Source organism: Flavobacteriales bacterium (assembly GCA_026129465.1).
Classification (GTDB): domain Bacteria; phylum Bacteroidota; class Bacteroidia; order Flavobacteriales_F; family PHOS-HE28; genus PHOS-HE28.
On sequence record JAHCIA010000001.1, the window covers coordinates 748,771 to 806,218 of the forward strand.

53 protein-coding genes (1 of these 53 cut by a window edge) are annotated in these 57,448 nt (G+C 63.4%); 27 read left to right on the top strand and 26 right to left on the bottom strand.

Features of this window, described 5'->3' with window-relative positions; translation table 11 throughout:
• Window positions 1-513: 513 nt before the first annotated feature.
• The 4 genes from KIT10_03090 (at window position 514) to KIT10_03105 (ending at window position 3,636) form a co-directional block, all read left to right on the top strand.
• Complete coding sequence (locus tag KIT10_03090; protein MCW5898231.1) at window positions 514-1,455, top strand: S26 family signal peptidase; 942 nt, start codon at window positions 514-516, stop codon at window positions 1,453-1,455.
• A gap of 102 nt (window positions 1,456-1,557) precedes the next feature.
• A complete protein-coding gene (gene lepB, locus KIT10_03095) occupies window positions 1,558-2,490 on the top strand; it encodes a signal peptidase I (protein MCW5898232.1) in 933 nt (310 codons plus the stop codon).
• Window positions 2,491-2,506: 16 nt separating this feature from the next.
• A complete protein-coding gene (locus tag KIT10_03100; protein MCW5898233.1) occupies window positions 2,507-2,998 on the top strand; it encodes a hypothetical protein in 492 nt (163 codons plus the stop codon).
• Window positions 2,995-3,636 (top strand): CoA pyrophosphatase, encoded by a 642-nt coding sequence (locus KIT10_03105; GenBank protein MCW5898234.1) that lies wholly within the window; start codon window positions 2,995-2,997, stop codon window positions 3,634-3,636. The genes KIT10_03100 and KIT10_03105 overlap by 4 nt, the downstream gene beginning before the upstream one ends.
• On the opposite strand, the gene KIT10_03110 is transcribed toward KIT10_03105, so the two are convergent.
• The 9 genes from KIT10_03110 to bamD form a co-directional block, all read right to left on the bottom strand.
• Window positions 3,607-6,714 (bottom strand): hypothetical protein, encoded by a 3,108-nt coding sequence (locus KIT10_03110; protein ID MCW5898235.1) that lies wholly within the window; start codon window positions 6,712-6,714, stop codon window positions 3,607-3,609. The genes KIT10_03105 and KIT10_03110 overlap by 30 nt on opposite strands.
• Window positions 6,711-8,840 carry a tetratricopeptide repeat protein gene (locus KIT10_03115; GenBank protein ID MCW5898236.1) on the bottom strand — a complete coding sequence of 710 codons (2,130 nt, stop codon included), beginning with the start codon at window positions 8,838-8,840 and terminating at the stop codon, window positions 6,711-6,713. The genes KIT10_03110 and KIT10_03115 overlap by 4 nt, the downstream gene beginning before the upstream one ends.
• Window positions 8,841-8,932: 92 nt before the next feature.
• Window positions 8,933-10,396 (bottom strand): hypothetical protein, encoded by a 1,464-nt coding sequence (locus KIT10_03120; GenBank protein MCW5898237.1) that lies wholly within the window; start codon window positions 10,394-10,396, stop codon window positions 8,933-8,935.
• Window positions 10,397-10,466: 70 nt separating this feature from the next.
• Window positions 10,467-11,279: an SDR family oxidoreductase gene (locus KIT10_03125; protein MCW5898238.1), complete on the bottom strand. Its 813-nt coding sequence runs from the start codon at window positions 11,277-11,279 to the stop codon at window positions 10,467-10,469.
• A gap of 58 nt (window positions 11,280-11,337) precedes the next feature.
• A complete protein-coding gene (gene recN, locus KIT10_03130; GenBank protein MCW5898239.1) occupies window positions 11,338-12,993 on the bottom strand; it encodes a DNA repair protein RecN in 1,656 nt (551 codons plus the stop codon).
• A 180-nt stretch (window positions 12,994-13,173) separates the two neighbouring features.
• On the bottom strand, window positions 13,174-14,079 hold the full coding sequence (locus KIT10_03135) for a DUF4835 family protein (protein MCW5898240.1): 906 nt from the start codon (window positions 14,077-14,079) through the stop codon (window positions 13,174-13,176).
• Window positions 14,076-15,305, bottom strand: coding sequence for a bifunctional phosphopantothenoylcysteine decarboxylase/phosphopantothenate--cysteine ligase CoaBC (gene coaBC, locus KIT10_03140; protein MCW5898241.1), 1,230 nt, complete (start codon window positions 15,303-15,305; stop codon window positions 14,076-14,078). Before coaBC ends, KIT10_03135 begins: the two co-directional genes overlap by 4 nt.
• Before the next feature lie 10 nt (window positions 15,306-15,315).
• The gene (locus KIT10_03145; GenBank protein ID MCW5898242.1) at window positions 15,316-15,660 is read right to left on the bottom strand and encodes a DNA-directed RNA polymerase subunit omega; all 345 of its coding nucleotides are present in this window, start codon (window positions 15,658-15,660) and stop codon (window positions 15,316-15,318) included.
• Entirely contained in the window at window positions 15,657-16,460 is an 804-nt protein-coding gene (bamD, locus tag KIT10_03150; protein ID MCW5898243.1) for an outer membrane protein assembly factor BamD, read from the bottom strand. The genes KIT10_03145 and bamD overlap by 4 nt, the downstream gene beginning before the upstream one ends.
• A gap of 208 nt (window positions 16,461-16,668) precedes the next feature.
• On the opposite strand from bamD, the gene KIT10_03155 reads away from it, so the two are divergent.
• The 6 genes from KIT10_03155 to KIT10_03180 all read left to right on the top strand — a co-directional run bounded on the left by KIT10_03155 (window position 16,669) and on the right by KIT10_03180 (window position 24,005).
• Window positions 16,669-17,913, top strand: coding sequence for an aminotransferase class I/II-fold pyridoxal phosphate-dependent enzyme (locus KIT10_03155; GenBank protein ID MCW5898244.1), 1,245 nt, complete (start codon window positions 16,669-16,671; stop codon window positions 17,911-17,913).
• 144 nt (window positions 17,914-18,057) lie between these two features.
• On the top strand, window positions 18,058-19,098 hold the full coding sequence (locus KIT10_03160; GenBank protein ID MCW5898245.1) for an AI-2E family transporter: 1,041 nt from the start codon (window positions 18,058-18,060) through the stop codon (window positions 19,096-19,098).
• 3 nt (window positions 19,099-19,101) lie between these two features.
• Window positions 19,102-19,698, top strand: a complete 597-nt coding sequence (locus tag KIT10_03165; protein ID MCW5898246.1) for an NAD(P)H-dependent oxidoreductase — start codon at window positions 19,102-19,104, stop codon at window positions 19,696-19,698.
• Between the two features lie 3 nt (window positions 19,699-19,701).
• Complete coding sequence (locus tag KIT10_03170; protein MCW5898247.1) at window positions 19,702-21,567, top strand: monovalent cation:proton antiporter-2 (CPA2) family protein; 1,866 nt, start codon at window positions 19,702-19,704, stop codon at window positions 21,565-21,567.
• Window positions 21,564-22,166, top strand: coding sequence for a DUF998 domain-containing protein (locus tag KIT10_03175; GenBank protein MCW5898248.1), 603 nt, complete (start codon window positions 21,564-21,566; stop codon window positions 22,164-22,166). The genes KIT10_03170 and KIT10_03175 overlap by 4 nt, the downstream gene beginning before the upstream one ends.
• Window positions 22,167-22,229: 63 nt before the next feature.
• A complete protein-coding gene (locus KIT10_03180; protein ID MCW5898249.1) occupies window positions 22,230-24,005 on the top strand; it encodes an SLC13 family permease in 1,776 nt (591 codons plus the stop codon).
• Window positions 24,006-24,009: 4 nt separating this feature from the next.
• On the opposite strand, the gene KIT10_03185 is transcribed toward KIT10_03180, so the two are convergent.
• Entirely contained in the window at window positions 24,010-25,647 is a 1,638-nt protein-coding gene (locus KIT10_03185) for a serine hydrolase (protein ID MCW5898250.1), read from the bottom strand.
• A gap of 351 nt (window positions 25,648-25,998) precedes the next feature.
• On the opposite strand from KIT10_03185, the gene KIT10_03190 reads away from it, so the two are divergent.
• From KIT10_03190 to KIT10_03205, 4 genes are all read left to right on the top strand, one after another.
• On the top strand, window positions 25,999-26,823 hold the full coding sequence (locus KIT10_03190; protein MCW5898251.1) for a DUF2490 domain-containing protein: 825 nt from the start codon (window positions 25,999-26,001) through the stop codon (window positions 26,821-26,823).
• Between the two features lies 1 nt (window position 26,824).
• Window positions 26,825-27,700, top strand: coding sequence for a hypothetical protein (locus KIT10_03195; GenBank protein MCW5898252.1), 876 nt, complete (start codon window positions 26,825-26,827; stop codon window positions 27,698-27,700).
• A gap of 112 nt (window positions 27,701-27,812) precedes the next feature.
• On the top strand, window positions 27,813-28,865 hold the full coding sequence (locus tag KIT10_03200; protein ID MCW5898253.1) for a T9SS type A sorting domain-containing protein: 1,053 nt from the start codon (window positions 27,813-27,815) through the stop codon (window positions 28,863-28,865).
• An 89-nt stretch (window positions 28,866-28,954) separates the two neighbouring features.
• Window positions 28,955-29,515, top strand: coding sequence for an NAD(P)H-dependent oxidoreductase (locus tag KIT10_03205; GenBank protein MCW5898254.1), 561 nt, complete (start codon window positions 28,955-28,957; stop codon window positions 29,513-29,515).
• 5 nt (window positions 29,516-29,520) lie between these two features.
• Here KIT10_03205 and KIT10_03210 read toward each other — a convergent pair whose 3' ends face one another.
• Both KIT10_03210 and glmM read right to left on the bottom strand, forming a co-directional pair.
• The gene (locus tag KIT10_03210) at window positions 29,521-30,666 is read right to left on the bottom strand and encodes a cysteine desulfurase (GenBank protein MCW5898255.1); all 1,146 of its coding nucleotides are present in this window, start codon (window positions 30,664-30,666) and stop codon (window positions 29,521-29,523) included.
• Between the two features lie 19 nt (window positions 30,667-30,685).
• The gene (gene glmM, locus KIT10_03215) at window positions 30,686-32,092 is read right to left on the bottom strand and encodes a phosphoglucosamine mutase (GenBank protein ID MCW5898256.1); all 1,407 of its coding nucleotides are present in this window, start codon (window positions 32,090-32,092) and stop codon (window positions 30,686-30,688) included.
• Between the two features lie 182 nt (window positions 32,093-32,274).
• Here glmM and KIT10_03220 point away from each other — a divergent pair, with 182 nt between their 5' ends.
• The 5 genes from KIT10_03220 to KIT10_03240 are packed head-to-tail and all read left to right on the top strand — an operon-like array spanning window position 32,275 to window position 36,533.
• A complete protein-coding gene (locus tag KIT10_03220; protein MCW5898257.1) occupies window positions 32,275-33,684 on the top strand; it encodes a tetratricopeptide repeat protein in 1,410 nt (469 codons plus the stop codon).
• The gene (locus KIT10_03225) at window positions 33,681-34,487 is read left to right on the top strand and encodes a phosphosulfolactate synthase (protein MCW5898258.1); all 807 of its coding nucleotides are present in this window, start codon (window positions 33,681-33,683) and stop codon (window positions 34,485-34,487) included. Before KIT10_03220 ends, KIT10_03225 begins: the two co-directional genes overlap by 4 nt.
• 8 nt (window positions 34,488-34,495) lie before the next feature.
• Window positions 34,496-34,837: a rhodanese-like domain-containing protein gene (locus KIT10_03230; GenBank protein ID MCW5898259.1), complete on the top strand. Its 342-nt coding sequence runs from the start codon at window positions 34,496-34,498 to the stop codon at window positions 34,835-34,837.
• Window positions 34,837-35,805: a DUF368 domain-containing protein gene (locus KIT10_03235; GenBank protein ID MCW5898260.1), complete on the top strand. Its 969-nt coding sequence runs from the start codon at window positions 34,837-34,839 to the stop codon at window positions 35,803-35,805. Before KIT10_03230 ends, KIT10_03235 begins: the two co-directional genes overlap by 1 nt.
• A complete protein-coding gene (locus tag KIT10_03240; protein MCW5898261.1) occupies window positions 35,802-36,533 on the top strand; it encodes a shikimate dehydrogenase in 732 nt (243 codons plus the stop codon). The genes KIT10_03235 and KIT10_03240 overlap by 4 nt, the downstream gene beginning before the upstream one ends.
• A 5-nt stretch (window positions 36,534-36,538) precedes the next feature.
• Here the strand turns inward: KIT10_03240 and KIT10_03245 are convergent, their stop codons facing one another.
• Window positions 36,539-36,790: a hypothetical protein gene (locus tag KIT10_03245; protein ID MCW5898262.1), complete on the bottom strand. Its 252-nt coding sequence runs from the start codon at window positions 36,788-36,790 to the stop codon at window positions 36,539-36,541.
• A gap of 2 nt (window positions 36,791-36,792) precedes the next feature.
• Window positions 36,793-36,951: a hypothetical protein gene (locus KIT10_03250; GenBank protein MCW5898263.1), complete on the bottom strand. Its 159-nt coding sequence runs from the start codon at window positions 36,949-36,951 to the stop codon at window positions 36,793-36,795.
• A 116-nt stretch (window positions 36,952-37,067) separates the two neighbouring features.
• On the opposite strand from KIT10_03250, the gene KIT10_03255 reads away from it, so the two are divergent.
• Window positions 37,068-37,940, top strand: a complete 873-nt coding sequence (locus KIT10_03255) for a LytTR family transcriptional regulator (GenBank protein MCW5898264.1) — start codon at window positions 37,068-37,070, stop codon at window positions 37,938-37,940.
• Between the two features lie 116 nt (window positions 37,941-38,056).
• Window positions 38,057-38,692: a hypothetical protein gene (locus KIT10_03260; protein MCW5898265.1), complete on the top strand. Its 636-nt coding sequence runs from the start codon at window positions 38,057-38,059 to the stop codon at window positions 38,690-38,692.
• 20 nt (window positions 38,693-38,712) lie between these two features.
• Here the strand turns inward: KIT10_03260 and KIT10_03265 are convergent, their stop codons facing one another.
• The 9 genes from KIT10_03265 to KIT10_03305 all read right to left on the bottom strand — a co-directional run bounded on the left by KIT10_03265 (window position 38,713) and on the right by KIT10_03305 (window position 46,147).
• A complete protein-coding gene (locus tag KIT10_03265) occupies window positions 38,713-39,027 on the bottom strand; it encodes an HPF/RaiA family ribosome-associated protein (GenBank protein ID MCW5898266.1) in 315 nt (104 codons plus the stop codon).
• A 94-nt stretch (window positions 39,028-39,121) separates the two neighbouring features.
• Entirely contained in the window at window positions 39,122-40,276 is a 1,155-nt protein-coding gene (locus KIT10_03270; protein ID MCW5898267.1) for a host attachment protein, read from the bottom strand.
• Window positions 40,277-40,378: 102 nt separating this feature from the next.
• Window positions 40,379-40,756: a monovalent cation/H(+) antiporter subunit G gene (gene mnhG / locus KIT10_03275; GenBank protein ID MCW5898268.1), complete on the bottom strand. Its 378-nt coding sequence runs from the start codon at window positions 40,754-40,756 to the stop codon at window positions 40,379-40,381.
• A complete protein-coding gene (locus KIT10_03280) occupies window positions 40,753-41,034 on the bottom strand; it encodes a cation:proton antiporter (GenBank protein ID MCW5898269.1) in 282 nt (93 codons plus the stop codon). The genes mnhG and KIT10_03280 overlap by 4 nt, the downstream gene beginning before the upstream one ends.
• Entirely contained in the window at window positions 41,031-41,525 is a 495-nt protein-coding gene (locus KIT10_03285) for a Na+/H+ antiporter subunit E (protein ID MCW5898270.1), read from the bottom strand. The genes KIT10_03280 and KIT10_03285 overlap by 4 nt, the downstream gene beginning before the upstream one ends.
• Window positions 41,522-43,015, bottom strand: coding sequence for a Na+/H+ antiporter subunit D (locus tag KIT10_03290; GenBank protein MCW5898271.1), 1,494 nt, complete (start codon window positions 43,013-43,015; stop codon window positions 41,522-41,524). The genes KIT10_03285 and KIT10_03290 overlap by 4 nt, the downstream gene beginning before the upstream one ends.
• Window positions 43,012-43,392, bottom strand: coding sequence for a Na+/H+ antiporter subunit C (locus KIT10_03295; protein ID MCW5898272.1), 381 nt, complete (start codon window positions 43,390-43,392; stop codon window positions 43,012-43,014). The genes KIT10_03290 and KIT10_03295 overlap by 4 nt, the downstream gene beginning before the upstream one ends.
• A complete protein-coding gene (locus KIT10_03300; GenBank protein MCW5898273.1) occupies window positions 43,392-43,802 on the bottom strand; it encodes a Na+/H+ antiporter subunit B in 411 nt (136 codons plus the stop codon). Before KIT10_03300 ends, KIT10_03295 begins: the two co-directional genes overlap by 1 nt.
• Window positions 43,799-46,147, bottom strand: a complete 2,349-nt coding sequence (locus KIT10_03305; GenBank protein ID MCW5898274.1) for a DUF4040 domain-containing protein — start codon at window positions 46,145-46,147, stop codon at window positions 43,799-43,801. Before KIT10_03305 ends, KIT10_03300 begins: the two co-directional genes overlap by 4 nt.
• Before the next feature lie 123 nt (window positions 46,148-46,270).
• Here KIT10_03305 and KIT10_03310 point away from each other — a divergent pair, with 123 nt between their 5' ends.
• Window positions 46,271-47,521: a hypothetical protein gene (locus KIT10_03310; GenBank protein ID MCW5898275.1), complete on the top strand. Its 1,251-nt coding sequence runs from the start codon at window positions 46,271-46,273 to the stop codon at window positions 47,519-47,521.
• Window positions 47,522-47,616: 95 nt separating this feature from the next.
• Window positions 47,617-48,324, top strand: coding sequence for a hypothetical protein (locus tag KIT10_03315; GenBank protein ID MCW5898276.1), 708 nt, complete (start codon window positions 47,617-47,619; stop codon window positions 48,322-48,324).
• On the opposite strand, the gene KIT10_03320 is transcribed toward KIT10_03315, so the two are convergent.
• Window positions 48,312-50,111, bottom strand: coding sequence for an SLC13 family permease (locus KIT10_03320; protein ID MCW5898277.1), 1,800 nt, complete (start codon window positions 50,109-50,111; stop codon window positions 48,312-48,314). The genes KIT10_03315 and KIT10_03320 overlap by 13 nt on opposite strands.
• Window positions 50,112-50,143: 32 nt before the next feature.
• The gene (locus KIT10_03325; GenBank protein MCW5898278.1) at window positions 50,144-51,154 is read right to left on the bottom strand and encodes an SDR family oxidoreductase; all 1,011 of its coding nucleotides are present in this window, start codon (window positions 51,152-51,154) and stop codon (window positions 50,144-50,146) included.
• Window positions 51,155-51,486: 332 nt separating this feature from the next.
• On the opposite strand from KIT10_03325, the gene KIT10_03330 reads away from it, so the two are divergent.
• The gene (locus tag KIT10_03330; protein MCW5898279.1) at window positions 51,487-52,293 is read left to right on the top strand and encodes a hypothetical protein; all 807 of its coding nucleotides are present in this window, start codon (window positions 51,487-51,489) and stop codon (window positions 52,291-52,293) included.
• Here KIT10_03330 and KIT10_03335 read toward each other — a convergent pair.
• A complete protein-coding gene (locus KIT10_03335; protein ID MCW5898280.1) occupies window positions 52,290-53,054 on the bottom strand; it encodes an IS1595 family transposase in 765 nt (254 codons plus the stop codon). The two genes, KIT10_03330 and KIT10_03335, sit on opposite strands and share 4 nt — an antisense overlap.
• Before the next feature lie 290 nt (window positions 53,055-53,344).
• Here KIT10_03335 and KIT10_03340 point away from each other — a divergent pair, with 290 nt between their 5' ends.
• The 3 genes from KIT10_03340 to KIT10_03350 all read left to right on the top strand — a co-directional run.
• Window positions 53,345-54,061: a hypothetical protein gene (locus KIT10_03340; protein ID MCW5898281.1), complete on the top strand. Its 717-nt coding sequence runs from the start codon at window positions 53,345-53,347 to the stop codon at window positions 54,059-54,061.
• A 524-nt stretch (window positions 54,062-54,585) separates the two neighbouring features.
• On the top strand, window positions 54,586-56,034 hold the full coding sequence (locus KIT10_03345) for a T9SS type A sorting domain-containing protein (protein MCW5898282.1): 1,449 nt from the start codon (window positions 54,586-54,588) through the stop codon (window positions 56,032-56,034).
• Window positions 56,035-56,498: 464 nt separating this feature from the next.
• Window positions 56,499-57,448, top strand: partial view of a T9SS type A sorting domain-containing protein gene (locus KIT10_03350; protein ID MCW5898283.1) — the 5' portion only. The gene runs 25 nt beyond the window's last position; only the first 950 of its 975 coding nucleotides appear in the window; its start codon is at window positions 56,499-56,501; the stop codon falls past the right edge of the window.

Consider the following 57,448-nt stretch of genomic DNA (forward strand, 5'->3'; position numbering starts at 1 on the left):
GGCTTCGTGCCGGGTTGGAACATCCTCGTTTGGCTGAAGATCAGCGGCAAGCCCTGGTGGTGGATCATCCTCTTCCTGGTGCCCGGCGTCAACCTGCTCATGTTCATCATCATGAACGTGAACATCAGCATCACGCTCGGTGTGCGCTCCTTCAAGGAACACCTGGTGATGACCTTCCTCCCCTGGTGGAAGGTGCCCGCCACGGTCTTCGCCGAGGCGAACAAGTACGTGGGGCCTATCCCCGCAGAGAAACGCAAGCGCGGGCTGCTGGGCCAATGGGGTGATGCCATCCTCTTCGCCGTGATCGTGGCCACGGTGTTCCGCACGTACACCTTCGAGGCTTTCACCATACCCACGCCCTCCATGGAGAAGAGCCTGCTGGTGGGCGACTACCTCTTCGTGAGCAAGCTGAGCTACGGCCCGCGCATGCCCATGACGCCGATGACCTTCCCCTTCACGCACCACACCATGCCCTTCTCAGCCAGCCAGCCCTCCTTCGTGGACTGGTTCAGCATGAAGTACCGTCGCCTGCCGGGTTTCGGCACACCGCAGCGTGGCGATGCCGTGGTGTTCAACTTCCCCGAAGGCGATACCGTGGTGGCTAATTTCCAGAACCAGAGCTACTACCAGTTGGTGCGCGACCACGGCCGGGCGAAGATCCACGACCCGAACCACCGCATGCTGAACATGGTGGAGGGACGCGTTCGGCAGGTGCCCACGGGCGGCATCCTGGTGCGGCCGCTGGACAAGCGCGAGAACTACATCAAGCGCTGCGTGGCCATCGCCGGTGACACGCTGGAGGTGCGAGATGGGCTGGTGCATGTGAATGGCGCTGCCAGCGCGCTGCCTGAAGGCGGCCAGCTGGCCTGGACCTTCCGTCTGAGCGAGCCTTTCAGCGAACGACGATTGAAGGAGCAGTTCGACATCAGCCCGGACGACATCACGCGTCTGCCCGACGGCACGGTGCAGATCCCCCTCACCGAAGCCGCCGCGGAACGCCTGCGCACCTTCAACAACGTGGTGGAGATGACGCGACAGAACAACCCACGGGGCAAGGCTAGCGACTACCACAAGCTGCCGTATTTCCCCAACCACCCGGACTACGACTGGACCGAGGACAACTTCGGCCCCATTTGGATACCGAAAAAGGGCGCGACCATCCAACTGACGCTGGACAACCTGCCCTTGTACGAGCGCGCCATACGCGTGTATGAGCACAACGCCTTGCACGTGAAGGACGGCGCGATCCTCATCAACGGCCAGCCAGCCACCAGCTACACCTTCCAACAGGACTACTTCTGGCTGATGGGCGACAACCGCCACCGGTCGCAGGACAGCCGCTTCTGGGGCTTTGTGCCACACGACCACGTGGTGGGCAAGGCGGTGCTGGTGTGGTTCACCAAGGATCCCTATACGGGTGTGAGGTGGAAGCGCTTGTTCACGCGGGTGAGGTAGGTGGTTGTCGGTTGACAGTTGCTCGTTGGCAGCGGGTGGCATGTGGCACTGACAACCGACAACCAGGAAATTCCCACTGTCAACCACCACCCTATCCCCATCTTGCGCTTCCTGATCGCACACTGGCATTCCCTGAACGAATGGCTCCGCGCCTTCCTGCTGGCCTTGCTGCTGCTGGTGTGCGTCCATCTTTTCGTGCTGCGCTGGGTGGTGGTGGAAAGCACCAGCATGTACGCCACCCTGCTGCCGGGCGATCTGGTGATGGTGGAACGCTGGCCGGTATGGACGGGCCTCGAACGTGGCGACGTGGTGGTCTTCCGCGATCCGTTGAAGGACCGCTTGCCCATGCGCAAGCGACCGCTGGTGGTGAAGCGCATCATCGGCATGCCTGGCGACACGGTGGAGCTGCGGCGCGGACGCGTGCTCGTGAACGGCCAGGCCATGGCACCACCGCCACGCGCCACACAGGCCCATGTGCTTCGGCTGCGCGAAGGACACGAGGCCGGGGACGTGATGCACTGGCTGGGACTGCCCATGTCCATGGTGCAACCCGGCCGACGCATCGTGGAGCTGCCGCTCAACGACACGCTCGTGGAGCATCTGTTGCGTCGCGATGACGTGATGCTCGCCGAGGCCATGGGACCGGCCACTGGTGCGCCGCGCCACATCTTTCCGTTCAGCCAACGCTACCGCTGGAACAGCGACGACTACGGCCCGATCCGCGTTCCCGCGCATGGCGACACCCTGCGCATCAATGTGGACAACCTGCCGCTCTATGATCGCATCATGAGCATCTACGAGGGGCACACCCTCGGCGTGGACAGGAACGAGTTGCTCATCGATGGCGCGCCACTGGAGCGTTACGTGGTGGAACAGGACCACTACTTCGTGCTGGGCGACAGCCGCCACCACAGTGCCGATTCACGCTACTGGGGTTTCCTGCCGCACGACCACCTTGTGGGGCGCGCGGGCCTGGTGCTGTGGGGCAAAGGCGGCGATGGGCCATGGAGCGGCCGCCGGACGCGCAGGCCGTGACCGGTAACTTCGCGGCATGACCTTGGATCCGAAGGCCCTTGCCTGGCTTGCCCCACTGTTCCTCGCCTGTGGCGGTGGCGACCTGTGCGACCGCACCTTCGAACCCTTTCCCGACCACGTGACCGGCCGCGTGGTGAGCGGCACCAACCGCACCTGGCTCCACGCCATGGAGCTTTACCGCGAAGGCGACTTCGAGGAGGCCGCAGACAGTCTCGCCGTGTACATGCGCATGCCGGGCTACATCCGAACCGCGCATCTCTACCTGGCCATGTGCAAGCTGGCGATGGACGAACCCTACGAGGCCGAACTGCACCTGGACCACCTGCGAAACAGCAACCTGTGGGCCTACCAGGACCAGTGGGAGTGGTACGCCGTGGTATGCTGGACCTGCAGCGGCCAACTGGATCGTGCGCTGGAGGGCGCCGAGGCCATCGCAACGCGCAAGCACACCTACCAGGGTGAGGCCGGGCGTTTGGTGCAGGAGCTTCGCATGGAACAAGGCCGATGAATCCGATCGTGGAACGCTTGCGGCACCTGCGGCAGGCGGGCATCAACGCGCTGCCCGGGCACGATCGCTTCATGGAGGTGAGCGGCTACCGGCGGCCTTCGATGCAGGAGGTGCTGCGCCGCGAGCCACCGCCGCGCGAGAGCGCCGTGCTCGCCTTGATCCACGAGCTGGAAGGCGTGCCGCATCTGCTCTTTATGCGCAGACCGGAGTATGACGGCGTGCACAGCGGCCAGATCGCCTTCCCCGGTGGCCGGCGTGAGCCGGGCGATCCCGCACTGGAACACACCGCACGGCGTGAGTTCAAGGAAGAGACCGGTGCCGACGCATCCGGCATCGAACTCATCGGGGCCTTGTCCCGGGTGTACATCCCGCCCAGCAACTCGCTGGTGACGCCCTTCCTCGCCTTCACACCCGCCCTGGGGGCGCTGTCGCCCGATCCGCGCGAAGTGGCCGAACTGATCGACGCGCCCCTGGACCATGTGCTGCGGCCTGACGCGTTGCGTGAAGGCCGGCGTTACGTATCCGCCTTGGGCACCCATGCCATCACGCCCTACTACGACGTGCTGGGCCACGAGGTGTGGGGCGCAACAGCCATGATGGTGGCCGAGCTACGCGTGCTGTTCGGCGCGGACCTGTAAGCCCAGTTCGCGGAGGAAGGCCTTGTTGGGGCGCCTGCCGGCACCATCCGCACTGTACTCCGGCTTGATGCCGCGCACGAAGTACATATCGGTGGCCGCCTTGTTCTTCGCCTCCACGCGGCCCCGGTGTTCCAGTACGAAACGGTCGCGCACCAAGCGCTCCGTGGTGCCGCTGATGTTCACCTCACCTTCGGCGCCGCTGCTTTCCATGCGGCTGGCGGTGTTCACCGTGTCGCCCCAGATGTCGTAGGCGAACTTGCGCTTGCCCACCACGCCAGCCACCACGGCGCCGGAGTGCAGACCGATGCGGATGCTCCAGGCGGCCTTGCCGATCAACGCGCGTTCCCGGCCGTGCTCCGCGATCAGATCGCGTATCTCAAGCGCCGCCAGCACGCACTTGTGCGCGTGGAACGCGTCCGGAATGGGCACACCAGCGGCGCACATGTAGCTGTCGCCGATGGTCTTGATCTTTTCCACACCATAGCGTCCCACCACATCGTCGAAGAGTATGAAGCAACTGTCGAGTTCGTCCACCAGTTCCTCGGGGGTCATGCGCTCGGCGGTCATGGTGAAGCCCTTGAAGTCCGTGAACAGCACGGTGACCTCGTCGTGCAGGCGGGCGGTGGCGCGGCCCTTGTCCTTGAGTTCATCGCTCACCCGCTTGGGCAGGATGTTCAGCAGCAGGTCCTCGATGCGTTCCTTCTGTCCTTCGATCTCGCGGCTCTGCGCCACCACTTCGGCGGTGCGTTCCTGCACCTTGCGCTCCAGCGCCATGTTGCGCAGCCGCAACTGGCGTTCGCGCACCTTGATGTAGCTGAAGAGGGTGATGGCGATGAAGAGCACCAGCGCGGAATAGAACCACCAGGAGCGGTACCAGGGCGGCAGGATCGCGAAGGCGAAGGAGGCCGTTTCGCTCCATTGGCCGGTGCGGTCCATGGCCTTCACCTGGAACTCGTAGCTGCCGGGCGGCAACGCGGGGTAGTAGGCCTCCGTGGATGTACTCAAGGGTTGCCAGTCGTTGTCCAGGCCTACGAGCTTGTGCATGTAGCGCACGGCGGCGGGGTCGCTCAGCGCCACGCATCCGTAGAGCAGCCGAAGGTTGCGCTCGGTGTGGTCCAGCGATGCGCCGGCCTCCAGGCCACGGTCCTCCATGTTCACGCGCCAGCCGCGCAGGGCAACCAATGGCGGTGCCACCTGGGTGCGCACCCGCTCGCCGTGCACGCGTGTGGCGCCGTTCACGGTACCGAACCAGATGTCGCCCGCCCGGGTCACGCACACCGCGCCGGGCTTCACTTCGATGCCGGTGAAGCCCGCACGCTCGGTGAAGGCGATGAAGCCGTCCTGCTTGTGGCGCCACATGTTCAGCCCCTTGTTGGTGCCGATCCATACGTTGCCGCGAGTGTCCACCCCCAGCGCCCGGATGGTGTTGCTCAGCAGTCCCTCGGCCAGGGAGAAGCGGTTCACTTCGCGGTCCTTCTCCAGCACGATGATCCCCTGTCCTTCGGTGCCCACCCACAGGCGTCCGTCGGGGTCCTCCACGAAGGCGGTGGCCGTGAACCCGCGTCCGAGGTCCACCGTGCGCACGATGCCATTGTCGATGCGCGACACGCCTTTCACCGTGCTGCCCACCCAGATGGTACCCTTGCTGTCGCGATAGAGCGCCTTCACATGGTTGTTGGCCAGGCCCTCCGCTTCGGTGTACACCATGGGCACGGTGCCGGAGGAAGGGATGTGCCTTCGCACGCCGTTGAAGCCGCCCACCCAGATCTCGCCCGATTGGCCCGCTTCGAGCGCCGTGGCCGTTCCGAAGCCCAGTCCCGCGCTGATCTCCACCTCGTTCTGGATGCGGCCGGTGCGCGGATCGAAGCGCGATACGCCCGCGTTCTCCGTGCCGATCCAGATCCAGCCCTTGTCGTCCTCCACCAGGCAGCGGATGAAATTGCTGGGCAGGCCCCTGCCCTGTTGCACGGTGATCGTGCTTTCGAGTTTACCACTGGGGCCCAGGATCACCAGGCCGCCATTGGTGCCGATCCAGGTGCGGCCCTGTCGGTCCTCCAGCAGGGCGAAGACCTGCGGATCGGTGAGGCCGTCAGGCTCTCCGAAGCCCACGAAATATTCGCCCTTGAAGATGTCCAGGCCGTTGTCTTGCGTGCCGATGAGCAGGTTGCCTTCGCGGTCGCGCGTGATGCAGCGCACGAAGAGGCTGTGCAGGCCATTTCCGGTGTGGAAGGTGCGCGTGCCTTCCGGTCCGATCACGGCGGCACCGCCATCGATGGTCCCCACCCATACACGTCCCTCGGCATCCTCGCCGAAACAGATGACCGTGGAGGAGCGCAGACCATTGGAGATGTCGTGCCTGGAGGGTGCACCGCCAGCAGCGGAAAAGCGGAAAGCGCCGCCGCCTTGTGTGCCCACCCACAGGTCGTGGCGACTATCCTCATGGATCGCCGTGGGTTGGAAGATGCCATGCACACCAGGCAGGTCCAGTGTGGTAAGCTTGCCATCGCGCCAGGCACGGACCTGACCGCCGTCTTCCACCAGCAGCAGGCGGCCATCGTGGGAGGTGATCACGCCCAGGAGCTTGTCACGCAGTCCTTCCGCCTGGCCCATGCGTTCGGCCTTCAGGTCATCTTCCGCGTCGGTGGGATCGAAGCGCCAGAGACCATGGCCCACGGTGGCCGCCCAAATGTGGCCCTCCGCGTCCTGCGCCAATCCGGTCACCGCGCTGTTCATGCCCGGCGCCAGGTCGAAGGCCTTGAAGGAACGGTCATTGTAGCGGGTGATGCCACCATCCAGGTGACCGGCCCACAGCATGCCATCACGATCGATGAGGATGGTGCGTGCTCCGTTGCTGGCCGCTCCCTTGTCCGTTCCGTGGTTCACCACCTCGATGCCGTCATAGCTGGCCAGACCGGTCTCCGTACCCAGCCAGACCAGGCCATGGCGGTCCTGCACAGCGGCGTACACCTTGGCCGAGAGTCCCTGCGCCACGGAGATGTTCTCGAAGAAGAAGCGTTGCGCCCCAGCGGTGAAGGCGAGCGCCGTGAGCAGGGACGTGGCGACAAGACGCTGTTTCATCGCGTGAGGTCGAAGAAGGATGGATCGCCCGAGGCGGCGTCGGACACCACCACCGTGTTGTTCACGCTGTCGCTATAGTTCTGCATCTGTGCCTTCAGCGATCCGTAGTTGAAGAAGCTGTAGATGTCGTCCGGCCTTGCGTCCACCGGTATCCAGTAGGCGCGGCCGCCCACGGTTCGTCCGTGGCCGCTGTACCACACCAGGATGGTGTTCACCTTGCCCGTGCGGACCAGATCGCGCAGCTCCACGTTGAAGAGGCGCTCCATCTGCTGCTTGGTAAGATTCTTCTTGTGGATGGTGCGCTGCACGTTGTAGTTGGCGAAGGCCTTCTGCATGCGCGCGGCTTCCGCAGGTCCGTTCTGTATGCCTGGGAAAGAACGATAGTCACCGTTTTCGATGTGCACCAGCCATGTGACGCCCGTGGCGTTGGATGGAGCGGGCGCGGCGGGTTTGACCGCCGCGACCGCCTCGGCCCTGCGCACGATGTTGAAGGTCTCCTCGGCAGTGTTGCCGTACTGGTCTTCCGCGCGGATGGTGAAGCGGTCCTTGTCCTTCACATCCAGCTTGATGCTGAAGTCGGGATCGAGCCGGTCGGAGGCGTAGCTCGCGTTCACACCGTTCACCGTAACGAGCCGGATCATGCTGGCATCCTGCACCGTGCCTTCGATGAAGAGTTCCGTGGCACCGGCACCGATGGTCACATCGCGGGCCGCACCGGGTTTGGGCGACGTGAGGGCGATCACCGGGGCCACGCCCTCCGAGCGCTCCACCCGCAGCAATTCGGTGCTGAAGTTGTCGTAGACGTCGGTGGCCCGCACCTCGATCTCCTTGTCGGTGGGCGCGAACGGTATGGTCACCACGAAGCTGGGGTCCTTCTCGTCCTTGGCGAAGTCGGCGGGGACACCGTTCACCGTGATGCTCTTCAGCAGGCTCTTGTCTCGCACATAGCCGGAGACCTTCACATGCCGCAGCGCCGCGGACACCTGCACCAGGTCGCCAATGCGGAAAGGCTCCACCACGTTGACCACCGGGGGGTCGCCCTCCCGGTTCATCTCATAGAGCAGTCCGGCGATCCGGTCGCGCGATGCGGCGATCTGCTGACGCTGTGCATCACTGTTCCCACCACGTTGGTCCACGGCACGCTGGGCCAGGTCCAGGTCGCGCAGCGCGCCATCGAGGTCAAGATTGGCTTCGCGGCATTCGGCGCGGAAGAGCAAGGCCTCCAGATCGTTGGGGTCCTCCAGCACCACACGGTTCAGGTCGTTCACGGCGTTCTGATGCTGGCCATAGCCGTGGTAGTAGCGCGCCCGTTGCATATAGACGTCGCGGTCCGTGCGCTCCAACGCGATGCAGCGGCTGATGTCGTCGATGGACTTGGCGTACTCCTTCAGCTTCGCGTAGGCCTTGCTGCGCGTGAAGAGCGCGTCGGTGTACTGCGGGTCGAGTTCCAGCGCGCGTGTGCATTTCTCCACGGCCTGGTCCAGGGTGCGCATGCGCATGGCGGCCGCGGTGTACGTCTCGTGCAGGGCAAGCTTCGTTTCCGCCAGGGCCACATAGGCGGGCAGATAGAGGTGGTTCCAGGCCAGCACTTGGTCCAGGTCGGCCTCTGCGGCCTTGTAGTCGCGCATGGCCATGCGTACCAGCGCGTGCGTGTAGTGTGAATCGGTGGTGGCCTTTAGCGCCAGGGCCCGGTCGGAAGCGTTCACGGCGCGGTCCAGGTCGTTGAGCGCGAGGCTCGCACGCGTGAGCAGCAGCAACGCCCGCATGGACTTCGGGTCCCGGCGCAGGGCCTGTTCGCAGAGGTCGCGCGCCACGGTGAAGCTGTCCACCTCCATGCTGGCGTCCGCGGCATCCACGGCGAGCACGGCATCGGTGGGGCGTTGGGCCACGGCGTTGCGCAGATCGGTGGCCGCCATGTCCTTCCGGCCGAGCAGGGTGAACACTTCGGCCCGCGCACGATAGGCCTCGATCAGGCCCGGCTCCACGGCGATGGCCAACCCGTACTTCTCGGCCGCGCGTTCAAGTTCCTGCTGCTTGCGCAGGGCATGGCCCTCCTTCAGAAAGGGCTTGCCGGATTGGGCCATGGCCGAACCGGCCAGGATGAACAACAGACACACCGGCAGCAAGCGCCGGAGGACGACGTGACGTGGTGGTAGGAACATCGGAACGGTGGCAGGCGACCAAATGTAGGCCGGAGGCACAGTTCCGCGATAGCGGCTCAGACCCGGAAGCGCAGGAAACCGAAGCTGTAGGAGACCATGCCGGGATCCTGGATGAAGAGCGAGAGCACGTCGCGCGTGGCGACTCCTCCCTCCCATCCGCCCTTCACGGAGCGGAAGGCGAGACCGAAGGGCACGAGAGTCTTGTACATGCCGCCCAGCCCCAGGCCGGTGTTGAGACCCAACCAGGGCGTGGCCATGAACTCACCTCCCACACCATACATGGGCGCGGTCAGGTTCCCTGGGGTCTCGTTCATGGGCACCACCACGTCGAAGCCCACCTGGGTCTTCTCCTTGATCCAGAAGGCGCCACCGGCGCGCAACTGCATGGGCATGGCCACCTGCTTTTCCTTGAGGCCCTCCCATTGCAGCACGCCATCATCACCGAAGAAGCGTTGTGCCTGGTCGTAGAAGTTGTAGTTGTCGAAACCGCCATGGTCGATCCGTTCCAGCACTTCGTCCGCAGCGGTGTAAACGTTGCCGTTCCACGTGATGGAGCCGATGTTGACGACCGCGAGCCCGAAGCGCATGGAGCCTTCCTTCTCCATGGCCAGGCCGATATCGCCGGAGAAGCCCTTGCCCACCGAGGTGAAACCCGAGCCCACAAGCGCGCTGGGATTGGTGAACGAGGCCGTGCCGTAGTTGATGTCATAGCCGGGTGACAAGGAGGAGTACGCCGTGAGCCTGCCGCCATCCTCACTGATCTCCATGATGCCGAGGCCCTGCAGGTAGCGCAAGGTGATGCCCGCGTGCAGGTCCCATGCGCCCATGCGCGTCATGCGACGGCCCCAGCCCAATGCGTATTCGCGCACCCACTGGTGGGTGATGGTGCTTCCGTCCATCACCTGCGTGATGCGCCTTGGCGAACTGGCCAGCCCATAGCGGACCTGCCCGGCCTGCTCCACAGTGAGATCGGCGCGGGCCACCGTATCACCCGTGGTGAGGACCACCAGATCGAAGTAGGCCGCGTTGTAGCCCTGGAAGAGAATGCTGGAGGCCTCCCTGCCGAAAGTGCTGTACCACTGGATGCGGTCCATCACCTGGAATGCGAAGGCACCCGCGCTGTCCGTGTGCAGTGTGAACCCGATGCCGCGCACATCGATGTTGGCGGTGAAATCCTTGCCAGCGAAGGCGGTGGCCGCCATTTGCTTCTGCTGTGCGTTGAACTTGATGTTGTTGTCCTTGAGGAAATGCTCGTTGATGTCCTTGCGCGTCAAGGCGTCGCAATACACCGACCCGGAGACCTCCAGCAGACCGAAGGTGACCTTCTTGTCCTCGTAGGGCAGCTTGATGCCCAGGTTGGCCGGGTTGATGCCGATGGCCTGGTAGTCCGTGGCGAAGGCCGTGGACACCCATTTGCCGGTGTGCAGGAAGGCGGCGCCTTCCATTTGGGCGGCAACCGTGGTGGATAGGACCAGCCCCAGCACCATCAGCGCCAGGGCGGCGTAAATGCGGTGGAACATGGTGGCAGGGCTTTGGTCTACGAAATGTAGACCGCCGCCTGCGCCGTTTCCAAGCGTTGTAACTTTTTCTTCAGCCGGTGAACTTGTCCATCACCTCGGGGGTAACGCCCGTGGCGCTGAAGCCGCCATCGTGGAAGAGGTTCTGCATGGTGACGTAGCGCGTGAGGTCGCTGAAGAGGGCGATGCAGTAGTTGGCGCAGGCTTCAGCAGGCGCATTGCCCAGCGGACTCATGGCCTGCGCGAATCCGAAGAAGCCGTCGAAGCCTTTCACGCCGCTGCCCGCCGTGGTCCAGGTGGGGCTCTGGCTCACGGTGTTCACACGCACCCCTTTGGCCTTGCCCAGCCGGTAGCCCCAACCGCGTGTAATGGACTCCAGGAGGGCCTTGGCGTCGGCCATGTCACCGTAGTCTGGGAACACGCGTTGCGCGGCGATGTAGCTCAGGGCCACCACGCTGCCGCCCTGCGCCAGGGCATCGGCCTTGTGCGCCGCCTGCAGCATGCGGTGCAGGCTCATGGCGCTCACGTCCAGCGTCTGCTTGTACCATTCATAATTCAGATCGTCGTAGCTGCGGCCCTTGCGCACATTGGGACTCATGCCGATGCTGTGCAGGATGAAATCGAGCGGACCGCCGAGTTTCTCCACCGCCCCATCGAACAGGGCCTTCAGATCGGTGTCGTTGGTGGCATCGGCGGGGATGATGGCGCTGCCGGTGGCCTCGGCCAGTTTGTTGATCTCGCCCATGCGCATGGCCACCGGGGCATTGCTCAGCACGAAGGCGCCACCCTCTGCGTGGGCCAGTTCGGCCACCTTCCAGGCGATGCTTTGGTCGTTGAGTGCACCGGTGATGATGCCGCGTTTGCCTTTGAGGAGTCCGTAGGACATGATGTTCGATGTTGGCCGACGAAGATAGCGGGCGTGCTCGACCGGGCCGGCCCCCGGCTCACCTGCCCTTCAGCAGCACGCGCGCATTCTCCAACGCCTGCTTGGTGAGCTTGCGGCCGCTGAGCATGCGTGCGATGGCCTCCACGCGACGCTCGTGGTCCAGCGGATCGATGGCGGTGCGCGTGCCGCCGGCATGCCCGTGCTTGCTCACCAGCAGGTGCTGCCGCGCCTTGCTGGCGATCTGCGGCAGGTGCGTGATGGCGATCACCTGGCGGCCTTGCGCCATGCGGGCGAGCAGATCGCCCACACGGTCGGCCACCTCGCCGCTGACACCGGTGTCGATCTCGTCGAAGAGCACCGTGGGCAGGTCGCGCGCATTGGCGCTGAGGGAGATCAGGGCCAGCATCACGCGCGACAGCTCACCTCCGCTGGCGCCTTTCTCCAAAGGCACCGGGGGGCGATCGGCATTTGCGCTGAAGCAGGCCGCGATCCGGTCGAAGCCCTGTGGGCCGGGTTCCGGAGCGGTCGCGTGTTGGAAGATCAGCACGGCCTGCGGCATGCCCAGATCACGGAGCAGGGCCGTGGTGCGTTCACCCAGCGGACCGATTGCCGCTGCACGGGCCCTGGACAGTTCGGTGGCATGCCGCATCACGCGTTCGCGCAGAGCGGCCTCCTCGTGCTCCAGTTCCTTGATGCGATCGCCCAATGAGCCGATGCCCGCGGCTTTCGTGGAAAGATCATCGCGCAACGCGATCAACGCCGCATTGTCCTTCACACGGTACTTCTGCTGCAGGCGCAGCAACAGGTCCAGCCGCTCGCGCAGGCGTTCGGCCTCGGCGGGATCGAGCGATACCGTGGTGGCCAGTGATGCCGACTCGGCGGCGATGTCCTTCAATTCGATCACCACACTTTCAAGCCGTGTGAACAGTGCCTTCACACCTTCATCCACACGCGCCGGCCGCAGCAGCATCTGCTTCAAACGCGCCAGCATGGACAACACGCCTTGGTCGCCGGAAAGGCCTTCATCCAGTCCGTTCAAGGCCTCGATCAGGTCCCCGGCATTGTCCGCGCGCGCCAGGGCCGATTCCAGCGGCTCCTGCTCATCGGCTTTGATCCGCGCCTGTTCGAGCTCCGCCAGTTGGTGTTCGGTCAGGTCCAGCTCCGCGCGTGACCGGGCCTCCTCTTCGCGCATGGTCCTCAGCTGCTGTTCCGTCACACGCCAGGCCTGGTGGATCTTCGTGTAGGCTGATGCCTCCGCCCTGCGGCCCGCATAATGGTCCACCAAGCCCAGTTGGAAGCGCGGATCGTTCAGCAACAGGGTATGGTGCTGGCTATGCACATGCACCAGTCGCTCGGCCAGTTCGCGCAGCTGTTCCAAGCGCACGGGAGTGTCATTGATGAAAGCGCGCGAGCGGCCTCCGGGGTCGACCTGGCGGCGAAGGATGGCCGGGCTTTCCTGCGGCAGCCCCTGTTCCACGAACCAGGACGCGAGGTCCAGGCCGTCCACATCCACTTCCAACTCGATGACGCAGCGTCTTGCGGGATCGCGCAGTACACCCGCATCGGCGCGACCGCCCATGGCCAGTCCCAAGGCCCCCACCAGGATGCTCTTGCCACTGCCGGTCTCACCGGTGATGATCGTTAGACCATCGTCCAGCGCCAGGTCCAGTTCCTCGATCAGGAGGAAGTCGCGGATGTGGAGGCGGCGGAGCATTTGAAGAGGACGTTGGAAGTTGGGATCCGGCCTGCCGCCTGGCAGGGTTGAGCAGTTGGATGTTGTTGGCCGTGTATCGCTTCGGCTTGCGACAGACGCATGCGCGACGCAAACCTATTGGGAAGCGGCGTTCGACCGGGCAAAAAGAAGAAAATGGAACGGGGTGCCAGTGACGCGGGATCAACTGCCGCGCATCATGTTCTGGTACTGGCTGATGTGGCCGGGGTCGATGATCTGCAAGGTGTTGAAGAGCTTCGACTTCTCCGCCGGATCGGCGGGCTTGTAGATCTCCACCAGCTCCTGGTACTTGGCGTTGAAGAAGACCTGCAGGTTGTAGCTGGCAGGCTTGGCCTGGTGCACGGTCTTGAGCTTTTCGATGCTCTGCGCAATGGTGCGGCGCGCGGCTACCACGTCCTCGGTCATGGTGTCCATGCCCTCACGGTGGTAGGTGTAGAGCAGTTCGCGGAAGGGGCGGAACACGGCCTGCACCTGGTTGTCCATGAGCCAATAGCGGTTGCGCTCGCCTTCATAGGCCTTCCAGCCCGTTTCCGAGGCGCTCTGGGCGTTGTTCACCACCTGCTGGGCCAGGTTGTAGTAGTCCGTTCCGCCCAGGGGCGAGAAGGTGTCCCCATCCAAGCCCAGGATGAAGTAGGCATAGAAACCCAGCAAAGAGGACAGGTTGTTCAGGTGCCGCTCGGGCGTGAACTCGATCTGGGTGTTCTCCAGGAAGTTGAACTGCACCTGGTTGTCCACCAGATCCAGGATGGGGCTGGTGTAGTCTGTGCCGAACACGGGCCGCGAGTAGATCACCTGCAGGTTGCCCTCGAAGCGGTCCATGGTGGGCATGTTGGTGATGGTGAGCAGCATGTTGAGTTCGATGCGCTCGTGCGGGGCGTAATTGAAGTTGGTGAAGCGGCGGCTCTGGTAGAATTCCTTGATCGCCGTCTCCAACGACTGGAAGAAGCGCGGGGTGGCGTTGGCGATCTGCGGCGCGATGACGCTGATCTGGCAGTTGAACTCCTGGGCGCGCACCTTGGAGGTGAGCAGCACCAGGGGCAGCAGGAGGATCGGGAGTCGACGCATCATGATCGCAGGGCTTCCACGCGGTCCAAGATAGCACGGGCCACATCGGCCTTGGGCATCAACGGCAGTTCGTCGGGATCCTTGCCCGGCACCAGCAGGGTCACGCGGTTGGTGTCGTGGCCGAAACCCGCCCCCGCATGGCGGAGGGAGTTGAGCACGAGCAGGTCCAGCTTTTTCCGCTGGAGCTTGTCCTGTGCATGGGCCAGTTCATCATCGGTCTCCAGCGCGAAGCCCACCAGGGTCTGGCCCCGGGGCTTGGCGGCTCCCATGGCGGCCAGGATGTCCACGGTGGGTTCCAATTCGATGAGGAGTTCGCTGTCCTGCTTCTTCATCTTGCCCGATGCGGGATACTTCGGCCGGTAGTCCGCCACGGCCGCGCACATGATCACCAGATCGCAATGCGGCGCGATGGACCCGCAAGCCCGGGCCATGTCGGCCGCGCTCCTCACATCGGAGCGGGTCACCCCGGGTCGATCCATGTCCAGGTCCACAGGGCCGGTGACGAGTTCCACTTGCGCACCCCGGGCAGCGGCCTCCTGGGCCAGGGCGAAGCCCATTTTGCCCGTACTGCGGTTGCCGATGAAGCGCACCGGATCGATCGCCTCCTGCGTGCCCCCTGCGGTCACCAGCACCCTCAGGCCGTTCAAACGGCTGGCCGAGAGCAGGTCCTCGCACAAATAGGCCACCAACGCTTCAGGCTCCGTCATGCGCCCTTCACCCACCAGCCCACTGGCCAGTTCGCCACTTTCCGGGCCAATGGTGCGCACACCGCGCAGGCGCAGGGTCTCCAGATTGGCGCGGGTGGCGGGATCGCGGTGCATCTCCAGGTCCATGGCGGGTGCCACATACACCGGGCAGTTGGCGCTGAGGTAGCAGGCCAGCAGCAGGTTGTCGCCCTGGCCATGGGTCATTTTGGCCAGGGTGTTGGCCGTGGCCGGGGCGATGAGCATCACATCGGCCCACCGCGCCAGGTGCACATGGTCGTTCCAGCGGCCGCTGCCATCGCGCACGAAAAGGTCCGTCAACACCGGCCTGCCGCTGAGGGTGGCCAGGGTCAGCGGGGTCACGAAGTCATGCGCGGCGGGCGTCATCACCACCTGCACCTGGGCACCGGCCTTCACCAGTTGGCGCACCAGCCAGGCGCTCTTGTATGCCGCTATGCCGCCGGTGACCCCGAGCAGCACCCTGCGGTTCAGGTAGCGGCCCACGGGTATGGTCGTGGCGGCCATGTTGGGGCTATCAGGGCTGCGGAGCCGGCTGGCCCTCCTCCTCATCGGGGCGGCGCCAGTAGAGCTTGCCCTCCTGCAGTTCCTGGATGGCCAGGGCGGCGGGTTTGGGCATGCGCTCGTAGTGCTTGCTCACTTCGATCTGCTCGCGGTTCTCATATACCTCCTCGAGGTTCTCGCCCACCACGGCGAATTCCTCCAGCTTGGCGCCCAGCTCCTCCTTCAGCTTCAGGCTGATCTGGTTGGCGCGTTTGCCCAGCAGGGCCACAGCCTCATAGATGTTCCCGGTCTCCGTGTCCAACTCGGAGATGTCGCGGGTGATGGTGGTCTTGGCGGGCTTGATGGTCTTGGTGCTCATGGGCTTGGCGAAGTGGCGGCCGTTCCTTGGGCCGCGATGAGTTCCTTGAAGAGCCTGTCCGCGTCGGCCATCTGTCGGCTCTGCGGAAAAGCGTCGGCGAAATTATGATAACTGCGGATAGCTTCCTGGATCCGTTCGGCTTTCTTGGCTTCCACACTGTTCAAGGCCAGGTTGTGGTCGGCCCGCAGGGTGAGGATCAGGGCCTGCTCCCGGAAGCGTGAATTGGGCCAGTCGCGCAGGAAACCGCGGAAGGCCACCCCCGCCGCTTGGAAATGCCGCATGCGGTAGTACTGCATCGCCCCCTGCCAGCCCTTGAATTCCAGCTTGCCGCGCAGCCCGTCGATCAGGGTGTTGCAGCTGTCCTTCAAATTGGTGGCGGGATAGCGCACCATGAATAGCTGCAGTTGCTCGATGGCGTTGCGGGTATCGGTCTGGTCCAGGGCGTAATTCGGGGAGTTCTTGTAGAAGCAATAGGCCGAAAGAAAGGCGCACTCCTCGGCCATGGCGCTCTTGGGGAAGGTGCGGGTGAAGTTGGCCAGGTAGTAGGCGGCCAGCGTGTAGTCCTTCATGTTGAAATAGGCCTTGGCATGCAGGTAGTTCATGCGCTCGCTGCGGGCCGTGCCGCGGGTGAGCACGATGAGTTCCTCCAGCAGGGGGATGGCCCGATCGTACGATGCCGCATCGAAGTATTTCTCGGCCATCTGGACCTTGTAGTCCAGGTCGGTGCTCTTGAGGGCCTTGTTGAAATCGCTGCAAGAGGCCAGCAGGCCGACCAAGGGGAGCAGGAGCAGGAAACGCATGCGGGGTGCGAAGGTACTTCAGGTCGCCAAGTTGAGGCGTTGGCTGCCGGGAAGGCGCTTCACCTGTATGAGACCATTGTCCGAACGACCCAACACCGCCTGCCCTCAAGCAGTGTGCAACCTCCAACTGCCAGTGCCCCCCATACCATGTGCCGGTTACTTTTGCCGGCGATGGGCCGGAACGATAGCAGCCGGCCCACCCCTCCCCATGAACGACATCTTCGACAAGATCCGCAAGGACCTCGGCCCCATCGGCCGCCAAGCCAAGGACAGTCACGGTTACTTCTCCTTCCCGAAGCTGGAAGGTGAATTGGGTGCCCACATGACCTTCCGCGGCAAGCCCGTGCTGGTGTGGAGCCTGAACAACTACCTGGGCCTGGCCAACCACCCCGAGGTGCGCAAGGTGGACGCCGAGGCCGCCGCCGAGTGGGGCATGGCCTACCCCATGGGCGCCCGCATGATGAGCGGCCAGACCAAGTACCACGAGTTGCTCGAGGACCAACTGAGCGACTTCATGCAGAAGGAGGACACCTTCCTGCTGAACTTCGGCTACCAGGGCTGCATGAGCACCATTGAGGCCCTGCTGAGCCGCCACGACGTGCTGGTGTACGACAGCGAATGCCACGCCTGCATGGTGGACGGCGCCCGCCTCCACGCCGGCAAACGCTTCGTTTACCAGCACAACGACATGGTCAGTCTGGAGAAGCAGTTGGAACACGCGCGGAAGGTCACCGAGCGCACCGGCGGTGGTATCCTGGTCATGACCGAGGGCGTCTTCGGCATGGCCGGCGACCAGGGCAAGCTCAAGGAGATCGTGGCGCTGAAGCCCAAGTACAACTTCCGGCTGCTGGTGGACGACGCCCACGGTTTCGGCCAGATGGGCGAGTTCGGCCGGGGAACGGGCGATGCCCAAGGCGTGCAGGACCAGATCGACATCTACTTCGGCACCTTCGCCAAGGCCATGGCCACCATCGGCGCCTTCATCAGCGGTCCGGAGGACGTGATGATGTATCTCCGCTACAACATGCGCAGCCAGACCTTCGCCAAGAGCCTGCCCATGCCCATCGTCATCGGCGCCATCAAGCGCCTGGAGATGATGCGCACCCGCCGAGAGTTCTGCGACAAGCTTTGGGAGATCACCAATGCCCTGCAAAGCGGGCTGCGTGAAGCCGGTTTCGACCTGGGCAAGACCAACAGTTGTGTAACGCCCGTGTACATGCACGGCGGCGTGCCCGAGGCCACCAATGCCATCATCGACCTGCGCGAGAACATGGGCGTGTTCTGCAGCATCGTGGTGTATCCAGTGATCCCCAAAGGCGAGATCCTGCTGCGCTTGATCCCCACGGCCGCGCACAGCCTGGAGGATGTGAAGTACACCATCGACTCCTTCAAGAAGGTGAAAGAGAAATTGGAGGCCGGGGCGTACAAGAGCGACAAGGTGGCGGCGGTGTGAAGTGCCGTGGGCACCCTGCCCCTGGTCGAACAAGCCCATCGCACCGGACCTTGGAGCAAGGACCCCGATGGCCAACATCGGGGTCCTTTCATTCGCATCGCGGAGATGATGCTCTTTCGCCCATACCCGTAGCTTTCGGTCTGCATGCCTTCCTCTCCCCTCCTGCGCAACCTGCTGATCACGCTGGCCGTGCTGGCGATCCTCTACCTGGGGCGCTACGTCTTCATCCCGCTCTTCTACAGCCTGCTGGTGGCGCTCGTGCTCTACCCCATGGTGGCGCGCCTGGAGCGCAACCAGGTTCCACGCTGGTTGGCCATAGGCATGGGATTGATGCTGGTAGGTGCGCTCTTCGGTGGGCTGGTGGCTGTCCTGCTGTGGCAGGTGAACGCCTTTCTGGGCCAGCTGCCGCAGCTTACCGGAGGTGAGGGGGCCGGCGGCTTCAAGGCGCTGTGGACCTGGATCAATGAACTGCTCAACGACCTGGGCGATGACCACCGCGACCAATGGTGGGGACCCGCAGTGGATGCGCTGCCCACCAAGGTGGCACCCTTCGCCGGTGCGGCCGTGAACGCGCTGTTCGGCATGCTCTTCAACCTGTTCATCATCCCCATTTTCACGGCGCTGCTGTTGTACAACCGAGGCACCTACGTGGCGGCGCTCACCACCTTGGTGGCTCCTACATGGCGGCCTCGCCTGCCAGCGTTGCTCCAGAAAGTCGTCACCAACTACGCGCGCTTCATCGTGGGCATGGTGCAGGTGTACCTGATCGTGGGCACCTTGAACAGCGTGGGCTTCCTGTTGCTCGGCGTACCCAACGCCATCCTCTTCGGCATGCTCACGGCCGTGGCCACCATGATCCCGTACGCCGGCATCCTCTTCAGCAGCCTGCTGCCGATCACCCTGGCGTACACCACCACCGGCACCATGTGGATGCCCATCGGGGTTATCGCCGTGCTGGGCGTGGTGCAGTACCTGGAGGCCAACCTGATCTTCCCCAAGGTGGTGGGCGGCAAACTGGGCCTCAATACCATGGCCTCCCTGCTGGTGATCTTCGCCGGGGCGCTTTTCTGGGGCATGGCCGGCATGATCCTCTTCCTGCCGCTGGTGTCCATCCTGAAGCTGGTGAGCGAGGAGGTGGAGGAATGGGAGGCGGTGCGGTTGGTGCTGGGGGAAGAGAAACGTTGATCCATGCCCCGCCTGCTCGTCCTTTTCGCCCACCCGCGCCTGGAGAAAAGCCGGGCCAACCGGGCGCTGGTCCAGCGCCTGCCGCAACACAAGCACATCACCTTCCACGACCTCTACGAGCACTACCCCGACTTCAACATCGACGTCCGCCGGGAGCAGGCCCTGGTCGCCGCGCACGACATCCTGGTGCTGCACCACCCCTTCTTCTGGTACAGCGTGCCACCGCTGCTGAAGCAATACATCGACCTGGTGTACAGCTTCGGCTGGGCCTATGGACCGGGTGGCACCGCATTGAAGGACAAGTACTGTTTCCATGTGCTCACCTCCGGCGGCAACGAACAGGCGTACACGCCCGAGGGCTTCCATGGTCATACACTGCACGACTTCCTGCTACCACTGAAGCGCACCGCCACGCTCTGCGGCATGCGATGGCTGCCGCCCTTCGCCGTGCAGGGTACGCACCGCATGGGGGATGCAGGCCTTGAACTGGCCGCGGAGCAACTCGCTCTGTTGCTCACGGACCTTGCGGAGACACGGATCGACGCCGCATCGCTCTCCATGCTGGACCGCCTCAACGACCACGAGCCGATCACGCGCTGACGCATGGCCAACTTCCTCGCCGATGCCGTGGTCTACCTCGCCGCCGCCGTGGTGTGCGTGCCCATCGCCAAGCGGCTGGGTATGGGCAGCGTGCTGGGCTACCTGCTGGCGGGCATCGCCATTGGCCCATACGCATTGGGCTTCATCGGCGAGGAGGGCAAGGACATCATGCACTTCGCGGAGTTCGGGGTGGTGATGATGCTCTTCCTCGTGGGTCTTGAGCTGGAACCCGCCGCCTTCTGGCGCATGCGCAAGCAGGTGCTGGGCATGGGATCGCTGCAAGTGGGCCTCACCGCAGGTCTGGTCGCGGGTATCGCACTTTTGATGGGCTTCACCTGGCAGGCGGGCCTGGCCGTGGGGCTGGCGCTGGCCATGAGTTCCACCGCCATCGCCCTGCAAAGTCTGAAGGAGAAGAACCTGATGCACACCTCCGCCGGGAAGAACAGCTTCGCCGTGCTGCTCTTCCAGGACATCGCCGTGATCCCCATCCTGGCCTTGTTGCCGCTGATGGCCATGGGCGCGGCGGATGCCACCGGCGAGCACCACTGGATCGATACGCTGCCCGGCTGGCAGCACACGCTGGTGGTGCTCGGGGCCGTGGCCGGTGTGGTGGCCGCAGGCCGTTATGTGGTGGTGCCCCTGTTGCGCATGATCGCCCGCACCCGGCTGCGGGAACTCTTCGTGGCCTCCTCGCTGCTGCTGGTGGTGGGCATCGCGTTGCTGATGGACGTGGTGGGACTGAGCCCCGCGCTGGGCACCTTTCTCGCCGGGGTGGTGCTGGCCAACAGCGAGTACAAGCACGAACTGGAAAGCGACCTCGACCCCTTCAAAGGCCTGCTGCTCGGTCTCTTCTTCATGGCCGTGGGCGCATCCATCAACTTCGAGCTCATCACCACACGTCCCGGCTTCATCATCGCCCTCACACTTGGCATCATGGTGCTGAAGACCGGCGTCCTGATCGGCATCGGCCGCAGGGCCCGCATGGCCTTCGACCAGCGGCTGATCCTCGGCACCGGCCTCGGACAAGTGGGCGAGTTCGCCTTCGTGCTGCTGGCCTTCATCGCCCAGCTGCGCATCCTCGATGCCACGTGGACCGACACCTTCATGGCCGTGACCGCGCTGAGCATGACCATGACCCCGCTGCTGATGCTGGCGAACGAGAAATTGGTCCTCCCCCGTTTCGGCACGCTGGAACAGGAGGAGAAGGAAGCCGATGAAGTGGACGTGAAGAACAGGGTGATCATCGCCGGCTTCGGGCACTTTGGCAGCACGCTGGGCCGCCTGCTGCGCGCCAACGGCGTGGAGAGCACCGTGCTGGACAACGACAGCGACCAGGTGGACCTGCTGCGCAAGCTCGGCTTCAAGGTCTTCTATGGCGATGCCACCCGGCACGAACTGCTGGAGGCCGCAGGGGCACGCGAAGCCGAACTGTTGGTCTGCGCCATCGCACCCGAGACCGCGCCCACCCTGGTGGAAGTGGTCCACAAACACTACCCCCACCTCAAGCTCTATGTGCGGAGCCGCAACCGCAACGACGCGTACGACCTGATGGACCAGGGCGTGCTGCACGTCTACCGCGAAACATTGGACACCTCCATCCGCATGGGGGTGGACGTGCTGCGTGACCTGGGATTCCGCGCCCACAGCGCCACCCGGGCCGGGCAGGACTTCCGCCGCTACGACATCGCCGCGCTGAAAAAGCTCGCCGCGCTGCGCCACGACAAAGGCGCTTATGTGGCCGGGGCCCGTGAGAGCATCGCCGAACAAGAGGAACTCATCCGGGGCGATGCGGCCCATGATCCATCCCATGCCGAACATGCGTGGAACAGCGAGGAGATGCGGCAGGCGGTGAACCGTTCCACGTCATGAAAAAGCTGCGCGCCGCTCGGTTCCTGGCCCTCGGCACCGTGCTGTACGGGGCCCTGTTCTACACCATCGGCGCCGCGATCAAGCCAGGCTATTCCAGCGTGTCCCAGTTCATCAGCGAGTTGAATGCCACGGGTACCGCGCATGCCGAGGCCTTGGGACTTTTCGGGTTCCTGCCGGTCGGAACGTTGTTCGCCGCCTTCTTGTGGCTGGCCACGCCGGTGGCAGCGGTGGAAGGAAGCAGCCGTGTGGGCTGGTGGCTGCTGTGGTCGCATCCTGTGGCTTTCATCTCGGTCTTCCTCGCGCCCTGCGATGCAGGCTGCCCGGAGACCGGATCGACCTCCCAGAGCATTCACAACGCGCTCGGCCTCCTCACCTATTTCGCCGGTGCGGCAGGCCTCTTCCTGGTGGCTTCAGCACCAGTGTTGCGTGGCTCGGGCGCACGCAGCTTGCTTCGCTTCACGGGCATCGCCTTCGTGGTGCTCTTCGTGGTGATGCTGATGCCGGAGGTGGCTGACGTGCGCGGCCTGCTGCAGCGTGTCGCGGATGCACTGCTGGGTGCAGCGGTGCTGGTGCTGGCGTGGCGGGTGGTGGAAAGGTGACAGCCCCACGGGACCAATAGGTCCAGCCGCTTTCGCGAACCCGACTCGGTACCTTGCCGCTCCATGATCACGCCCGACCAGCACATCGTCTTCGGCACGCTCACCGCCGTGCTGATCCTCTTCGTTTGGGGCCGTGTGCGGCACGATCTGGTGGCGTTGCTGGCCCTCTTCGCCTTGGTGGTGCTGGGCATCGTGGACGCGGGCGAGGCCTTCGCGGGCTTCGGCCATCCCGCCGTGATCACCGTGGGCGCCGTGCTGGTGATCGGCAAGGCCCTGGAGTTCTCCGGCCTCATCGACCTGCTGGGCCGCCTGGTGACGAAAGTGGGTGATGGGCTGGTGGTGCAACTGGCGACACTATGCGTGGTCACCGGTGTGGCCTCGGCCTTCATGAACAACGTGGGGGCCCTGGCCATCCTCATGCCTGTGGCCATCCACCTGGCGCGCAGCAGCGGCCACCCCGTCTCCTACTACCTCATGCCGCTGGCCTTCGCCTCGCTGCTCGGTGGCATGACCACCTTGATCGGCACCCCGCCCAACATCATCATCGCCGAGTTCCGCGCGGCCGAGACCGGCAGTCCATTCAGCATGTTCGACTTCGCACCGGTGGGTGGTGTCATTCTCGGTGCAGGGCTGCTGTTCACCGTGCTGCTGGGATGGCGATTGCTGCCCAAACGCGAGGCGGCCGACGATGGCACCGGTCTGTTCTCGGTGGATGACTACATCACGGAGGTGGCAGTGATACAGGATGCCAAGGTGGTGGGGACCACACTTCGCGAGATGCTTGAGAACACCAAGGCCGACGTCTCGCTGCTGGGACTCATCCGCGATGGTGAACGCCTGCACGCCCCTCCCCGTTACCTGGCCGTGCGCAGTGGCGACATCCTCATCCTGGAGACCGACCCCGAAGAATTGAAGACCTTCATTGCGGATACAGGCACCCGGCTCATCGGCGACGAAGGGCTGGACCTCCGCGGCAAGGGTGGGCACCGCGTGGCCATTATGGAAGCCGTGGTGATGGCCGACAGTCCGTTGTTCGGAAGGACGGCGAGCGCGTTGCGGCTGCGCAACCGATACGGCATCAACCTTTTGGCGCTGGCCCGCAAGGACCAACGCATCCTGCGCCGCATGGACCACGTGGAGTTCCGCGCCGGCGATGTGTTGTTGCTGCAGGGCTACGAGGAGAACCTGGCCGACATCGTCGCCTCGCTGGGTTGCCTTGCGCTGGCCACACGCGAATTGCGCATCGGCTACAAGCGCAAGATCCCTCTGGCCTTGGGCATCTTCGGCCTGAGCATCGCCGCGGTGGTGGCGGGACTTCTGCCCGTGCAGGTGGCCTTCGCCATGGGCGCTGTGGCCATGGTGCTCAGCAACGTGCTGCCACTGAAGCGCATCTACACCAGCATCGACTGGCCGGTGATCGTGCTGCTGGGTGCCATGATACCGGTGGGACAAGCCTTGGAGACCACCGGTGCGGCCGGGCAGGTGGCGGGGGTCATCCAACGTCTCGCGCACGATGTTCCGCCTTGGGCCTTGCTGGCCATCATGCTGGTGGTCACCATGTTCCTGTCGGACATCATCAACAACGCCGCCACCGTGGTGCTCATGGCACCCATCGCCATCGGTGTGGCCAAAGGCGCCGGGCTCGGTGTGGACGCCTTCCTCATGGCCGTGGCCATCGGCGGCTCCAGCGCCTTCCTCACGCCCATCGGCCACCAGAGCAACACCCTGGTGATGGGGCCGGGCGGCTACCGCTTCAGCGACTACTGGCGCATGGGCCTGCCACTGGAGATCCTGATCGTGGCGGTGGGTGTGCCGCTGATCATGTGGGTGTGGGGCTGAGCGGTCACTTCACCCGCGGCCCCGGCATCTCCTGCCCGCCTTGGTGCAGCACAAGGCTTTCCGCGCGGCCGTCCGCTCCAGGGTTGAACACGATGCGCGCGTCCACCACCTTCAGGAAGAACTCCAGCGGACTCTTCGCATAGGCCTCGAAGCGCGGCTGACCGGTGGCCTGTACGAAGAGCTGCGTGCCCTCGCGGGTGATGCTCATGATGAAGCCCGGCGCCAGCTCGTAGTCGCCCAGCAGCCCATCGAGCTGCTGCTCGGTGACGGCCACTTCCTTGGGGGCCTCCGGCAAGGGCTTGTTGGTGCGCGTCCATTCCGTATCACCGAACACCCGGTCGTGCATGGTGAGTCCGGTGACCCTGCCCTTGCGATCGCGGCGGAAGGTCATGCTGGTGAGCGAGCCCTCGAAGGCGAAACGGTCTTTGGCGAACGGCACCAGCGTGAAGGTGCCCCCACCCTTGCGCTGACTGATGAGCTTGCCATCCACCACGCGCAGGTAGCGCTCCCCTTGGCTGTCGTCCACATAGACACCTTCCAGGGCGGCCAGAGTCCTCGCGTGCACCGCGATGGGTATCACCGTGTACGGTTTGCCGATGGCCGTGGCCGCGAGCTTGGCGCAGAGGTCAGGCGCCAAATTGCTCTCCCGGTTGGTGAGCACCGCCACAAAGAGCGCCTCCTGCGGCAGGTACAGCGCGTGGGTGACGAAGCCGTTGATGCCGCCGCCGTGCTCCACGCTGGGCACGCCCTGGACGTTCGCGATCGACCAGCCATGGCCGTAGCGCGTATCCTTCCCATTGGGCAGCTTGGCGGAGGTGTGGGCGCGCTTGAGCGTCTCCGGCTTGATGAGCTTTCCGGCATACAGCGCACGGGTCCAGGTATGCAGGTCGTCCACATTGCTGAAGAGTGAACCGCCCGCATAAGGCCAGGACAGGCTCAGGTACGCCGCGTTCTGGAAGCCCTTCCCATCGGGGCTGTATCCGCTCACCCGGCCGGGGACGATGGCCTCATCGCTGCCGTAGCGGCTGTGCTTCATGCCCAGTGGCTTGAAGAATTCCTGATCCACGAATTCCGCGTAGCTCCGGCCCGTGACCCGCTCGATGAGGATGCCCAGCAGTACATAGCCCGAGTTGTTGTAACGCCACCCGGTGCCCGGCTCGAAGTCGAAGGGCTGGTCCTGGAAGAAGGCCATGATCTCCCCGGGCTTGACGTCCTTCCTCTGTACCACTCGATCGAACTCCTTCATGTCCGTATAGCTCTTGATGCCCGAGGTGTGGTTGAGCAGCATTTCCACCGTGACACGCTTTCCTTGTGCGTTGTACTCCGGGATGTGCTTCGTGATGTCGTCATCGAGCTTCACCTTGCCCTGCTCCACCAGTTGCAGAGCGGCGACTGCGGTGAACTGCTTGGTGATGGAGCCGATGCGGAAGACGAACTCCGGCGCCATGCCCACTTCCTGTTCCATGTTCGCCATGCCACGTGCCGCCCGGTAGATCACCTCATCGCCACGCGCGATCAGAACGGCCACACCGGGTTCGTGGGGCTCGAGGGCACCGAGCAAAAGATGATCGAATGAGGCTATATCCTGCGCAGGGAGCAGGGGAGCGAACAAGAGAAGACAGGAAGCGAGCAGCAGTCTCATGATGTGCCTTGGAGTTTTCGTTGGTCCGAAGTTCGTTCGATCGGACGCTTGGAACGAGGTTGCGGTTACAGCCTTCCGCATCCCCTCTTCCGCAGATGCCACCCTCTTCTGCCGAGCGCATGTACCCTGACCATCCACAGTGGGTGTTGCGGAAAAGCGGGCGCACCATGATGCGATGTTCCGTCATTGTCGTGGGGGGTCAGGATGCGGACACCAGGGGTGACAAGCGACCACCGGACGATGCTCGGTAATTTCGCCCCGCGGATGATGGAGTCGACGGACGGGAACAACTGCGGCGCGGGGCCTGGCGAAACATGGTCCTGCCGGATCTACAGGCGTCATCGATCGTCGATGCGCGTATCGCTGCGCTCCACCTGTTGCTGGCCCATCATCGCAGTGGCCGTGCCCTTCCTGGCCAAAGCCCAGAGCAGCAAGGTGGTCTACCCCACACAGACCTTCTGGAGCAAGGTGGAGATCAACGACTTCGGCGAGACCGGGAAATGGGGTTACGGTGTGGACGGCATCATTCGCCGCAAGAACGAGTTCGGGGAAGGGAGCATCTTCATGAGCCCCATGCGCGAGAGCATCAGACCTTGGGCGCACTACCAATTCAGCCCGTACGCGCGGTTCAGCCTGAGCCCCCTGGGCTATATGAACACCACCGAGTACGTGGCCAAGCCCGAGGATACCCTGCGCGCGCCCTACCACGAATTGCGCACCACCTTCCAGTTCTTCCACCACCAGAAGGTGGCCAAGGGCCGCGTGATGCACACCTGGCGCTACCGTTACGAACTGCGCTGGCAGGAGCAGCCCGGGCGCGACGAGTACCGATACACGAACCGCTTCCGGTTCCGCTACCGCATCCGCTACCTGCTCAACAGCGACGATTTCTACGCGGACAAGACCATGTACCTGATGGCCTCCAACGAGATCGGCATCAACATCGGGCGCAACGTGGTGTACAACACGTTCAACCAGAACCGGCTTTACCTCGGCGTGGGCATGCGCTTCCTCACCGCCGCACGCGTGGAACTACGTTATGTGGACCGCTTCCGCACGCGGGGCGCCACCGGCTACGAGTTCGACCTGGACCGGGGACTGATGGTCTGTGTCTACGTGGACCAATTGCGTCTGCTCGGCTCCAAGGACATACCCCAGGTGAGATTCTACGATTGACATGAAAAGGTCCGGCATACCCATCATCCTGCTCGTCATGGTGCTGACCGCCTTGTGGGTGGCGCTGGAAAGCAGGGTACGGTGGAAAGAGCTGGCCCGGCAGCAGGAGACACGCACTGAGCGCCTGTTGGAGCGTGTGGAGGCGGATGCGAGCTTCATTGACGGGGACCATGCCGAGGCCATGCGCCGCTATGAGGCCATCGCCGCCATCACGGGCGACACTTCCATCCTGGCGCAGCGCCGCGCTTTCCTTACCGAATGGCGGTTGCGTGGTGAGGAGGACCCCGCAGCCGCGCGTGCCCGGCTGGAAGCGAGGCTCACGCGCGCCGAACAGTTGCTGGCGCAGTACCAGGCCATGGAAGGCGATCTGCGCCGTGGACAGGAGCGCTTGAAAGTGGAGGAAAGGCAGCTGCGCGAAGTGTTCGGTTCCAGGATGGAACAGCGCACGGAGGAACTCAAGGAGGCGATGCGGACCATGGAGGCGGCAAGCGCACAACGCAGGCTCCAGTTCGCTTCCGCCAAGAACGGCGAACAGGTGATCTACGTGGGCGAGGTGGACCGCGAGATGGCCAATGGCCAGGGTTTCGGGCTCTGGAGGTCCGGCAGCCATTACGAGGGCCAATGGCGCGACAACATGCGGCACGGCAAGGGCGTGTTCCATTGGCCCGATGGCGAACGCTACGAGGGCGACTTCGCCGACGACAGGCGCACCGGAACAGGCGTGTACCATTGGAAGAACGGGCAGCGCTGGGAGGGCCCGTGGCTGGAGGATATGCGCCATGGTCCGGGTGTGCTGTATGAAGCCAATGGCAAGGTGCGTGTGAAAGGCGTTTGGGAGAAGGACAAGCTGGTCTCCTCCGAAAAGAACGGCCGCTGATCACGTCCCTGGGACAACGGTCCACCCTGCCATCGACCGTTCATCACATCGGCTGTCACATCCCACCGTGTTGATGCGTCATAGCAACGGACCACAAGAACCGACGACGACCATGAGAACACTTTCGACCCTGACCGCGATGACGACCGCCGGCCTGCTCGCCGCACAATGCGTCTTTACCCCCACCATCAGCCCGCTATCGCCGATCCTCTGCCCTGGCGAGGTGGTGGAATTGAGCACCCAGAGCTACGACGCCTACCAGTGGTACCGCGATGGCCAACCGCTGCCGGGTGCCACCCAACAAACGCTTCAGGTGGACTATTTCAACTACGCCGGCAGCAGTGTTTCGGTAGAAGCCACCCTCGACGGCTGTACCGAGATGAGCGCCTCCAACCTGGTGGACGGCTGGGTCTTCCTGCCGCCCTTCGTGATGCACGGTGGCGATGAGCCCATCTTCTTCGGGCCATCCGGGGAATCCACCTACTGCTGGGGCGCCGATGTGCAGCTCACCCTCGGCATGCCCTACACGGCGAACATCCAGTGGTACATGGACGGTGTGTCCATCGACGGTGCCAACAGCCCCACGCTGGTGGTCACCGTGCCCGGCAGCTATACCGTGACCGCCGCTCCCGGCATTTGCCCGAATTCGATCACCAACCTCGGAGTCAGCATCGACATCGATTTCATACCACCCACGCAGCCTGTGATCGTGGCCGACGATGAACTGTTGTGCGCCATGCCACCCGGGCAATTCCACCAGTGGTACCACAACGGTTCCCCGGTGATCAGTGACGGACTCGCCTGCATCAACGCCGACGTGCCCGGCATGTGGACCGTGTATGTGGACTATGGCTTCGGCTGCCAGGTGATGAGTGAGCCCTATCTGAGCGTGGGCTATGGTAGCATTGGTGCCATGCGGCCCTGGAACCTCTACCCGAATCCGAGCAACGGCATCGTGACGGTGGCTTGGAACGGCGCCGTGGTACCGGGCACCTATTGGAGCGTGACCGACCTCAGCGGCCGAGAAGTGCGCAGCGGCTTCATGCCCATGAACAGCATGCTCCAACTTGAACTGGGTGATCTGGCGCACGGCACCTACCTCTTCCAGGCGGCGCATCACCACAAGGCGCTGGGCCACGCTTCGCGCTTCACCATCATGCATTGACCGGCAGGATCCGCATCCCGGCGCGCCGGGTGGTCAGGACCGAAGGAGCGGGCGCACCCCGCTCTTTTCGTTCCCGGTAACTTCGCGCCATGGGCCACATCGCCATCCTTTCCGCCAGTGTCCGCAACGGCCGCGCCAGCCACCGGGTGGCGCTCTACCTCCAGCGGCGCATCGCGGAGCACGCACACCACACCGCCGACCTCATCGACCTTCGCGAACATGACTTCCCCATCTTCCACGAGCGGCTGAAGTTCATGGATGACCCAGCACCCGACGTGGTGGCTTTCGCGGACAGGGTGCGACAGGCCGATGGGGTGATCATCGTGACGCCGGAATACAACGGAGGCATGCCGGCGGCGCTGAAGAACGTGGTGGACCTGCTCACCCAGGACTGGCGCGGCAAGCCCATCGCCTTGGCGCCCGTGTCCGATGGGGCCTTCGGTGGCACCCAGGTGGTGACACAGCTCCTGTTCAATCTGTGGAAGATCCGCGCGTGGGTGGTGCCCGGCGCCATGCAGGTGCCCACGGTGAAGGACCAGTTCCAGGAGGACGGCACGCCGGAGGACGACAAGGCCTGGGCGCGCCGCAGTGATGCGTTGCTGGAAGGTCTGACGTGGGCCATGGAGGCCACGGCGCGCATGAAGGCCTGAGTGCTTCAGGCCACCACCAGGTGGAAGATGCGCTTGAGCACCTCCACCGTGCGGTCGATCTCGGCCAGGGTATTGTAGCGGCTGAAGGAGAAGCGGATGTTGGCCCCCGGAGCATCGGGCGCGATGGCCGCGAGCACGTGGCTGCCCTTGTTGCTGCCGCTGCTACAGGCGCTGCCCCCACTGCACGCGATGCCTTCGATATCCAGATTGTAGAGCAGCATCTCGGCTTTGCCATCATCCGGGAAACGAACGCTCAGCACCGTGTACAGGCTGTTCTCCGAAGTGTCGCCATTGAAGACCACGCCGGGGATCTCCTCGGAAAGGCGGGCCATCATGCGGTCCTTCAAGCCTTGGATATGCGCATGGTGGGCTTCCAGATCGTGATAGGCGATCTCCATGGCCTTGGCCAGGCCCACGATGCCCGCCAGATTCTCCGTGCCACCCCGCATGTTCCGCTCCTGCGCACCGCCGTGGATCAATGGCTTGATGCCGATGCCGGCACGGGTGTACAGGAATCCAACCCCTTTGGGACCATGGAACTTGTGCGCTGAGGCGGCAAGCATGTCCACCGGCAACGTCCGCAGGTCCAAGCGGTAGTGCGCCATGGTCTGCACCGTGTCGCTGTGGAAGATGGCACCGTTCGCACGGCACAGGTGGCCCAAGGCCTCCAGGTCGATGCGTGTGCCGATCTCGTTGTTGGCGTGCATCAACGACACGAGCGTGACCGCACCCGACCCCTCGCGCAGCAACTGCTCCAAGTGGCCCATGTCCACTGCGCCACGGGCATCGATGCGTACCATGCGCGTAGCCACTTTGCCCTTGTCACCGAGCTCCGCCACGGTGTGCTCCACGGCGTGGTGCTCGATGGGTGATGAGATGATGCGCTGCACGCCCAGATCGCGCACCGCGCAGCGCAGCGCCATGTTGTCCGCCTCGGTGCCCCCGCTGGTGAAGACGATCTCGCCGGGCGAGCAGTTGAGCAGACCGGCCACGGTGCGGCGCGCCTTTTCAATGGCCGCGCGCGTGATCCGCCCATGGCCATGGATGGACGAGGGATTGCCGTAATGCTCGGTGAGCCAGGGCACCATGGCCTCGAAGACCTCCGGGGCCACGCGCGTGGTGGCGGCATTGTCCAGATAGATGCGTTCCATCGCTCGCTGCGGCGCGAAGTTACCGCGCCGGTTCCGGGATGCCGGCCTCCGCCGCCAGTTCGGCCATGATCGATCGCGCGAGCGCATCGGCAGCGTCGGACGTGGGTGCTTCGGCATAGATGCGCACAATGGGCTCGGTGTTGCTGCGGCGCAGGTGCACCCAGGTGTCACCGAACTCGATGCGCAGGCCGTCCACCGTGCTGTGCGGCATGTCCGCATGGCGGTGGCGCACCCGTTCCAGAAGCCCGTCCACGTCCATGCCGGCACGCAACGCGATCTTGTTCTTGCTGATGTGGTAGTCCGGATAGCCGCGCCTCAATGCGGAACAGGTCCCACCACGCCGAGCGAGCAGGGTGAGGAAGAGCGCGATGCCCACGAGCGCATCGCGGCCGTAGTGCAGTTCGGCGAGGATCACCCCGCCGTTGCCCTCGCCACCGATCGGTGCTCCTGTCTCCTTCATGGTGCGTACCACGTTCACTTCGCCCACCGCGCTGGCGTGGCGCTTCCTGCCGTGCCGTGCGGCCACATCGTCCAGCGCGCGTGTGCTGCTGAGGTTGCTCACCGTATCGCCGGGACGATGTGCCAGAACATGGTCCGCGCAGGCCACCAGGGTGTACTCCTCGCCGAAGAGGCTGCCATCCTCGCACACCAGGGCCAGTCGGTCCACATCGGGATCCACCACGATGCCGAGTTGTGCCTTGTGCTTCACCACCGCCGCGCGCAGATCGCCCAGATGCTCGGGCAGCGGCTCGGGGTCATGGGGAAAGCGACCGTCGGGCGTGCAATGGATCTTCACCACTTCGCCCACGCCAAGGGCCGTGAGCAAGGCGGGCACGCTTTCCCCGCCCACCGAATTCACACCATCCACCACCACGCGCAGGCCGGCCTGGGCGATGGCCTCGCTGTCCACCAGGTCCAGGGCCAGGATCGCATCGATGTGGCGGCGTGTCCACCCGCTTCGCTCGGTCAGTGTGCCCAAGTCTTCCACCGGCGCGAACACGATCCCATCCGATCCCGCGAGGCGCAACACTTCCGTACCGGTCTCGGCGCTGATGAACTCCCCATGCTCATCCAGCAGCTTCAGGGCGTTCCATTGGGCCGGGTTGTGGCTCGCGGTGAGGATGATACCGCCCTGTGCCTTTTCACCGGTGACGGCCAACTCCACGGTGGGCGTGGCGGCAAGACCCAGGTCGATGACGTCGATGCCCAGACCACGCAAGGTGGCGGTGACCAGGTCGCGCACCATGGGACCGCTGATCCGGGCATCGCGGCCCAGCACCATGCGGGCACGGCCTCCGCCATGCTTCCGCTTCACGATTGTACCGTAGGCCGCGGTGTAGCGCACCACGTCCAGCGGCGTGAGTCCTTCGCCGGGAGATCCACCGATGGTGCCCCGGATGCCGGATATCGAAGTGATGAGTGTCATGGCTTGTGTGGCGCGAAGGTACCCGCGGCCGATGCCCACCGCACATGGGTCGCGCGCATCCTTCCACCGCATGCTGTGGAAGCGGGGATGCACCACACGCTGTTCATAACGACGGACCCTTGGACGCCCACCCTTGGGGATATCCCTAATTTTGCTCGTGCGCCTGCCCGGCGCATCCCTGTATGAACGAAGGTCACCAACCTCTTCCCGACCGCGAGGACCGCATGGATTGCGTGAAGCGGTACGAGAGCATGCTCGATCTGGACCTGCGCTACTTCTTCGATGTGGAGGAGTTCGAGGCCATCATTGAGCACTATCTGGAACAGAACGAGGCACGCAAGGCCTGGTCCGTGCTGGAGTACGCCAAGGCGCAGCATCCGCGCTCGGCGGACCTGATGTATTGCGAAGCCCACGTGCTGATGAACCAGGGCAAGCTGAACCGTGCGCTGGAGGTGCTGGACGCCATAGGCAAGCTGGAGCCCTACGACGAGGATGTGCACCTGCACAAGGCCGGCATCTACAGCCAGTTGCGCAACTACCGCCGCGCCATCGACCACTACAAACGCGCGCTTGAACTGGCCGAGGAGGGACAGGACGACATCCTGCTCGACCTGGCCTTCGAATACGAGAACATCGAATCCTACGACCAGGCCATTGACTGCCTGAAGCGCGCGCTGACGATCAATCCGGAGAACGAGGCGGTGCTGTACGAACTCGCCTACTGCTTCGACCTGGCCGATGCGCATCGCGCCGCGATCGTCTTCTTCCGCGAATTCACCAACGAGCACCCTTACTCCTTCGTGGGCTGGTACAATCTGGGGAACGCGCTCTCGCGCATGGAAAGGCTGGAGGAAAGCAATGAGGCGCTCGATCTCTGCCTCACCATCGAAGAGGGCTTCACCTCGGCGTATTTCAGCAAGGCCCGCAACCTGTTGCTGATGGGCGACTACCCCGCAGCGGTGGACTGCTACCGGGAGACCATCGCGCACGACGGCCCGCAGGCGGTGACCTTCAGTTACATCGGCGAGTGCTTCGAGAAGATGGAGCGCTACGAGCAGGCCCTGATCCACTACGACCAGGCCCTGGCGCTGGACCCCAATTGGACGGACGCCTGGGTGGGCCGTGGCGTGGTGAAGGACATGCAGGGCCGCACCGCGGAGGCCGTGAAGGACCTGGAAGTGGCCGTGCGGTTGAATCCCGAGAACGGTGATGCCTGGTACTTCCTCGCCGGTGCGCTGGCCCGCGCCCGCCGCTACGACGAGTCCCTCGCCGCCTACGCGAGACTCAATGGCCAGGAGCCAGAGAACCTCGATGCCTGGCTGGACCATGCCGATCTGCTGCTGGAAGTGAAGGGCCCTGAGGCCGCGCTGCGAAAAATGCTGGAGGGCGAACAGGTGCACAAACTGAACGCGCGCTACCGCTACAGGCTGGTGAGCTACCTGCTGCGCAGCGGGCTGTTGCAACGCGCCCTCTTGGAACTGGAGGAGGCCCTGATGGCCGACCACGCCGCGCACACCCAATTGCTGGACCACTATCCCGAGGCCGCCGCCGCCCCGCAGGTGACCCACCTGCTGGAACTCTACCGCCGATGAACCACGGCCTCACCCACATTCCCGCACGGACGGAAAAGCCCCGTGAGGAAGGCATCACCATGGTCATGGACAAAGGCCTGTCCATGCGGCAGGCCGAGGACCTGATCGAGGCCAGCGGCGCGTTGACGGACCTGGTGAAGCTCGGCTTCGGCACCTCCATGGTGACGCCGAGATTGAAGGACAAGGTGAAGCTCTACCAGAAGGCCGGTATGCGCGTCTATCTGGGCGGAACGCTCTTCGAAGCCTTCGTGGCGCGCGGGGCCTTCAAGGAATACCGCAAGCTGATCGACAAACTGGGGCTTGACACGGCGGAAGTGAGTGATGGTTCCATCACCATGACGCTGAAAGAGAAGTGCGGCTTCATCTCCAGCCTGGCCAAGCACGTGACCGTGCTGAGCGAAGTGGGCAGCAAGGAGACGGGCATCCTCATCAGCCCCGCGAAATGGGTGCGCATGATGCGTACCGAGCTCGACGCAGGCAGCTGGAAGGTGATCGCCGAGGCGCGTGAGAGCGGCACAGTGGGCATCTACAGGCCCAGCGGTCACGCGCATACCACTTTGGTGAACCGCATCCTGGCGAAGATCCCTGTGAAGGACATCCTGTGGGAGGCGCCGCAAAAAGCGCAGCAGGTGTGGTTCATCAAACAGATCGGCGCCAACGTGAACCTGGGCAACATCGCGCCCGATGAGGTCATCGCCTTGGAGACCCTGCGCCTGGGGCTGCGCGGTGACACCTTCTTCCAGTACCTGCCCGAGGAAGTGGCTGAAAAACTCCGGCAGGTGCCCCCTCAGAACAACGGTTGATCCTGACCATGGGCAGCGCGCTTCTGGGGGATATCCCCTTCATCGATCCCGAAGAGTATGACCGGCGGCGCCAAGCGGGCTGGGAGCACCAGCTCATTGATGTGCGTGAACCCTATGAAGTGGAGATCTGCGGCATGGGCGGACACCACATCCCCATGGGCGAGATCCTGGACCGCCTGCACGAGATCCAGCGCGACATCCCCGTGGTGGTCCACTGCCGGGCCGGCAACCGTTCCATCGCGGTGGTGCAGGCCCTCACCTCGCGCCATGGCTTCGACAATCTCATCGACCTGCGCGGCGGCGTGATGGCCTTCAAGGACCAGGTGGACGGCACCATGAACTGCGACTGATGACACATCCCAGGGAACGCATCAAGTTGTTTCTGAAAGGCATGGCCATGGGCGCGGCCGACACGGTACCCGGCGTATCGGGTGGCACTATCGCCTTCATCTCCGGCATCTACGAGGAATTGATCGACTCGCTTCGCACCATAGGCCCCGGACTCATCGGCGTGCTGCGGCGTGAAGGGATCGCCGCCGCGTGGCGGACCATGAATGGCGGCTTCCTCCTCACACTCGTGGCGGGGATCTTCACCAGCGTGCTTTTGCTCGTGCGGCCCATCACCTGGGCACTGCAACACAAGCCGGTGCTGCTCTGGAGCTTCTTCTTCGGATTGATCGCCGCCAGTGTGTGGCTCTGCGGGAAAATGGTGCGCCGCTGGGGCGTGGGGCCGGTCATCGGACTGCTCATCGGCACCGCCATCGCCGTGGCCATCGGCATGGCGCACGCGGGGCAGGGCCAGGAAAGCCTGTGGTTCTTCTTCCTCGCCGGATCCATCGCCATCTGCGCCATGATCCTGCCGGGCATCAGCGGTTCATTCATCCTGCTCCTGATGGGCGCCTATGCCCCCGTGATGGCCGCGATCAAAGGCTTCGACCTGGGGATCATCGTTGTCTTCGGTGCCGGATGCGTGGCGGGCCTCATGGTCTTCTCTCGCTTCCTCGGCTGGATGTTCAACAAGCACCACGACCTCACCGTGGCTACCCTCACCGGATTCCTGCTGGGGTCCCTCCACATCGTGTGGCCTTGGAAGGAAGTGCTGGAGGTGCGCACCGTGCATGCCGGCAAACCCGATGAACACCTGGCGCCCTTCATCACAGGCAACGTCTGGCCCGGCGACTATACCACCATCACCGATATGGACGTTCTGCTGGGCATCACCGGCAAGGATCCCCATACCGCGATGGCCCTGGTGCTGATGGCCGCGGGCGTGCTGCTGTTGCTGGGGCTCGAACGACTGGGTGCCGGCCGCGCATGAAGGTCTTCGGTCTCATCGGCAAGCCGCTCTCCCACAGCCAAAGCCAGCGCTTGTTCGCGGCTTTTTTCAAGCGCGAAGGCCTCGCCTTCCACCGCTACGATCTCTTCCCTTTGGACGACATCGCCGCGTTCCCGGAACTGTTGCGCGACACGCCGGGCCTCACGGGATTGAACGTGACCATCCCCTACAAGCAGGCGGTGATGCCCCTGCTGGACGCCATCGATCCGCTGGCGGCGGCAGTGGGCGCGGTGAACACGATCACCATCCGCGATGGCCGCACCACGGGCCACAACACCGATGTGGAAGGTTTCCGCGCAACGCTGTCGCCCCTGATCGGTGAAACGCGGCCGCGGGCCCTGGTGCTCGGCTCCGGTGGTGCCAGCCGCGCCGTGGCCTATGTGCTGCGCGAGGCGGGCATCCGCTTCCGCGTGGTGAGCCGCAGCCGCGAACGTGGCGACCTCACCTGGGACCTGCTCGACCCCACGGTGGTGAAGGTCTGCACCCTCATCATCAACACCACGCCGCTGGGCATGGCGCCACAGGTGGACCAAGCGCCTCCCCTGCCCTACGAGGCCATCGGCCCCAAGCATGTGCTGATCGACCTGGTGTACAACCCCGCCGAAACGCTCTTCCTGCGCGAAGGATCCGCACGCGGCGCGCGCACCGCGAACGGCATGCGCATGTTGGAGGCACAGGCCATGGCGGCCTGGAAGCTGTGGCAGCAATAGGCCGATCAACGGTCGCCGAAGAAATGGCCGATATCCAGATGCACGTACTCCGTGAGGACGTCCTGGTTGCGCGCCACTTCGATCCACTCCACGCAGGAGAGACCGAGGCGCATCCACACCTCGCAGAAGAAGCCTTCCATGCGGTAGAGGTGGACCCGATGACCGCCATGCGCGCGCGACCCCAGGTATTCCCCGTCGGCACGCACACATGCCAGCCTTTCCGTGAGGGGAAGGGCCATGAAACGTTTCTCGTCCATGTTCAGCGAAAGGCCCGGATGAGCATCACCGTCAGGCAGATCAGGAAGAGGAAGATGCTGATGCGGTTGATGCCGTGCATGAAGCGCAGGTTGACATTGGCATCGCTCCTCCCGAAGAGCGTGCGCGGATCGAGGTAGTAGAGGACGCGCTTGAGGAACATGGCCATGGGGTCTTTCGCCTGCGGCGGTGAAAGTTAGGACGTGAACACCCCGGCGTAGCTCCGGGTTCGTGGTCACCGACGGCGTGAAGCGCGATCTTCGTCCATCCCTGACCCTCATGCGCGGTTTCCTTGCCCGGCCCTACCAGTTGCAGCGCTCCACGGCCGGCCGGGTGCGATCGGCCCTGCTCTTCGGTCTCTTCGTCGCCGGTTTCCTCTATCTGTTCCGGCCATTCGGCCTGGTCTTTCTGGAAGCCATGTTGCTGCGGATCGCCCTGGGCTATGGCGCCGTGTGCGCGGGTGTGATGCTGCTGTTGAACGTGGCGGTGCCCGGGCTGGTGCCGTCCTGGTTCGAGGAAGAGCGGTGGAACGTGGGGCGCGAATTGGGCTGGACACTGGTGAACGTGGCCTGCATCGGGCTGGCGAACGCGCTGTACACCGTGGGTATCGGGCTGGCGGACCTGTCCCTGCCCACGATCCTGCTCTTCACCGGTTACACGGTGCTGATCGGTGCGTTTCCGGTGAGCGTGTCGATCCTGCTGAACGAAGCCCGCCTCAGCAGGATCTGGCGGAGGCATTCGGAAGAGATCAATGCGGACCTGGCCGGACCGGCGTCGAAGCCTGCCGAAACCGGCCCTGCTGAAGAGATCCGGTTGCCGGCCGAGAACGCCAAGGACGAGCTGCTGCTGGGGGCCGACGACCTGGTCTTCATCCGCTCAGCGGACAACTATGTGGAGGTGCACCACCGCACCGGGGGCCGGCCGCTACGGACCGTGCTGCGCGGCAGCCTGAAGGCGATCGAGGGCGCACTGGCCGGGAAGGAGCATTTCCTGCGCTGCCATAAAAGCCACCTGGTGGATCTGCGCAAGGTGCGGCATGTGAGCGGCAACGCACAAGGTCTGAGGCTTCACTTGGAAGGTACCGATGAGACGATACCGGTATCGCGCCAGCTCACCAGCCTGGTACGCCAGCGGCTTGCCGTTCACCCCTGAACGCCCGCCATTGGCCCCTGGGGCCTTGCCATTGGCCACACGGCTTGTCAGTGGTCCCGGCAGGCTTGCGGAACGATCCACACCAAGGCAGTTTCGCGGCAGCAACACGCAGCACCATGGAAACCGCGGCCAGCCTCCTGCTCATCCTTCACATCACCGCCGGGTCCGCGGCTCTGGCCACCGGCACGCTCGCCATGCTGGCGCGCAAGGGCGGTACCACGCACCGGCGCAGTGGATCGGTCTTTTTCTGGTGCATGGTGGCCGTGGCCACCACCGCATTGATGTTGTCCACCATCCGAGGAAGTGCCTTCCTGTTCCACATCGGGGTATTCTCCCTGTACCAGGCGCATGGGGGCTGGCGCTCCATCCGCAACAAAGCGCTGAAGCCAACCTTCCAGGATGTGGCCATGACGGCGGTGGGCGGCATCAATGGCGGCTGGATGATCGCCACGGGCCATATGGTGCTCATGGTCTTCGGGGCCATCAGCATGTTGCTCGCCTTGCAGGATACGCGCACTTTCTTGAGGTCCGCGCGCGGTGACCAACTGCCCGCGAAGGCCTGGTTGCGACGTCACATCGGCATGATGCTCGGCACCTACATCGCCACGCTCACCGCCTTCCTGCTCACCGCGTTGCGCGAACTGGACCTGGGCGTTATCGCCTGGCTGGGCCCCACCGCCATCGGGGTGCCCTGCATCATCTACGCCACGCGCAAGTTCACAGGGCCACGCACGCGGCCTGTGGAAGCCTGACCATCGGCCCCCGGTGGTAACTACCGGCTCTCGATCCTGCCCAGTTGGTTGGCGATGGCGTTGCGCAGGCGCTCAATGGCGCCGTCCAGGGCCTGTGGCATGGTGGCCGCCTTGTGCGTAACCGCGATGGGCGGCAGGCCATTGAGCCTGGCCTCCATCACGCAGCGCTGGTCGTCCTGCCCGTTCTTGTGCGCGTTCTCGTCGTTGAGGTGCACCTCCACGCGCGTGATGCGGTCCACATGGCGTTCCAACGCACGCTGCACCTTCTCCTCCACTTCCACGATGACGTTGACGTTGCCGTCCACGTGGCCGTCCGAATTGACTTGGATGATCATGCTCCTGGCTTTTTCAGTGTTGTTGCTGGGCCGCTTCAACCATGGTACCACCCGGTGTCCTGGGGTTCGCGTGGCGTCAGCGGCCTTGTTGTACTCAATATCGATAGGTGGCCGCCACGCCCGTTTCCGTCGGCATCACATCCCCCGGCACCACCATCACGTTGCCACCGCGCGCCACCACCAGTTCGCCCAGGTCGTCCAGCAGGTCGTCCACGCGCGGGTCGAGCAGGCTGTCGAAGACCACCTTGCCCGTCACATGGTCCAGGCGGCCGGCGATGGCCTTGTCCGCATCCACCAGTAGCGTGGCCACCCGGCCTGCTGTCGCGGCGGCGGCCACCTCCTGGAGGTCGTCACTGCCCTGGCCTTGGGACTTGGCATCGCCATAGCGGTCCACCAGCCCCTTCACATGGGCATGGTAGCGCGGCTCCACGGCCTCCCATACCAGGCGGCGCAACTTGTCCGGATCGATGCCTGTGGGATCGATGGCCACATGCTCGGTCAGCAACCTGGGGTTGTGGCTCACGCGGCGGAATTCGCCCTGGTGCTCGGGGAGGGCCACCAGCACGAGGCTATGGCCGCTGGGCTTGGTGTGGTGTTCCATGATGGCGCGGTCCACGACCCGGAAGAAACGCTCGGTGTCCTTGTCCACCTCGTCGCTCTTGCCACCGTGCCCGTGTCGCATCTCCCCTCCTCCGCTGCCGCCACGCCCTCCGTAGGAAGCCACGGTCTGGTGCTTTTCCGTACGCTCCTCGCCCAGGGCATCGGTGATGGTCAAAGGCACGCCGGCCGCGGGTTTGCGCTCATCCAGGGCATCGCGGGTGCCTTCGAAGAGCACGATGCGCTCGCGCGTGAGGCCCAGCACATGGAAGCGGTCCACCGTCTGCAACGCGCGGCGGATGGGCTTCAGGTGGAAGGAGTCGGCGGCCACCACCATTTCCGGCACGGCGCGCTGCATGCGCACCACCTGGAAGAAACCCGGCGCGGCGAAGACCGCCAGACCATCGAGGTTGTACTTCCAGAAATTGTTGTCCGCCAGCAAGGCCCTGAAGGGCTTGAGCAGCGTCTCGGTGGCGTCCCCGGGGTATTTCAGCCGCAACGATCCCTCCAGGGCCTTGAGCAGGTTGCCGAAGCGGATGTGGTCCTGCGCGTTGGCGGGATGCGTGCGGTGCGTGGGTTGGTACAGGCTGAGGCAGGGAGCGCGCTGCGCGGCGATCAACTCGGGCAGCACGGCATCATTCAATACGGTCATGTGCATGGATGGATCGGTGGATGGCCAAAGTTAGTTCCGACCTGCCGGGGCCTGTACTGACCAAAGCCAGTTCATACGCCAAGGCCCCGGCCGCCGGGTGTATCAGCTTTCTTCGGCATCGGGGTCCCCGGAGAGCGCAGGGGCCTTCCCCTCGCCCATCTCCTCCTTCAACGCGTCGTGGAAAGTGAGGTCCGTCATGGGGGTCCGGTCCTCGTAGGCGGCCAGGCCGATGACATGCGCGGCCACCGACAGGGAGAACACCAGGAAGACGAAGATCACCGTGGCCTTCAACATCACCGTGGTGTCGTTGAAATGGAAGACCACGCCCACGAGGATGAGACCCACGCCCAGGGCCACGGCCTTGGTCACGGCAGACATGCGGGTGTACACGTCGGGCATGCGGATGATGCCGATCGCGGCGATCAGGATGAAGATGATGCCGAGCCACACACAGGCCAGGGTGATGTATTGGGAGATCATTTCCTGCTTCTGATCTTCTTCATGTAGTACGCGAACCCGATGGCCCCGAGGAAGACCACGAAGCCCATGACGAGCACCACATCGAAATAGCGATAGTTGCTGGTGCGTATGGCGAACACGGCGAGCATGCCGATCACCACGCAGGTGAGCACGTCGAACGCCGTGGCCCTGTCCGCGATGCTGGGTCCGCGCACGAGGCGCACCATCACCAGCCCGGCGATGAGCATCAGCGTCACCAGGGCGGTGAGCAGGGCGTTGTCATAGAATGTCTCCGTCATCGCGCCAACCGCAGCACGCGGCGTTCGAATCCGTCCTTGATCTTGCGGCGCACGGCCGCCACGTCGCGGTCCTGCACATACATCTCATGCACGTAAAGCGTGCTTCGGTCATCGCTCACGTGCAGGCTCAATGTCCCGGGCGTGAGGGTGATGAGCACCGCGAGTGTGACGATCTCCCGGTCCGTGCGGGCGTCCAGCGGCACATCCACGATGGCGGGGCGCATGTGCGCGGTGCGTGTGAGCACGTCATAGGCCACGCGCAGGCTGGATACAAGGAGTTCCTTCAGGATGAAGCCGATGAACTCCAGCAGCAGCGGCAGCTTGCGGAAGTAGCGCCGGTCGAAGGCCCAGGAGCAGAGCCAGATCGCGAAGAAGAGCGCGTGGTACACGCCCAGGAATACCAGCGGCTCGCTGAAGCGCAGGTCCATCGTCTCTTCGATGATCCATACGCCCACGAAGGCGAGCAGCAGGTTGTAGATGAAGGTCCTCATCGCCCCAGCACCGTGTTGATGTATTCGTCACGGCCCAATAGCTGGTCCGCTGTCTCGCGGGCCAGTTCGAAGATCGGCTCCGCGTGTAGACCGATCGCGAGCGTGATCGCCGTGAGCAACGCCACGGGCAGCACCATCAGCCAAAGCGGTCCAGGGCCGGGGGTGTGCGGCTCGGGGTCGCCGACCGCTTCCGGCCGGTTGGTCCAGAATACCTCGTTCCAGATCCTGGTGAGGTAGTAGAGCGTCATCAGGCTGGAGCCGATCACCACCAGCACCAACCAGAACTCGCCCGCCTCGATACCGGCTTTCATCAGGATGAACTTGGCCCAGAAGCCGCTGAAGGGCGGCAGGCCCGCCAGGCTCAACGCCGCCACCAGGAACAGGATGCTGAGCCAGAAATGGTCGCGGTACACCCCGCCGATGTAGCGGAGCTTGAAACTGCCCTTCACGTGGTGCACGATGCCGCTGATGAGGAAAAGACTGGTCTTCACCACCATGTTGTGCACCAGGAAGAAGACCGCGCCCGCCAGTGCCAGCGGCGTGAACAGCGCGATGCCCATCACCATGTAGCCGATCTGGCTCACGATGCTGAAGGACAGGATGCGCCTGAGATCGCCCTGCGCCGCCGCGCCCAGCACCCCGGCGAACATGGTCATCGCCGCGATGACCATCAGCATGGTGTGCGTGTAGGGGATGTCGTGCACGAAGAGCAGTGTGAAAACACGCATCAGGGCGTACACGCCCACCTTGGTGAGCAGGCCTGAGAAGATGGCCGCCACGGCGATGGGTGGCGTGTGGTACGAGGCCGGCAGCCAGAAGAACAGGGGGAACACGGCGGCCTTGATGCCGAAACTCACCAGGAAGAACATGGCCACCACGGTGACGAGTCCCTTCTCCGGCACCTCGCCCAGGCGTATGGCCAGGTCGGCGAAGTTGAGCGTACCGGTGAGGCTGTAGAGGACACCCACGCCGGCGAGGAAGATCGCCGAGGAGAGGAAGTTGATGGTGACGTACATGATGGCGCCCTCCAACTGGCGTTTCTCGCCGCCCAGGGCCAGCAGCACGAAGGAGGACATGAGCATGACCTCGAACCACACGTACAGGTTGAAGATGTCGCCCGCCAGGAAGGCGCCGGTGACACCGAATACCAGCAGATTGATCAACGGGTAATAGCCGTAGGCTTCGCGCTTCACGTCCACCGCCGGGATGGAGTAGAGCGTGACCACGAGACCGATCATGGCGGTGGTGGCGACGAGGCCCGCGCTGAGCAGGTCGGCGGCGAGCACGATGCCGAATGGCGCGTCCCAGCCGCCGGCGCGCACCACCTGGATGCCGTCCGCCCGCACCGAGAACAGCAGGCGAAGCGCCGTGCCGGCCATCACCGCGAGACCCGCCACGCTGAGCCAGCCCTGCACGCGGCGGTCCTTCCACCAGGCCAGACAGAGCACGGCCGTGATGAAAGGGATGAAGAGCGGTACGAGCAGGTTCATGGCTGTTTCCCTTCAGGATCCATGGTGAAGGTGTCGTCGGCCGTCTGCAGTCGGTCCAGGTCATCGGAACGGGTCTCCTGGTGCACCCGTTTGATGAGGACGATGGCGAAGGCCTGGATGCCGAAGCCGATGACGATGGCCGTGAGGATCAGGGCCTGCGGCAGGGGATCGGCATAGGGCGGCACCACGGCATCCGCACCTGCCTCCACGAATGGCGGGCGCCCCTTGCTGAGGCGGCCCAGCGTGAAGATGCAGAGGTTGCTCGCGTGGCCCAGCAGCACCAGACCGATGATGAGCTTGGCCAGGCTGCGCCGAAGCAGCATGTAGAAGGCCGCCGCATAGAGCGTCCCGGCGAGCAGGGCGAGGAGCAGTCCCATCAGTTGTCGTCAGCTATGGAGAACACGATCTTGCACACCACGCCCACCACCACCAGGTACACGCCCAGATCGAACAGCACCGGTGTGCCCGGTTTGCCCACGATGGGGATGTACAGGTCGGTCCAGAGCGCTTCGAAAAAAGCATGGCCGAAGAACAGGGGCACCACGGCCGCGATGAAGGCCAGCGACAGCCCGGCGCCGATCAACCGCAGCGGGGGCATGCGCAGGCGCCGCTCCCCTTCCGCCACGCCACCGGACAAGGTGACGAGGATGAAGGCCGACGCCGCCACCAATCCGCCGATGAAGCCTCCGCCGGGCTCGTTGTGGCCGCGGAAGAGCGAAAGCAACGAGGCCACCAGCAGCAGCGGGAACAGGACCTGCACGGCCACGCGTAGGATGATCGAGTTCATGGCCTGCGCGATCGTTTCGCGGCGAAGGTGCCCGCTTTCGCAGGCGCCTTGCCCAATTTCAGTTTCGCCAGCGCCAGCACGCCCAGCCCGGCGATGCTCAGCACGGTGATCTCGCCCAAGGTGTCCAGCGCGCGGAAATCGACCAGGATCACGTTCACCACGTTGCGGCCCTTGGCCAGGGGCACGCTGTTCTCCGCGTAGAAGAGCTTCAGCTCACTCACCAACGGATAGTCCGTAACCAGCAGGATGATCGTGGTCATCACGGCGCCTCCCACGAGGGCGATGGTGATGTCGCGAAAGCGATGACCACCCGAGGTGAGCAGGATGTACCTGGGCAGCTTCCACACCACGTACACGAAGACCAGCAGCGTCAGGGTCTCCACCAGGAATTGCGTCATGGCCATATCGGTTCCGCCATAGATGGCGAAGAAGAACGCCACGCCATAGCCCACCACACCAAGGATGGCGATGGCCATGAGCCGGTCGCTCGCGGCCACGGTGGCCAGCACCGCTGCCGCCACCAACAGCGCCAACAGCCATTCGTAGGGATCCACACCGGCGAAGGAGAGCTTCGGGTGGAACAGGCCGTAGTGATGTATGGGGGCGAGCAGCAGGATGAAGAAGGTGACGAGGATCACCATGATGTAGTAGCGCAGGTGGCCGCTTTGCAGCAGGGCGGTGAAGCGCGCCGCGAAGGCCGTGACCATACGCAGGCCACGCTCGTAGACCATTTCCGGCCCACGCTGTTCGGCCCACCGCACACCGCGCTTCACGCGCCGCAGACGTGGACCCAGGCGGAACAGTACGATCCCCGCCGCGATCGTCAACAGGCTCAATCCAAGCACCGGTGTGATCCCCGGCCAGGCGTGCAGTTCCATTGTTCCGGCACCGGGGCGCATGGCTTCCACCGCGCGGTGCGTCAGGGATCCGATCGCATCGGCAGGCAAGCTGCCCGCCAGCAAGCCCAAGGCGGCCAACAACACCGGACCGGACCACATGCCTGCACCCACATCATGCGGGGAATGCGCCGTTCTGCCGCGCGGCCCAAAGAAGACCTTGCCACCGATGAGGATGGCCATGGCCGTGAATGCGGCCCCCGTCAGGAACAAGGCGGTGGTGAGCGGAACAGCCAACCAGAAGTGGTGGAGCGTGGCCTCGTAGAGCACCTCCTTCGCCACGAATCCGAGGAAGAGCGGAAAGCCCATCATGCCCAACGCCGCCAGGGCCGCCGCGAAACCGGTCCAAGGCATCACGCGGAAGAGACCGCCTAGCTGTTCCACGTTGCGGGTGCCGGTGCCATGGTCCACGTTGCCGGCCACCATGAACAACGCGCCCTTGTAGCCAGCGTGGGCCAGCAGGAAGAGGATGGCCCCGTACATCGCCAGAGTGGACGCCAGGCCGATCGACATCACGAGCAGACCCAGCGCGGAGATGGTGGTGTAAGCGAGCACTTTCTTCAGGTCCATCTGGACCAGCGCCCACCCGGCGCCCAGCAACATGGTGATGCCACCCACGATCACGAGGGTATCGTTCCAACCGGGTATACCGCCGAAGTGCGGCGCCAGCCGGGCCAGCAGGTACACGCCCGCCTTCACCATGGTGGCCGAATGCAGATAGGCGCTCACCGGCGTGGGCGCCGCCATGGCGTTGGGCAGCCAGAAATGGAAGGGGAACTGCGCGCTCTTGGTGAAGGCCCCCAGCAGCACCAGCACCACCATGGGCGTCAGGTAGGGTGAGTTGAGCAATTCGCCTCCGCCCACGGCCCAATGGCTGATCACCGGGCTGCCCTGCGCCGTGGTGGCGAGGATGAGACCGGCCATGAGGGCCAGACCACCCATGCCCGTGACGAGCAGCGCCTGCAACGCGGCCTTGCGCGTGCCCGCGTGACCATGGCGGTAGCCGATGAGCAGGTAGGAACTGAGGCTGGTGAGTTCCCAGAAAACGAAAAGCGCGAAGATGTTGTCCGAGAGAACCACGCCAAGCATGGAGCCCATGAACACGAAGAGGTAGGTGAAGAAGCGCGGCAGGCCGGGGTGGCGTTGCAGGTATGCGCCGCCATAGAGCACGATGAGCGTGCCGATACCGGTGATGAGCAGCGCGAACAACAGGGATAGACCATCGATGCGGAAGTCGAAATCGAAGCCCAGGCCGTTCACCCACACGTAGCCCTCGCGCAGTGGCACCCCATCGACCACCGGAGAGACCTGGCCCGCGAACCAGACGAAAGCCCCCAGCGGGACCAACGCGAGCAGCCCAGTAGCCCAGCGCACCGGCAGCCGCTGCAGCAGGGGGGCCACCACCGCCGCCGAGAAGACCACAAGAAGCAGAATGGCTACAGGTCCCATGCCCGGCGACAAAGATGCGGCGGACGGCGCGGTGAACATTTGTGCATTAGGGCCGGAACCAGTGCAGGATGTCCTTGGGTACCGCATACCTTCACGGATATGTGATCCAACAACACCCTTGACATGGCCAGGTCATTTTCACCCTATCGCGCCTTCCAGTTCTTATTGTTGGCATCCCTGACCTCCTGCACCTCGTGCGATCCGCAAACCCGCGAGGGTATCGCCGACCTGGCCCGCAACCTCCAGGACAGCGACGGAGATGGCTGGATGGACGCGGAAACCAACCAGCGCATCGATCTGATCATCGATGAGATCTCGATCCAACCAGCACTATCACGATCCCGATTGATCCTGGATGATCACATCGTGGCCGACATCGGGTCTCCGCTACGGCCAGGTACCGTGGCCACCACACGTTGCGCGGGCCAATGGCATGCAGGGAGGCTTCTTCACTATCGTGCCCGGCTGAAATTCGTTGAGGATGGCGACCAAGCGCTGACCTTGGAGGATCGGCTGCCCTTCCACAACCGGGACTCCACGTATCAACAGGTCTTCAACTTCAACGGAAGGTCCATCGCGCTCTTGTATCGAACGGTCGTCACGCGCTTCGCCGACCCATCACCCGATGATGCGAATGCTGATGCGGACGCAGATGGGATAACGGACGCGGAGGAGGCCATCCTCGCCCAGGAGAACATCCGCGTCGGAGATCCGCTCAAACGCGATCTGGTCGTGTGCGTGGGCTATACCTCTCCCGTCTTCGCCATGACCAAGCGTGGTATGGAACGGATCACGACGGTATTCGCCGGACGCGATATCAACGTGTTGTTCGCCGATCGGACCAACAGCCTCCCAGGCTTGCGACCCGGTCAGGTGATGTTCCCCAACAGCAATGGCGTGCGGGTGGTGCCGCCCCAGGATCGCGCTGTTGTTTCTGGTGAACTCGCCGATATCCGCGCATTCCACATGGATCCTGACCTTGCTCCGTTCACCCATTTGCTCGTTATGGCCAAGGATGTCAGGCCTGGATTCTATGGCGAAGCATCGCCCATGATCCGCTCGCTGGTGGTGGCCTCCCATTTCCAAGCCTTGGGTCCGGAACCACTTGGGATGGAGTATCAGACAAAGGTCATCATGCATGAACTGGGACACAATCTGGGTCTTTGTCATCCGAATCAAAGTGACACGTCCTGCTTGACCGGATCCATCCCGGTCGCGGAACGCGATGGTTCACTGACGGTCATGGGAAGTCCTGCGGACGACGGTGGTATCCTTTCGTTGCAAGCACTCACGAACGCTTTCAACCGCCCCTTGGACTTTACACCCACGCAATGGACCAACGCGAACTATGCGCTGGGCCGAATGTCTCCTTGAGTGCGCCTCCAGAAACACCAGGGACCACGTGGCTTGGCGGTTTCCGCCTTCACGACGTACCAGGTCGTGGGTCGGCCTGGCGGTAAATTGGCCCCATGCGTCCTTGTCCTGGTGTTGCGCCGCTCGGGTTCATTCTCGCTTTACTGCCGATCGCCATCGTGGCACCGCCATCGAAAGCCCAGTTCGTGGAAGGCCGCGTGCATGGCGCCTGGGGTATGAACCTGCTCACCTCGCCCGGCGAGGATCTGACCAGCAGCCCGGGACAGACGATCATGCTCAACGGATCGATCACGCTCGCCGGGGAGAAGCGCAAGGTCCTTTTCCAACCCGCGCTGAACCTGGGTTTCAACGCCTACCGCACCCGCATGGCCTACCGCGTGCATTTCGTCACCGAACGCACGCAACTGGGTCTTGACATGGTATTGGGCTTCCCCCAGATGAGCGGCACCATCCTCCAGGCCGGCTTCTTCGCCGCCACGGTCACCCGCGTCAACAACCGCATTGAGAACGACGCGCAGGGCGTCTTTTTCCCGCTTTACAACCAGGCCCAGTTGCAACGCGACCACTTCCACCGGCCCGGACAGGCGGGCGTCATCCTCGGTCTGGCCGTGCCCCTGGCGCGTGAGTTCAAGTGGGGACTGGACCTGCAGTTGCGACAGCATCTCATACCCCTGGTGGAGCGGTCGCAGGAATTCGCCCTGATCAACCGGCCGCCACAGCTCATCATGGCCGAGAGCACACGCGCCACCATTCTGACGATCGGCCTCAGCTACCGGATCGGGCAGGCGGCTCAAAAGGGATAGAACACGGGGATCAGCAGCGTGGCGATGAGCCAGAAGAGCAGCTGCAGCGGCGTTCCCACCAACAGGAAATCTCTGGTCCGGTAGCGGCCCACGCCGTAGATCATGGTGTTGGTCTGGTAGCCGATGGGCGACATGAAGCTGGCGCTGGCCCCGAAGATCACGGCCATGAGAAAGGGCATGGGGCTCAGACCCAAAGCGGCCGCGGTGCTGATGGCGATCGGCGCCACCAGCGCCGCCGTGGCCGTATTGCTCATCACCTCGGTGAGCAGGGTGGTGAGCAGGTAGACCCCGGCCAGGATCGCGATCGGTCCGCCCCATTCGCCCACCAGATAGACCAGACCACCGGCCGCGCGGTCGGCCAGTCCGCTCTTGTGCATGGCCATGCCCAGGCTCAATGCGCCCGCCATCAGGAAGTAGATCTTCCAGTCGATCGCCTCGTAGACGTCCTTCATCGTCATGGTGCGGCCCAGTACCAAGGCCACCACACCGGCGAGCGCGGCCACCACCACGGGAATGATCTCCATGGAAGCACAGGAGACCACACCAGCGAGGATCAGTGCCACGAACAGGAAGCGCCTGCGGTTGAAGTCGGCCATGCCCTCCGTCTCGGTAAGAATGGCGAAGGGGGCATCGGACCGTGCGCCCATCTCCTTGATGCGGCGGATGAAGTGCGTCTTGATCTCCGCCAGGATCACGTCGCCGCTGCGCAGTTCAGTGTCATACAACCGCTCGTGCACCAAGGCATCGCGCTGGCGAACGGCCAGCGGCACGGCACGGTAGCTGCGGATCAGGTCGGCGTCGCCCAGGGTCTTGCCCTCCAGCGGACTGTTGCTGGTGATCACCAGTTCCACCAGGGTGGTGCCGCGGCTGCGCATGTCGTCATTGGCCACGCGCAACGGCGGCTTCACGGAGATGTGCGCGCGCTCCTTCAAGGTGCGGATGCGGCCCACGTCGCAGCGCACCTGCAACATATCGCCCGCCTGCAGCACCATGTCGCCCGCCGGGAAGGTGAAGCGTTGCCCGTCGCGCCGGATCTCGATGATGTCCATCTCCAATTCCTTCACCAGGGCGCTGTCCATGATGCGTTTGCCCACACTGGGCGCATCGGCCAGCAGTTCGATCTCGGTGAGGTAGCCGCGCAGGTCGTAGCCCGTCCGCTTGTCCGTCTCCTCGCGCCGGTCGGGCAGCAACTTGCGCCCGATGAAGGCCATGTAGAGCACACCCACCAGGAGAAAGATGATCCCCAAAGGCGTCTGCTGGAACATGCGCAGCGGCCCCAATCCGCTCTCGTCCATCACACCGCTCACCACGAAGTTGGTGCTGGTGCCAATGAGCACGGTGGTGCCCCCCACGATGGAAGCGTAGCTCAATGGGATCAACAGCTTGCTGGGCGATTGGCCCGAGGCATGGGCCGTTTGCACCACCATGGGAATGAGCAGGGCCACCACGGGCGTGTTGTTGATGAAGGCGGACAGCACGCCCACGGTGAGCATGAACAACAGCATGCCCATCACCGGCCGTTCCCGGAAATGGCGCGAGAGCCTTGGCCCCAGGGTGCTGATGGCGCCCGTACGCAGCAGCGCGGCGCTGAGCACGAACATGAAGGCGACCGTCAGGGTGGCGGCGTCGCTGAAGCCGGCGAATCCTTCACGTGGCGAGAGTACCCCGGTGAGCACCAGGCTGGCCACGATGAGCAGCGCCACCAGGTCGATCGAGACCTTTTCGGTGACGAAAAGGACCACCGCCCCGAGGGTGACGGCCAGGACGATCCACTCGTGGGGGCTCATGGCGGGTTGCGAAGGAAAGATATCCCTGCGGTTCAACGCGCCACCGAAAGGAGCGGCTTGCCACCCCAGTTGCGCAGGTACCAGGGTACGGCGCGCGCCAGTCCGCTGCGCAGGTCGTGCAGGGGTACAAAGCCCAACAGCTCACGTGCCCGAGAGATATCCGCCAGCGAATCGCGCACATCGCCCTGGCGCGTTTCCACGTGCTCCACGCCCAAGGTGCCGATCACGGGATCGTACCGCGCCAATTCGCTGCGCAGGATGGCCAGCAGCTCCAAAACCGTGGTGCGCTGCCCATAGGCCACATTGAACACATTGCCCAGACAGCCCGGGTCTTCGGCGTCCATGGCGGCCAGCAGGGCCTGCACGGCATTGCCCACGTAGGTGAAGTCGCGCGACTGCTGTCCATCACCATGCACCTGGGGCGCCTCATGCCGCAGCATGCGCTGGATGAAGCGCGGGATGGCCGCGGCATAGGGGCCGTTGGGGTCCTGCCGTTCACCGAAGACGTTGAAGAAGCGCAGGCCGATGGTGCCCATGCCATGCAGGCGATGGTAGAGTCCCGCGTAGGCTTCATTCGCGGCCTTGGTCACCGCGTAGGGCGAAAGCGGCCGGCCGATCTGGTCCTCCTGCTTGGGCAGGGTGGTGCTGTCGCCATAAACGCTGGAACTGGAGGCGTAAACGAAGCGGCGCACCCCGGTGAGGCGCGCGGCCTCCAGCATGTGGAGGAAGCCGGTATTGTTCACCGCGTGGGTGGAGAGCGGATCGGCGATGGAGCGTGGCACGGAACCCAGTGCGGCCAGATGCAGCACCACACCGGCACCCTCCACGGCGGTGCGGCAATCGTCGGCGCTGCGGATGTCCCCCTCGATGAAACGGAAGCCGGGGCGGCCCTCCAGATGTGCGATGTTGGCGCGGGATCCCGTGGCCAGGTTGTCCAAACAACGCACTTCGGCGCCGCGCTCCACCAAGGCCTCGCAGAGGTGGCTGCCAATGAAGCCCGCCCCGCCGGTGACGAGGATGGGGCGGTCGTGGTTGTTGGTCATGCGCGGAGGGTCGGCCAAAGGTAGACGCGCCCTTCAGCCCAGGGAGGCCGGCTTCCCGCCAGGCTCTTCACGATCGCTTCTTGATCGCCGCGCCATACCCTGCGCCAGATGCGAGGCACCGGTGGCTGGAGCACACATTCGAAACGCGTCAGTAGTTCGTACCACCTGTAGGAGGGGATCACCCCGGTTCCGATGGCTCCTCCGATTTGGATGATCCGTATTTCGACATTAACTTCATTACTCCAAAATATATCTGCCATGCATACCGCATACCGCATACCGCATACCGCAGACCGCATAGCTTCGCCCTATGCGTGGTCATCGCTTGCTCTATGATCGAGACATCGACCGCACAGAGCTATTACATCCCACCAGATATTTATGGAGACACATCTGGACCACATGCTTTGCGGCGCAACGATGGTCAGCTATTCAACACAGCTGGCCAGGCCCAGAATGACATCAGGTACTCCGTTGAGCAATGGCCGGTCGGGATCCATTTGAAGGACAGCAGTGCCATTTCCTTCACACTCGCATCTTCCAACGATACCCTTGTCCCGGACACGCTGTATCGTGTCGACATGCACTTTCGGAATGCCAAACGCGTAGACCCGATCGCCATCGGCGTCCCGGTCCAAGGGGTGATGAACTACTACCTGGGCAGCACCAGTGTGGAAGGTGTACCAGCGTTCGATCGGGTGCTTTATCCGCAGGCATGGGATGACATCGATGTACACATCTATTCGGCCAGCATGGGACCCAGAATGGCTTTCGTGGTCCATCCAGGTGGCAACCCCGCACAGATCAAACTCTTCTTCGAGGGACAGGACAGCCTGAACATCGACTGGCAGAATGCGTTGCGCCTATATATCAGGCACAGATGGGTCAGGTTCGAGGAGGCCGTCGCCTACCAAGTGACACCTGCTGGCGCCACCATACCACTGGGTTGGATGGCGAGCTATGTCATCCTCAACGGCACACCGGTCGTCAGCTTCTCGTTCCAGGCCCACGACCCTTCCCTGCCGCTGGTGTTCCAGATCGGTCCGCCGCCGATGCCCCTGCAGTCAGGAGGCGATCCAAAAAATCTCCATTGGAGCACTTTCGTTGGCGGTGGCACGAATGAAGAACGGAATTATTAAGATGTTGGGCGGATGGCATTTTCCACCAACGTCTCGAACATGTCGTCATGGTGCCGGTTGTTGTATTTGAAGGCGAACTCGCACACGTAGCGCGGCAGGTGTTTGGGGCTTACCTGGTGGTATTGGCCCACGATGCCGCGCTTCATGAGCGCCCAGAAACTTTCGATGGTGTTGGTGTTCACGCCCTTGTATGAGTAGGCACGGGCGTGGTCGATCTTGATGTGGTCAATGATCCGGTCAAGGCGGGAGTAGCCCGAGTAGTTGTCCGTGATCAGCAAGGCGTCCTCGGTGGCCACGTGCCGTTCCACCATGGCCCGCAGGTTCTTGGCCGTTAGGGAGCGCATCACTTGGGCCACCACGGTGCCGTCACGCTGCACAATGCCCACCACCGGCACCTTCTTGGTGCCGCGCCCGCGCTTTACGTTGGTGGCCACCCGCGCCGGGTTGCCACGCAGGGGCCGCAGGTCGAAGCCGTCGGCCTTGGCATCCTTCACACGCTGGTTCATGGCAACGCGCTGCCCCGCCGTCATGCGTACAAGGTTGGGCTTGCGCGGCTTGCCGCCCACGAAGGTCTCGTCCATTTCCACCACGTCGTTGAGCGGGTCCATGTCGGCCTGCTCCATGGCCATAAGGTCCCGGATCTTGTGGTACATGGCCCATGCCGTTGGGTAACTTACCCCAAGGTTGCGGTGTAGCTGCAACGCACTGAGGCCCTTCTTCGCATCGGCCACGATACCGAAGGCATAGAGCCACGTGCGCAAGGGTAACCGGGTACCCTGCAACGGGGTGCCTACGGTAACGAAGGTGGACCGCCCACACCCAAGGCATTTGTGCCGCAGGTCTTGGTAACGAGCGCCAAGTTTGGTACCCTTGCAATAGGCACACTTCGGGCGCTTACCCCAGCGCACCCGCTCGAAATGCGCCACGGCATCGACTTCCGTGGGGAAGCGATTGGAGATCTCAACGACGTTCATGGGTTGTCGAAACGTTCAGTACAGTATATCAGAAGCGCGCCAACAATAAGCCCAACTATGCAACAGAGCAAGAGTTCATGAAGTGGTATCCCTCTACGGCAGTAGTAGACACCTTCACGACCCTTAACCCGGACTGGGTTATTGCGGCATTCACAGTCATCATTACCATTGTCACATGGTGGCAGGGACGATTGATACGAAGGGCCAACATTGTTGCGCGCAATGCTGCCGATGCCGCCAAAATATCCGCCGATGCCGCCGTACAAACTGCGTCCGATATGCGGGAGGCTGAGCGCGGCAGGGTTGGGGTATCCTCCATGTCCATGGACTACACCGACACTCTTCGCATCCGCTATGCCCTTTTGAACTACGGCCGGTCCTCCATAGAAATCCGGCAGGTGAACTATCGGTATGAATTGCACGGAAGCAAAGGCGTCGTTCATGTTAGCGACATCACCCAGGGCGGATCGCTTCTCATATTGGGTTCGGGCGAAAGAATAGACAGCTCGGAACGGCGCGAAAAGGCATCCCATTCCGGAGAGGGCCTGTTGCCTCCAATGGGTCCGTGGGATATGACCCCCGAAATGCACAACAGCATTCTGGAGAATTACGAAGGCACCCAATTGTTCATCATTGGGTGTATCGTCTATTCCACGGCATTCGGCACCTTGTACCATTGGCGCTTCCGGTTGGGGTATGAAGCAAGCCGTGGCATGTTTGCCAATGACTTCCGAAGAGGTAATGAAGAGGTGCCTTTCACAGGCGACCCCACGCAGCCCCATCAGTGCGAGTAGGCATGTTAAAAGACACCGCCCAACAACTTTACAATTCCGATGAAGAATTGGAAAGTGTGAAGGTGGACGAAGAGGGCAATGCCTATGCTTGTGGATACAGCCGATGGCATGACTTCCCAGTTGCGCCGGGTTCGGAAGTTTTCAACCCAAATAATGGCGAGTATGAGGGCGGGGTTGCGGCGGTGGTCATCAGGTACAATGGACACAGCAAGCAGATCCAATGGGGTACCTTCTATGGTGGGGGTACTTCATTCGATGCCCTCTCGGAGACCAAAGCGCACAAGGTCGCCTTGGGAAAAGGGTTGACAGGGGCAGGTCCATATGCTTTCGTTACTGGGTCGACCAACAGCCACGAATTCGCGGCATACCGTGAAGGGGGTTCCATATTCCATGATGCCCATATAGATGGCTATGATGGAGGACTCCATAGAATGTGGGTGGGAGCTTTCCGAAGATCTAATGGCATTCGAGACTGGGCCACGACCCATGGACAATCCGGCGCATCCACATGGTCTGAACATGGTATGGCCATCGATGTGGATGAGGACGGACTACTGGCAGTGGGCGGGCACGTGAGCCATCCTGAATGGGGGCCGATCACGCAATACCCCACCGTAGCGCCCCCAGGTGCTTTCACAAGATCCGATGGTGGAGGGTTCTTCCTCGTTTTCGATGAACAGTACCAGATCAAGTGGTGTACCCAATGGGGCCAGCAAGCACCGGAGACGATGATCAGGGACATGCGCATCGCCCCTGCGGAGGAAGGCGTCAAGCACATGTGGATCACGGGTTCCACGGCCAGTTGGTTCACCTACCCCAACAGCGCTCCCTTGGATGTGGTACCTCCAACAGGTGGCCAGGGATTCTACCAACCAACGGATCCGAGCCAATTCTCGATGTTCGTGGCCAAGCTCGACATCACACATACGCATCAGATCGAGTTGAGCACCTATTGGGGAAGCAACAGCATTGATGTCGCCTATGCCTTGGCGTTGCATGAGGACCAGCTCTGGGTGGTGGGCAGCACATTGGCTTCAACCCTGGACCCCGATAAAGCGCCCTACCCTGGCGGGGGCAATTACCACAGGATCGTCACGAACGGTGAAACCGAGGCGGTCATCCTATGCTTCAGGACGGACCCATGGGACTTGTGGTACGGTACCTTGTACGGCGGCAGCGACAAGGACGTGATCCTGAGTGTGACATCGGACGGCGCTGGCCGGATCTACATGATCGGCGACAGCCGCAGCCCAACAGGTACATTGGGCAGCGGCAATCCGCCAGCCTACTTTGCCATGGAGAACCATGGCATACCCTGGACGCGGGACGCCTTCCTGATCGGCATTCAGGCCCCTCCAGGCCAAGCACCGCATCTTTTCTGGCGTACCGCTTTCGGCGGTGCAGGAACCGAACGGGGCTGGGGGATCGCCGCCACATCCGACGAGGTTTTCATCTGTGGCGCCACGGCCTCGCAGCGCGCCTGGGGTGCCGGTCCCATGGATTTCCCTTTGGTGGAGTATCAACCAGGGATCCCATTGGGGTATTTCCAGTACGTGAACAACTACGGTACTGGCAGCAATCCTTTCGCGCCTTGGTACGACATGGAGTACTTCCTGGACTTCCATCCATGGATGCTCGCCCAACCCGAAGGGATCCCATGGGGCTATGATGCCTTCATGGCCTCGTTCGACGTGTCAGCTACAGTTGGCATCCCTCCGCTCAACAGCTTGTGGGATACTGCGGGCCTTCACGCAGTACTCCTGGATCAGAATGGCCTTTGGCAATTGGACCTGCCAGGCCAGGGTCCATGGAACATCGCATTGTACGACGCTGGGGGTCGGTTGGTGGAGCAGATCCATGTCCAACACCCCCAGCCCACCATATCGTTGGTTGCCCGAGCAAGTGGGATATACGCCATCCGGGTCTTGAATAACCACGGTGCGGTCTATTCCTCCAAGCTTTTCAAACCATGAGATCGGCCTTGATCCTGGTCCTGCTTGCCCTGTGTTGCGGACGCTCACAAGCTCAGTACTGGCGTTCCTTGGGCAAGGGCAAAAGTCCCGCAGGCACACAGATCACTTGCCTATATGGCGATACGGTCCTTGACCGGCTGCTCGCTGGCGGAACATTCATCCACATGCTGAATGCGCAGGACACAGTCCTTGCCTTGGGTGTGGCGCAATGGGATGGCGAGCGCTGGGACAGCCTCGCCCACCGGATCAACTTCTGGGAGGGGGGTTCTGTGGTTCAATCCGTGCAATGGTTCCTTCGGTTCCAGAATGACCTATACGCAACTGGGTCTTTCGCGAACTACGATCCGATCGCTGAAATTTGGGTAAGGGGTTGGGGGCGACTTGATACTACCGAGCATAGGTGGAAATGGATCCTGGATTGTGCTCTTCCGATAAACCATGGATTGTATCTACTGGGACCCCGTATGCCACAATCCCAATTGTACTTCACCGGCTTCGCCGATACGCTGTGCGGGCCTGAGACGGCCAACGTCTTCACCTTTGATGGGCAGCAGGCCCAACCCTGGGCACCCTTCGCGCAAGTACCACCGCACACGGGCAACTACACCGCATGGGTCTTCGATCTCCATGGCAAGACCTATGTGACCGGGCTGTACCTCAGTCCCCTTACCGGGGAGTGGACCTCCATGATGCGGTACGACCATGCCACCCAACAATGGGAAGCCGTGCCCGGCTGGAACACCATGGGGGCCGTGAAGGACTTCACGATACGCAACGACACGCTTTGGTTGTGCGGCGCATTCCGCGAAGCCACTGGCGGTCCGGCCGATCTGGTGGTGGGCTACGACGGGGAGCAATGGATACGCTTGGGTACCGGCCTGGCCCATCTGACCCCTGCCAACGGTGCGGCTTTGAACCTGGAATGGTACCGTGATGAACTCTGGGTGTGCGGCGCTTTCCACAACGCCGGTGGCATCCCGGTGGACCGCCTGGCCAAGTGGAACGGCAACCAGTGGTGCCGGCCGCCTGGCACTTTTTCCAGCGCCGCCTACCTCAGCGACCTGGCCGTTTGGCGCGACAGTCTCTACGTATGCGGTGGCCTCACGACCATCGATGGGGTGACCATGAATGGAGTGGCACAATGGATCGGTGGCGATGCTGTGGAAGAATGCAGCGAAGCCGTCTCCGTCCCCGCCCCGCAACACTCCTCCGAAGTGGTCCTCCACCCCAATCCGGTCACCCAGAGCTTCTTCCTTTCAGGTCTTCCGGCCCATGCCGCACAGGTGGTGGTCACCGACCTGGCCGGCCGGCCTGTCCTCCACCGGACCGCATCCCTCAACAGCATCGAAGTGGGCCGCTTGTCACCAGGACTCTACCTCGTTATGGTCTTGGATCGGCGTGGTGGACGCCTTGC

Coding starts and splice junctions, on each gene's coding strand:
- bamD (MCW5898243.1), bottom strand. CDS start 16,460: ATGCGTTTCCTGCTCCTGCTCCCCTTGGTCGGCCTGCTGGCCTCTTGC.
- KIT10_03240 (MCW5898261.1), top strand. CDS start 35,802: ATGAAGGTCTTCGGTCTCATCGGCAAGCCGCTCTCCCACAGCCAAAGC.
- KIT10_03235 (MCW5898260.1), top strand. CDS start 34,837: ATGACACATCCCAGGGAACGCATCAAGTTGTTTCTGAAAGGCATGGCC.
- KIT10_03090 (MCW5898231.1), top strand. CDS start 514: ATGAAGTACCGTCGCCTGCCGGGTTTCGGCACACCGCAGCGTGGCGAT.
- KIT10_03245 (MCW5898262.1), bottom strand. CDS start 36,790: ATGGACGAGAAACGTTTCATGGCCCTTCCCCTCACGGAAAGGCTGGCA.
- recN (MCW5898239.1), bottom strand. CDS start 12,993: ATGCTCCGCCGCCTCCACATCCGCGACTTCCTCCTGATCGAGGAACTG.
- KIT10_03280 (MCW5898269.1), bottom strand. CDS start 41,034: ATGACGGAGACATTCTATGACAACGCCCTGCTCACCGCCCTGGTGACG.
- KIT10_03300 (MCW5898273.1), bottom strand. CDS start 43,802: ATGAACTCGATCATCCTACGCGTGGCCGTGCAGGTCCTGTTCCCGCTG.
- KIT10_03110 (MCW5898235.1), bottom strand. CDS start 6,714: ATGAAACAGCGTCTTGTCGCCACGTCCCTGCTCACGGCGCTCGCCTTC.
- KIT10_03170 (MCW5898247.1), top strand. CDS start 19,702: ATGGCCAACTTCCTCGCCGATGCCGTGGTCTACCTCGCCGCCGCCGTG.
- KIT10_03185 (MCW5898250.1), bottom strand. CDS start 25,647: ATGAGACTGCTGCTCGCTTCCTGTCTTCTCTTGTTCGCTCCCCTGCTC.
- KIT10_03315 (MCW5898276.1), top strand. CDS start 47,617: ATGCGTCCTTGTCCTGGTGTTGCGCCGCTCGGGTTCATTCTCGCTTTA.
- KIT10_03320 (MCW5898277.1), bottom strand. CDS start 50,111: ATGAGCCCCCACGAGTGGATCGTCCTGGCCGTCACCCTCGGGGCGGTG.
- KIT10_03135 (MCW5898240.1), bottom strand. CDS start 14,079: ATGATGCGTCGACTCCCGATCCTCCTGCTGCCCCTGGTGCTGCTCACC.
- KIT10_03265 (MCW5898266.1), bottom strand. CDS start 39,027: ATGATCATCCAAGTCAATTCGGACGGCCACGTGGACGGCAACGTCAAC.
- KIT10_03155 (MCW5898244.1), top strand. CDS start 16,669: ATGAACGACATCTTCGACAAGATCCGCAAGGACCTCGGCCCCATCGGC.
- KIT10_03285 (MCW5898270.1), bottom strand. CDS start 41,525: ATGAGGACCTTCATCTACAACCTGCTGCTCGCCTTCGTGGGCGTATGG.
- KIT10_03295 (MCW5898272.1), bottom strand. CDS start 43,392: ATGGGACTGCTCCTCGCCCTGCTCGCCGGGACGCTCTATGCGGCGGCC.
- KIT10_03210 (MCW5898255.1), bottom strand. CDS start 30,666: ATGGAACGCATCTATCTGGACAATGCCGCCACCACGCGCGTGGCCCCG.
- mnhG (MCW5898268.1), bottom strand. CDS start 40,756: ATGATCTCCCAATACATCACCCTGGCCTGTGTGTGGCTCGGCATCATC.
- KIT10_03125 (MCW5898238.1), bottom strand. CDS start 11,279: ATGTCCTACGGACTCCTCAAAGGCAAACGCGGCATCATCACCGGTGCA.
- KIT10_03180 (MCW5898249.1), top strand. CDS start 22,230: ATGATCACGCCCGACCAGCACATCGTCTTCGGCACGCTCACCGCCGTG.
- KIT10_03330 (MCW5898279.1), top strand. CDS start 51,487: ATGATCGAGACATCGACCGCACAGAGCTATTACATCCCACCAGATATT.
- KIT10_03325 (MCW5898278.1), bottom strand. CDS start 51,154: ATGACCAACAACCACGACCGCCCCATCCTCGTCACCGGCGGGGCGGGC.
- KIT10_03340 (MCW5898281.1), top strand. CDS start 53,345: ATGAAGTGGTATCCCTCTACGGCAGTAGTAGACACCTTCACGACCCTT.
- KIT10_03100 (MCW5898233.1), top strand. CDS start 2,507: ATGACCTTGGATCCGAAGGCCCTTGCCTGGCTTGCCCCACTGTTCCTC.
- KIT10_03105 (MCW5898234.1), top strand. CDS start 2,995: ATGAATCCGATCGTGGAACGCTTGCGGCACCTGCGGCAGGCGGGCATC.
- KIT10_03270 (MCW5898267.1), bottom strand. CDS start 40,276: ATGACCGTATTGAATGATGCCGTGCTGCCCGAGTTGATCGCCGCGCAG.
- glmM (MCW5898256.1), bottom strand. CDS start 32,092: ATGACACTCATCACTTCGATATCCGGCATCCGGGGCACCATCGGTGGA.
- KIT10_03145 (MCW5898242.1), bottom strand. CDS start 15,660: ATGAGCACCAAGACCATCAAGCCCGCCAAGACCACCATCACCCGCGAC.
- KIT10_03190 (MCW5898251.1), top strand. CDS start 25,999: ATGCGCGTATCGCTGCGCTCCACCTGTTGCTGGCCCATCATCGCAGTG.
- KIT10_03160 (MCW5898245.1), top strand. CDS start 18,058: ATGCCTTCCTCTCCCCTCCTGCGCAACCTGCTGATCACGCTGGCCGTG.
- KIT10_03205 (MCW5898254.1), top strand. CDS start 28,955: ATGGGCCACATCGCCATCCTTTCCGCCAGTGTCCGCAACGGCCGCGCC.
- KIT10_03290 (MCW5898271.1), bottom strand. CDS start 43,015: ATGAACCTGCTCGTACCGCTCTTCATCCCTTTCATCACGGCCGTGCTC.
- KIT10_03310 (MCW5898275.1), top strand. CDS start 46,271: ATGGCCAGGTCATTTTCACCCTATCGCGCCTTCCAGTTCTTATTGTTG.
- KIT10_03255 (MCW5898264.1), top strand. CDS start 37,068: ATGCGCGGTTTCCTTGCCCGGCCCTACCAGTTGCAGCGCTCCACGGCC.
- KIT10_03345 (MCW5898282.1), top strand. CDS start 54,586: ATGGCCATCGATGTGGATGAGGACGGACTACTGGCAGTGGGCGGGCAC.
- KIT10_03250 (MCW5898263.1), bottom strand. CDS start 36,951: ATGTTCCTCAAGCGCGTCCTCTACTACCTCGATCCGCGCACGCTCTTC.
- KIT10_03120 (MCW5898237.1), bottom strand. CDS start 10,396: ATGTTCCACCGCATTTACGCCGCCCTGGCGCTGATGGTGCTGGGGCTG.
- KIT10_03200 (MCW5898253.1), top strand. CDS start 27,813: ATGAGAACACTTTCGACCCTGACCGCGATGACGACCGCCGGCCTGCTC.
- KIT10_03220 (MCW5898257.1), top strand. CDS start 32,275: ATGAACGAAGGTCACCAACCTCTTCCCGACCGCGAGGACCGCATGGAT.
- KIT10_03230 (MCW5898259.1), top strand. CDS start 34,496: ATGGGCAGCGCGCTTCTGGGGGATATCCCCTTCATCGATCCCGAAGAG.
- KIT10_03195 (MCW5898252.1), top strand. CDS start 26,825: ATGAAAAGGTCCGGCATACCCATCATCCTGCTCGTCATGGTGCTGACC.
- KIT10_03225 (MCW5898258.1), top strand. CDS start 33,681: ATGAACCACGGCCTCACCCACATTCCCGCACGGACGGAAAAGCCCCGT.
- KIT10_03305 (MCW5898274.1), bottom strand. CDS start 46,147: ATGGGACCTGTAGCCATTCTGCTTCTTGTGGTCTTCTCGGCGGCGGTG.
- KIT10_03175 (MCW5898248.1), top strand. CDS start 21,564: ATGAAAAAGCTGCGCGCCGCTCGGTTCCTGGCCCTCGGCACCGTGCTG.
- KIT10_03165 (MCW5898246.1), top strand. CDS start 19,102: ATGCCCCGCCTGCTCGTCCTTTTCGCCCACCCGCGCCTGGAGAAAAGC.
- KIT10_03260 (MCW5898265.1), top strand. CDS start 38,057: ATGGAAACCGCGGCCAGCCTCCTGCTCATCCTTCACATCACCGCCGGG.
- coaBC (MCW5898241.1), bottom strand. CDS start 15,305: ATGGCCGCCACGACCATACCCGTGGGCCGCTACCTGAACCGCAGGGTG.